This window comes from Candidatus Poribacteria bacterium (genome assembly GCA_009839745.1).
Taxonomy (GTDB): domain Bacteria; phylum Poribacteria; class WGA-4E; order WGA-4E; family WGA-3G; genus WGA-3G.
The window spans coordinates 32,844-79,070 of sequence record VXPE01000033.1 but is presented as its reverse complement, the minus strand read 5'-3'; the positions used below and the strand labels follow the sequence as shown (position 1 = coordinate 79,070).

General features: G+C 49.7%; 37 protein-coding genes. 16 read left to right on the top strand and 21 right to left on the bottom strand.

Annotated elements, in window-relative coordinates:
- The 3 genes from F4X88_04790 to F4X88_04780 form a co-directional block, all read right to left on the bottom strand.
- A partial coding sequence (locus F4X88_04790; protein ID MYA55594.1) for a hypothetical protein occupies positions 1-2,889 on the bottom strand: 2,889 nt, incomplete at its 3' end.
- 475 nt (positions 2,890-3,364) lie between these two features.
- On the bottom strand, positions 3,365-6,466 hold the full coding sequence (locus F4X88_04785; protein ID MYA55593.1) for a lamin tail domain-containing protein: 3,102 nt from the start codon (positions 6,464-6,466) through the stop codon (positions 3,365-3,367).
- Positions 6,467-6,586: 120 nt separating this feature from the next.
- Positions 6,587-6,811 (bottom strand): hypothetical protein, encoded by a 225-nt coding sequence (locus F4X88_04780; GenBank protein MYA55592.1) that lies wholly within the window; start codon positions 6,809-6,811, stop codon positions 6,587-6,589.
- A 262-nt stretch (positions 6,812-7,073) separates the two neighbouring features.
- On the opposite strand from F4X88_04780, the gene F4X88_04775 reads away from it, so the two are divergent.
- Positions 7,074-7,574: a hypothetical protein gene (locus F4X88_04775; protein ID MYA55591.1), complete on the top strand. Its 501-nt coding sequence runs from the start codon at positions 7,074-7,076 to the stop codon at positions 7,572-7,574.
- 573 nt (positions 7,575-8,147) lie between these two features.
- Positions 8,148-8,564, top strand: a complete 417-nt coding sequence (locus F4X88_04770; protein MYA55590.1) for a helix-turn-helix domain-containing protein — start codon at positions 8,148-8,150, stop codon at positions 8,562-8,564.
- A gap of 7 nt (positions 8,565-8,571) precedes the next feature.
- Here F4X88_04770 and F4X88_04765 read toward each other — a convergent pair whose 3' ends face one another.
- The 5 genes from F4X88_04765 to F4X88_04745 form a co-directional block, all read right to left on the bottom strand.
- A complete protein-coding gene (locus tag F4X88_04765; GenBank protein MYA55589.1) occupies positions 8,572-9,057 on the bottom strand; it encodes a hypothetical protein in 486 nt (161 codons plus the stop codon).
- A 523-nt stretch (positions 9,058-9,580) separates the two neighbouring features.
- Entirely contained in the window at positions 9,581-10,384 is an 804-nt protein-coding gene (locus F4X88_04760) for a phytanoyl-CoA dioxygenase family protein (GenBank protein MYA55588.1), read from the bottom strand.
- 78 nt (positions 10,385-10,462) lie between these two features.
- Positions 10,463-10,966 (bottom strand): superoxide dismutase family protein, encoded by a 504-nt coding sequence (locus F4X88_04755; GenBank protein ID MYA55587.1) that lies wholly within the window; start codon positions 10,964-10,966, stop codon positions 10,463-10,465.
- A 138-nt stretch (positions 10,967-11,104) separates the two neighbouring features.
- The gene (locus F4X88_04750; protein ID MYA55586.1) at positions 11,105-11,908 is read right to left on the bottom strand and encodes a phytanoyl-CoA dioxygenase family protein; all 804 of its coding nucleotides are present in this window, start codon (positions 11,906-11,908) and stop codon (positions 11,105-11,107) included.
- Positions 11,909-12,113: 205 nt separating this feature from the next.
- A complete protein-coding gene (locus F4X88_04745; protein MYA55585.1) occupies positions 12,114-13,511 on the bottom strand; it encodes a hypothetical protein in 1,398 nt (465 codons plus the stop codon).
- 319 nt (positions 13,512-13,830) lie between these two features.
- Here F4X88_04745 and F4X88_04740 point away from each other — a divergent pair, with 319 nt between their 5' ends.
- Positions 13,831-15,753: a hypothetical protein gene (locus tag F4X88_04740; protein ID MYA55584.1), complete on the top strand. Its 1,923-nt coding sequence runs from the start codon at positions 13,831-13,833 to the stop codon at positions 15,751-15,753.
- A gap of 557 nt (positions 15,754-16,310) precedes the next feature.
- On the opposite strand, the gene F4X88_04735 is transcribed toward F4X88_04740, so the two are convergent.
- From F4X88_04735 to F4X88_04715, 5 genes are all read right to left on the bottom strand, one after another.
- On the bottom strand, positions 16,311-18,650 hold the full coding sequence (locus F4X88_04735) for a T9SS type A sorting domain-containing protein (GenBank protein ID MYA55583.1): 2,340 nt from the start codon (positions 18,648-18,650) through the stop codon (positions 16,311-16,313).
- Between the two features lie 270 nt (positions 18,651-18,920).
- Positions 18,921-19,304: a hypothetical protein gene (locus tag F4X88_04730; GenBank protein ID MYA55582.1), complete on the bottom strand. Its 384-nt coding sequence runs from the start codon at positions 19,302-19,304 to the stop codon at positions 18,921-18,923.
- A 42-nt stretch (positions 19,305-19,346) separates the two neighbouring features.
- Positions 19,347-19,667: a low specificity L-threonine aldolase gene (locus F4X88_04725; GenBank protein ID MYA55581.1), complete on the bottom strand. Its 321-nt coding sequence runs from the start codon at positions 19,665-19,667 to the stop codon at positions 19,347-19,349.
- Positions 19,668-20,098: 431 nt separating this feature from the next.
- Positions 20,099-21,160 (bottom strand): cupin domain-containing protein, encoded by a 1,062-nt coding sequence (locus F4X88_04720; GenBank protein MYA55580.1) that lies wholly within the window; start codon positions 21,158-21,160, stop codon positions 20,099-20,101.
- Positions 21,161-21,172: 12 nt separating this feature from the next.
- Positions 21,173-21,709, bottom strand: a complete 537-nt coding sequence (locus F4X88_04715; GenBank protein ID MYA55579.1) for a hypothetical protein — start codon at positions 21,707-21,709, stop codon at positions 21,173-21,175.
- Positions 21,710-21,859: 150 nt separating this feature from the next.
- Here F4X88_04715 and F4X88_04710 point away from each other — a divergent pair, with 150 nt between their 5' ends.
- The 8 genes from F4X88_04710 to F4X88_04675 all read left to right on the top strand — a co-directional run bounded on the left by F4X88_04710 (position 21,860) and on the right by F4X88_04675 (position 31,380).
- Positions 21,860-22,897, top strand: a complete 1,038-nt coding sequence (locus F4X88_04710) for a Gfo/Idh/MocA family oxidoreductase (protein MYA55578.1) — start codon at positions 21,860-21,862, stop codon at positions 22,895-22,897.
- Between the two features lie 149 nt (positions 22,898-23,046).
- The gene (locus tag F4X88_04705; GenBank protein ID MYA55577.1) at positions 23,047-24,180 is read left to right on the top strand and encodes a cysteine desulfurase; all 1,134 of its coding nucleotides are present in this window, start codon (positions 23,047-23,049) and stop codon (positions 24,178-24,180) included.
- A gap of 52 nt (positions 24,181-24,232) precedes the next feature.
- Entirely contained in the window at positions 24,233-24,841 is a 609-nt protein-coding gene (locus F4X88_04700) for a Uma2 family endonuclease (protein MYA55576.1), read from the top strand.
- Positions 24,842-24,862: 21 nt separating this feature from the next.
- Positions 24,863-26,914, top strand: a complete 2,052-nt coding sequence (locus F4X88_04695) for an AMP-binding protein (GenBank protein MYA55575.1) — start codon at positions 24,863-24,865, stop codon at positions 26,912-26,914.
- 98 nt (positions 26,915-27,012) lie between these two features.
- Complete coding sequence (locus tag F4X88_04690) at positions 27,013-28,230, top strand: DUF362 domain-containing protein (GenBank protein ID MYA55574.1); 1,218 nt, start codon at positions 27,013-27,015, stop codon at positions 28,228-28,230.
- Between the two features lie 40 nt (positions 28,231-28,270).
- A complete protein-coding gene (locus tag F4X88_04685; protein ID MYA55573.1) occupies positions 28,271-29,023 on the top strand; it encodes a phytanoyl-CoA dioxygenase family protein in 753 nt (250 codons plus the stop codon).
- Between the two features lie 446 nt (positions 29,024-29,469).
- Positions 29,470-30,105 carry a hypothetical protein gene (locus tag F4X88_04680; GenBank protein MYA55572.1) on the top strand — a complete coding sequence of 212 codons (636 nt, stop codon included), beginning with the start codon at positions 29,470-29,472 and terminating at the stop codon, positions 30,103-30,105.
- 18 nt (positions 30,106-30,123) lie between these two features.
- Entirely contained in the window at positions 30,124-31,380 is a 1,257-nt protein-coding gene (locus F4X88_04675; GenBank protein ID MYA55571.1) for a nucleotidyltransferase, read from the top strand.
- 2 nt (positions 31,381-31,382) lie between these two features.
- On the opposite strand, the gene F4X88_04670 is transcribed toward F4X88_04675, so the two are convergent.
- Genes F4X88_04670 through F4X88_04660 form a run of 3 tightly spaced genes read right to left on the bottom strand, consistent with a single transcriptional unit; the run spans position 31,383 to position 33,932 of the window.
- Positions 31,383-32,159: a LamG domain-containing protein gene (locus tag F4X88_04670; GenBank protein MYA55570.1), complete on the bottom strand. Its 777-nt coding sequence runs from the start codon at positions 32,157-32,159 to the stop codon at positions 31,383-31,385.
- A 27-nt stretch (positions 32,160-32,186) separates the two neighbouring features.
- On the bottom strand, positions 32,187-33,050 hold the full coding sequence (locus F4X88_04665) for a phytanoyl-CoA dioxygenase family protein (GenBank protein MYA55569.1): 864 nt from the start codon (positions 33,048-33,050) through the stop codon (positions 32,187-32,189).
- A 9-nt stretch (positions 33,051-33,059) separates the two neighbouring features.
- Positions 33,060-33,932 carry a phytanoyl-CoA dioxygenase family protein gene (locus F4X88_04660; GenBank protein MYA55568.1) on the bottom strand — a complete coding sequence of 291 codons (873 nt, stop codon included), beginning with the start codon at positions 33,930-33,932 and terminating at the stop codon, positions 33,060-33,062.
- 190 nt (positions 33,933-34,122) lie between these two features.
- On the opposite strand from F4X88_04660, the gene F4X88_04655 reads away from it, so the two are divergent.
- Entirely contained in the window at positions 34,123-35,301 is a 1,179-nt protein-coding gene (locus tag F4X88_04655) for a hypothetical protein (GenBank protein ID MYA55567.1), read from the top strand.
- Positions 35,302-35,526: 225 nt separating this feature from the next.
- On the top strand, positions 35,527-35,811 hold the full coding sequence (locus F4X88_04650) for a nucleotide pyrophosphohydrolase (GenBank protein ID MYA55566.1): 285 nt from the start codon (positions 35,527-35,529) through the stop codon (positions 35,809-35,811).
- A 14-nt stretch (positions 35,812-35,825) separates the two neighbouring features.
- Here the strand turns inward: F4X88_04650 and F4X88_04645 are convergent, their stop codons facing one another.
- From F4X88_04645 to gap, 5 genes are all read right to left on the bottom strand, one after another.
- The gene (locus tag F4X88_04645; GenBank protein ID MYA55565.1) at positions 35,826-37,106 is read right to left on the bottom strand and encodes a glucuronate isomerase; all 1,281 of its coding nucleotides are present in this window, start codon (positions 37,104-37,106) and stop codon (positions 35,826-35,828) included.
- 101 nt (positions 37,107-37,207) lie between these two features.
- On the bottom strand, positions 37,208-37,618 hold the full coding sequence (locus tag F4X88_04640; protein MYA55564.1) for a hypothetical protein: 411 nt from the start codon (positions 37,616-37,618) through the stop codon (positions 37,208-37,210).
- A gap of 31 nt (positions 37,619-37,649) precedes the next feature.
- Positions 37,650-38,069: a preprotein translocase subunit SecG gene (secG, locus tag F4X88_04635; protein MYA55563.1), complete on the bottom strand. Its 420-nt coding sequence runs from the start codon at positions 38,067-38,069 to the stop codon at positions 37,650-37,652.
- A 54-nt stretch (positions 38,070-38,123) separates the two neighbouring features.
- Complete coding sequence (locus F4X88_04630) at positions 38,124-38,876, bottom strand: triose-phosphate isomerase (protein ID MYA55562.1); 753 nt, start codon at positions 38,874-38,876, stop codon at positions 38,124-38,126.
- 21 nt (positions 38,877-38,897) lie between these two features.
- Positions 38,898-39,902, bottom strand: coding sequence for a type I glyceraldehyde-3-phosphate dehydrogenase (gene gap, locus F4X88_04625; GenBank protein MYA55561.1), 1,005 nt, complete (start codon positions 39,900-39,902; stop codon positions 38,898-38,900).
- 397 nt (positions 39,903-40,299) lie between these two features.
- Here gap and F4X88_04620 point away from each other — a divergent pair, with 397 nt between their 5' ends.
- The 3 genes from F4X88_04620 to F4X88_04610 all read left to right on the top strand — a co-directional run bounded on the left by F4X88_04620 (position 40,300) and on the right by F4X88_04610 (position 46,131).
- Positions 40,300-41,121 (top strand): RNA methyltransferase, encoded by an 822-nt coding sequence (locus F4X88_04620; protein ID MYA55560.1) that lies wholly within the window; start codon positions 40,300-40,302, stop codon positions 41,119-41,121.
- 72 nt (positions 41,122-41,193) lie between these two features.
- Positions 41,194-42,783 carry a hypothetical protein gene (locus F4X88_04615; GenBank protein ID MYA55559.1) on the top strand — a complete coding sequence of 530 codons (1,590 nt, stop codon included), beginning with the start codon at positions 41,194-41,196 and terminating at the stop codon, positions 42,781-42,783.
- 222 nt (positions 42,784-43,005) lie between these two features.
- On the top strand, positions 43,006-46,131 hold the full coding sequence (locus F4X88_04610) for an MFS transporter (protein ID MYA55558.1): 3,126 nt from the start codon (positions 43,006-43,008) through the stop codon (positions 46,129-46,131).
- Positions 46,132-46,227 lie beyond the last annotated feature (96 nt).

The window sequence follows — 46,227 nt, the reverse complement described above, 5'->3', positions numbered from 1 at the left end:
GACATCAATGATAAAAGAGACAGACGCACTGACACCCGCGGCTTTCGCCTCAACGGTGATCGTGCCGGTACTCGTGGCACGCGTCGGTGTGAAGTTCGTACTTACGTCGCCACTTCCATCCGTCTCGATTCTGATCGCACGTCCAGAGCCGCGAGCCCCCGCAAACGCGCCTTGCCCTGGCGCGATAACACGGAACGTCACGCCGACACCTGAAACTCCCCTGTCGTTGGCATCGAGCACTCGGGCACGAAGCCGTAACGCCTGTGCCAATCTACCGTCAATCCTCGGAGACCCCTCAATCTCAATGCTACTCGGAGACCCGGACACTGTAGAGGTCGTTTGCGTGCCACCGGTGCCTGTGTCGGTGTCTTGTGCACTCACGCCCATGCCGCTTGCCGGCGCAGCGATGATAAACCGACCCCGCACCGACTCATAGCCACTTGGACCGTTGACAGTAACGTAGTTTTCGGTCCCGGCTGTGCTGCCACGGACGATCCGGATACTATCATCCGTGCCCTCAGTGCCTGTTTCTACACTTGAAGCCGAGAGCACCCCATTCGTAGCACTCAAACGCACTGTGATATTCGCAGGATCGCCATCTGCATCGGTTGCTGACACCCTGACGGTCGCGGTAGAGCCCGGGGCACCACTAAACGGATCCACACTCACCGTAAGCCTGCCGCTGCTCTGTCCAGCGGCGGCAGCTGTGACCACAACGCTCACCCGATACTCTGTCCCCCCGACAGTGACAGTGAGCGGGTAGGTATCCACTTGGCTCGGTAGCGTGAGTCTGCTTGTCACAGTTGTCCCAGAGCGTGTCGGTGCCGAAGCATTTGCTCTCGGGAAGGTATCCAACCCTTGCGTCTCACGGAGTGCATTGCCCACGGTAACCACTGCGTTCGCTGGTGCGGTAATCCTAAGTGTTGCCGTGCCACCCGCACTTCCAGTGACAGAGGACAGGACAACGGCTGCTATTTGGTTGTTCTGGTTGTTCTGGTTTTGGTTCTGGTTTTGCTGCTGTTGGCTTCCACTACCATTGACGTTGAAGACCACCCGATCAATCGCGAAACTATAATCGGAATCGCGGGATTCGTGCCGGACCTCGGCAACAACTTCTCTCGCGACGACAATTTGACCGATATTGTAGTCAACGCTTGCTTGACCGTTAGAACCGGTGACAACATATATCTGCTGACCGGTATCAGGATTTAATGTACCAGTAGGTACTTGACCAGAATTAGATCCCTCCGATGGTTTTTGTGTTAAACCATGCCGTGAAAGGATTCCAGTATTGGTTCTAAACTGAATGACCACATTTGGTATCCTGAAGCCTGCTGTACTTCGCGCGATCACAACCAAGGGGGCATCAAGTTGCTTGGCCTTTGCCGCACGCTGCGGATTCCCAGAGACTATCTCTAAATTAGCGACCCTCGTGCTGCCTGTTCCTCCCAGAGTAGCCGTAAAGCTTTTGGATACATAAGGAGAAGGAGGTACACCCACTAAATTAGCAGTAATCGTCTGAGTTGTCTCTGTACCTAACTCATAGTAAACTTTTGCGAGGCCACTACGATCTGTTTGGACGAATACAGGGCTAGCTTTCTTAGGGGGAACAGTAGATGTCGCCGGGAAAACCATCCCGTTCACAGGATCGCTAACAGCTGCTGCCAACGCCGCGGCGGTACCATAGACCCTTGTACCAGGGACAGGAATAAACATAGAATCGCTTGCAGTTGTTGTAAACTCAACGGCCACCCCAGAGACAGGACTGCCTCTTCCATCCGTTACTTTCACCTCAAGATAATCCTCAAGCTGTCCGCCGGAAGCACCACTCTGATTAGTTTCGTTTGTTATTTCTAACCGAGGATACCGCGCCACGTTACTCGGATCTATGTAGATATAGATAACAGTGTGAGGCGTAGTGCCACCAACAGAGGCAGTAACTCTGCTGGTAGCTGTATGACCCCTAAGATACACACTGGCACTACTGGATGTCAGTGTCCCATTGGAGAGAGGGAGTTTCGGATTTGAATTGTCTTCTCCCACGTGGAGGCTTCCACTGCCCTGAACTGAATAATAAACCGGAGCATTAGCTGTTGGAGTAAAGGCAAAGGCAGTATTGACCTGATGCTCGGCATCTTTATACCCGTAGTAGACACTATCCGACCCAGATGCAAGTGCTGTTGCCGGCGAATCAAGTTGATGTACCCGTGGCACTACGTAAATTGTGAAGGTAAGCGATGTCCCTGAAGTTGGTGCTGGATTGATCGCCGGAAAATCACTCTCAGGTGTCACATCTGTTATTGTGATACTATGACTACCCGCAGTATTAGAAGCTGTGCCGCTCAAAGTAATCGTAGCTCCAAGTCTTAGATTAGTGTCAGCAGCGGCTTCATGTAGGGAAAAATCACCGAGAGTTGCTGTATCGGTGGTCCTCTCAGTTAGCCTAGAAGTCCCGCTCTGAGCTGGCACTCGCGCACTGCCTTTTCTCAGAATAAATCCATCAGGAATGTTAATCGCAAGAGCCTCATCGTTGTAGTAGACAGCAGCAGCAGCAGATACCAGTACATCATCAGTCGTAGCAGTCGTTGAAGGATTACCAAAGGTTTCATTACCAGATTGGTATCCGCTCTGCACGTTAGTCCCTTCGGTATAGTAAGAGTAGTCTGTCTGTCCAGATACGCTACTGTGGCCTGGTTTTGGGGTGGCACTCCCAGCCAACCTTACTGAAAATGATATAGTGAAGGGATCTCCCGGAAATACTGTCCGGTAATTGCCGCCGCCTGATCTGTGATCAAGGGTCAGCGCCTCTGCGGTGCCCGGCACACCAAATGCCAGCATGAGTGCCGTCAGTATGCCGAAGCCTATCTTGGGTATGCTTATGTGTTTCATGAGAAAAATAATCCTCTATAGGGGTTAGGCGTCAAGAAGCCTTCTGCTATAAGCTACAGGGTATAGGGTTTGGAATAAGAGGGTGTTGTGAACTAACCGCTTATAGCTGCGAACTTCTCACGCAATGTAGCATAGGCTGTTAGCCTGTGCATCTCTGTAGTTGATGAGACCTGTGGGTCTCCTGTGCATCTGTGTCGTCCGATAAAAGAGGGATGTCGGGAGTCGCTACCGCACTCCCCGACCCACTAAACCTACGTGATGTGTGAACGCTTTGTAGCATTATGCTGTGGGTCTCCTGTGCCTCTCTGTAGAACGAAACGGGCGAGGCACCCTCGCCCCTACGGATGTGTGAATAGATGTGCTACCAGGGGTCCGAACGATCTATCTGACATGTTAAACAAACAAGGCGATGAAGTTCCCCCCACCGCCTTGCTCGCTTGGTTAGTTCAAATAGATTTATCCCTGAAACACCTCGTTATTGCTCACGGGACGATTTGAGTTCGCCCCACGTCGTCGTCGCTTTACCAGCGGCACCAATGTGCCCTTTCAGACGGTGACCGCGCGTCAGGGTCTGACGGTTTCCGTCTAACGATACATCTTCAATCTGGTAATAGTAGACAATATTTGGTTTCGCAGTCGTATCGGTGTAAGTATAGGACTGCTTTTCACTCACTGTGCCGGCACCCGCGATCATCGTGGGATTGACGACCACAAACTGACCGTTCCGCTGCTGGGAACGCTTGATGAAGAACCCAGCGTTGTTCAGCTCGGACTGCGTTTCCCAGGTGATGACCACTTGCCCGGTGACTCGGTCGCGTGCGGCAGAGAACTTCGACAACTCGACAGGGAGGGCACCCCCCGCATTATAGCCAGGCGTTCCCTCATCGTCTTTATCGCCGTAGTAGGTCTCGACATACGCACCAATCAGACTCGTGTCGGAGGCGAGTGTCCATCCTGCAGCATCGGTTCCCATAATCTCAGCCGCCCCGTCCATCTCACGCCGGATCAGTGAGCTACGTCCATCTTCGGACATCGGGAGTTCCCATCCGCCACCGAGGTTTCCAACAACGTCGCCACGATCAGTGACCCCACCTGCGAGGGGCAGGGGTGGCTCCAATGCGATGCGGAAGGCTACCTCGCTGAGGAGCATATACGTCATGGATGCCGGTTTCACCTGTGCTGAGGCATCAACGATCCGGTCTTCACGGATATCGCCTATATCCATACCGACACCGGAGTTGCGTCCTATTTTCGAGACAACCAGCACGGTTTGCCCCTCAGCAACCGTCACACCATCGAGTTTAATACCGAGGGAGAGTGCCGCGACATCTGCATCAGCAGGATCGTTATCAATCCCGACTGCCCAGCCATCAAGACTGACTTCCCCTGTGGCACTGCTCGTGATCTCAATCCACTGCGGGAGGCGACCTTCATTGCTGGCGACCATGATTTCGGAAATCATCAGATCAGACGCTGTCGCCACAGGTGCTTTCGAGACAGCGGCGGCCTTATCTGCGGCGGCCTTATCTGCGGCGGCCTTGGCAGCATCTATCGCAGAGGTATCGTATTCATTCGGCGCACCCGGCGTGCCAATCCGACCTGCTGAGGTGAAGTTCGCAGTGGGAAGCGTAGAGGGTGCCCAACTTGCCTTAGCAGTGCCATCGGTTGACCCCGCTACACGACTCATTGAGATGATATCCTCAAGCTGTCTCTCAATAACCTGGATACTGAGATCGTCATCAGACTTTCGTTCGATCAGAGGATCGGGATTTGATGCCCCGCTTTGCCCCAGGGCTTCCCAGTAACCGCTCGCTGGATTGTTGCTCACTTTGTCAACCACAGTACCAGCAGCAAAGGAAGTTGTGGAACCGTAGGCGAGTATCCACTCCTGTTTATCAAGAGAGATAGCGGCAGATGTTGTATTGTGGAGTTCAATCCATTGACCTTCTGCGTATGCACGATTATCAAGACCGCGATCGTAGCCCCACATGATTTCGTTGATAATCACAGCACCGGGATTGATCGTGGCACTTGAAGCACCCGCATAGCCGGTATCCGCATCTGCATCCGCTCCATTACCTGGGATATCTTGGTATACCAACTGGATGGTCCCACCATTTTGGAAGAAGTTCGCCAGATCGTCGCCAGGATACGGTGGGTTAAAGTTCTCTACACTGTTATAGATATCCTCACCCGGATCCTTCTTATCTGCAAGTTTCGCATCTGCTTTGCGAATACCAGATTGTGCGTAACTACCACTTGCCAGCACGAGATACCCGTTTGCGGGGATGACCAACTTCTCAGGAATGAATTTCTCATGCGGAAGTCTGGCATCCGCACTCGGTTTGAAGATATCCGCTGTTGCTGCCGTATTCACCCGAACCATCAGTGTTTCGTTCGCAACCCTGGCATTTCTGACCGTCGTTTCAGCAGCCGCCAGGGTCGTCGCCACGATTTGCGAATCCGACAAGGGAACATACATATTGGGAACCGGTTTCACTTTGTCCGAGAACTGGTCGATTGAAATAGTGACGTAACCGTTTACACTAGGATCAGGCTCGATATTTACAAAATACTGATGGAACATGTTATCCCGACCCGTAGCTGCAGGCAAACTACCCAGGACAGTAGCAGCCGTACCATCCATCGAGGTATAACTTGCCATCGCGACCGTTAATTCGGTGGTTTGCGTGGGAGTCGTACTGGCACCCTTAAGTGTCGTGCCTTTTCTAACAGATGTCGCTTTCCCGTTCTTGACCACAATCTTATCTGTCGTGAGACCACCCGCCGGCTCTTCGGTGAGGATGACTTTGACCTCAAAAGGAAGTTCTTCTATCTCACCTACCCGTTCGCGAATCTGATCAATCGTAACGACACCCGGAACACCTGACCCAGCTGCTGTCGCACCGACACCGAGGTTGTACGCAGCTGCCCCCTCATCATCGTCAACGAGGTCGACTCTGTAAGCAGCAACGGCTTTGTTACTATGCATGGGGTGCCCATCGGCACTTCTCTTTTTAGTAACATAGTCTATATCCGCTTGTTCCATCGCACCTGCCGGTATCGAGAAAAGCAGTGTGTGAATCTCAAACGGAGCACCACCTGCTCTGACGGCTGTATACGCATTCGTGAGTTCCTGCTCATCTACACGTATCAGGAACTCTCTACCTGGGTTGGTTGGATCCCGGTGTGAAACGATAACTACGTCATCTACCTCTGCCAACGGAAGGAGCCCAAGTGCGCGTCCCTCTGCATCGTAAGCATCAATGATGATATCTTCCGAGTCAAGATGTGTCTTACGCTCCATTAAGTCGCCACCTGGTCCCCCAAGGTTCACGATTCTATCACTCTTAATTAAAAGCGTGATGAACGTCGCCGTAGCCGGTGTAAGGGCACGATCAGCACGATCACGTCCAGAGGCGATCTGCATGCCATCGTCAGACGAGACATCGATCATATTCTCGGCTGCCGTTATTGTGACATCAAAGTTACCGTGATCTGCCATCACTGACGGTGCTAAGACAAGGCCGACAGCAAGCAAGACCACTAAAGAGGTTAAGGAAAATGTCAATTTCACTATGTTTTTCACGTTTTCCTCCATAAACATTAGAACTAACTAACTTAAAAATAAGAACGGATCCAGGGATTTGATAAACCCATTCTTTTAATTTTGAACTTAACCTTATATATGCACACACTACGGTGTGCTATCTTCAAGGGTTGCCAATCGATGCGCTTCTAACAACAACTTTTTATGCGCCGAGATGAGCTCCTGTTCAAATTCTTGCCAAATCTCATTTTTCCGCCAACGGGAGACATTTGAGACAGACGTTCCTAAAGTTGTGGCTATCTCAGCATCCGTTTTCCCAGCGAAAGACATTTCGCACGCAGTCAATATTGTTTTTGTGTTTGATCGACGCATCTTTGAATTCTCCGCGTAATTGTGTGAAAAATCTCGCGTTTCAACCCTTTACGCAATTAATTCTACACTATATAACGCCCTTTGTCAAGTTAAATTACAAAAAAATACGATATTTTACAGAAAAAACTTAATTTTTTACAAAAAAATACGATATTTTACAGAAAAAAGTGCATAACTCGTTAAAAAGGTGTAAAATGCAAGAAGCGTTGTCGGTCAAAGATACTTTTTACCAAACGTCTTTTGTCCCGGATAACGCTGGCAATTGTTCGTTTACAAACTTTCTAACATCCACATTGAAACCCGAAAGGAACCCGCTGAAAGCCGATCGCTGACAGCCATGAAAGCCATGCCAAACGAAATCTATCTCTCCGTCGCACAAGCCGCCGATCTCCTCGGCATCTCACAGGAAGCCATCTACAAAGAGATCTGCGCCAAGAACCTCACACCCATAGAAAATCCAGACAACACCCGGAAATATCCAGTGGTCACACACAGTGAACTCTCGCGCCTCTACGGTAACATATACATCCCAGATGGATACCTTGAATATGCCGGCGATAGATCGGTCGACTTCGTTCGAGTTGCACTCCGACAAGAGAACGAGCGACTCCGGAAGAAACTCGAAGACATCGAGAAACGCGAGCAAGATCTCAATGATCGACTCATCCTCGCACTCCGAAACCACCAAACGCTTATCCAGGTCCACGCAGATCTCACGAAAACGCTGAACAGTCTCACCGCCGTGCTCAGTAAGATACTATAAGCAGACTTATGCAGTTCCTCTTATAGTAAAGTTTAGTTTGCGCCGGCCTCCCCCTCGGGCGCGTCGGTCCCCACCGCGTGCGTCCTTCCCTCTCGCTTGCGGGGGGGATATAGGGGGGGTATAGATACAGGGGGTAGGAGGATTGAGGGGTTAAATCACTTTTATCAAACTGGCGTTATATTACAATATATTACAAAATTATACAATATAATTGATAAATTATTGGAAAATCATACAAAAATATACGGCAGACACATTTCCGCTTATAGTAGATTTGGGAAATCAGTTTACATCTGTGTAGGAGGGATTTGTAATCCCGACAGCATGTCTCCTTAATTATTGGATCCACTATAATTACGGATTCTACGATGAAATCCGAGACGCGCTGATAACAGAAAAGGGGAGATATGGGGGGATTGAGGGGGGAACGCCGCCAATCAGTTTTGGCTTGACTTATCTCAATAGATACTCTATAATGAAGGATAAAGGCAGTACACTGAGAGCATCCCCTCAGCACGTACGCAGTTGGCAGACAAAACGTAGACAACCACCGATGCCGAAGGACGCAAAATTATGAACCCAGAAATCTATCTCTCCGTCGCACAAGCCGCCGACCTCTTGGGTGTCTCGCAAGAAAACATCTACAAAGAGATTCAAGCTGGGAATCTTGCCGCCACAGATAACCCAGACCAGAAACGGAAGCATAAAGTCATCACCGTCAGCGAACTCTCGCGGTTCTACGGCAACGTGTACATCCCTGATGGGTATCTCGAATACACCGGCGATAAGTCCGTAGATGCTGTGAGAGTCGCCTTCCGACAGGAAAATGAGAAACTCCGCAAGACTTTGGAAGAAACCCAAAAACGCGAGCGAGCCCTCTACGAGCAACTCACGACCCTCCTGCAAAGCCACAAAGCACTCATTGAGGCACACGTAGAACTCTCGAAAACGCTTGATAACATAACCCTTGTACTCAATAAAACGACATAATTAAGTCCTATCCAAACACGTATTTCTCCACAACATCTTCGCACACGGTGACACCCAATCCCGGAACGTCGCGGATGGCGACATACCCGTTCTCCTGGACCCACGGATCGCTAACCAATTCATGCTGCATCGGGGATTCGTGGGGCTTAAAATCCGTACAATCCGCATGCGGTGAACTCGCGAGCATGTGCAGACTCGCCGCCGTGTTTAATGCGGCGATGCCTTCAGGACCATACCACCAGATGTGGTCGAGCATTTTATGCCAGTGCCGTTCCACATCCAAAGCATCTTCACCCGTAAGCATCGGTGCAAATCCCTGATCGATAATTATCTGTGTTGCGAGTGTCGCTTCTCGAAACTGTGAGATACACTCCCCCCAGCCCACGAGACCGTCATCGCTCTCCACGCGAGCGAGCGTAATGTAGCGTTCGATACCTTTGTAGTGGGGTTCGGGGTAAGCAAGCGGAAACGCCTGAATTTTCTGAATTTTCATGTTTTTAATGTTCCCTGCGGAGTAGTTAAGCGCGTCTAAACTATCAAGTGCGTTCCTTCACTCGTCATCCGAGCTGGAAGTTGGATAATCGGATACGCCAATTTCTCATCTTCCGTCCACGGTTTCCGCACGATGACAGTGATGCAAACCATAACAAACAGCATGGTAAAGAGGAAGGCAAACCAATTCATCACAGGTGTTAGCCAACCCAACAGATGCTGCTTTGTGTGCAGTTAGGACTTACGCATTTCCTCTTAAAGTCCCCCTGATAAGGGGCGGGGAAGCCCACACGGGAGACCTCATACCCGGGGAAGTCCATACGGACTTCATACCGTTGATTCTGATTCTTTAGGGGGTTAAATCACTGAAATAACGGCTTTTTAGGTGAATCTATCGCTTTTTTATTCAATTTGCGTAAGTCCTGATTGTTAAAGCACCTGCTTTAGGTTTAAAAAAGGTTCTCAACAATTAAAATACGGCAAGGACAACGGACGCAGCCGCTCATATTTAATCGTTAAAAACCTCAATCATAATTGCTCGGTCGATGGTCACCGAGAAGCCGTCTCTGCCGCGAATTCACTTGATCGAGAATCGATGCATCGAACTGAAATTTATTCAGATAGGGTGGGTATTTCTGCGTAATCATCCGTTGGGCATAGTGCACCTGCAAGAGGTAACGGGTATCACCACTCGTATTGGCAGAACCCCGATGCCAGACTTCACTACGGAAAAGCACCACATCCCCCGCATTGCACAAGATACTCTCTTCACCCCGATTATTCCATTCTGTTGCCCCGTTTGGAGAACATCCAGAGAAATGACTACCTGGGACAAACTTCGTCGGTCCCAATTCCTCATACATATCGTTGAGGTAGTAATGCGCGGTGGTGATAAAGATTGGAACTTTGACGCGTGGATCGGAACGAACATCTGCCGGTAGAGCGATTGGCAACCAATCTGTGTGTAATCCTTGATCCGGACGGCCGGGTCCTGTTATCCACGATTGCATGCCAATGCAATGACAATCCTCACCGTGCGCCGCCTCGGCAACCTCAATAATCGGAGATTTGTCAAGGAATTGGAGATACAGTGGGTCGCGATTAAATGAGTTGTTAATGATTTTGTTGAGGAATGCGTCACCATTCTCAGGCGTTTGGTGCCGATCCAAACACGCCGGGATCGTCTCTAATCGATCCATAGTCGCTCGCAATTCGGAGACTTCCTCAGCATCAAGTACATTGGGGAAATAGACATACCCATCCCTTTCCAATGCTTCCACTTGACTTTCTAAATCGTTGTATGCCACGAGGGAGAGCGCTTTCGCCATTTTCAATACTCCTTGCGGATTTTACGCCTTGAAAGGCGAGGTTAGGAAACCTCGCCAGCGAAAGTAGGATTACTACAATTATTCCGCTAATACAATGACGCCGCATCCGATACGCGCCCCCGCAGCACCCGAAGGTTGCGAGACGAAATCGTCCGCGTCGGCATGCACAATGATACCTTTGCCGACAACATCGATGTCGGAACCCGTGCCGATCTCCCAGAGATCCGTCGTCAATGTAATACTGCCTGTGCCATCTTCTCCGACGCTGATATTGCCAATATCCCCGAGATGAAACTCACCTTCTCCCCATTTTCCGTGCGCAACATCCGTGGGATTCCAGTGACCCCCGGCGGATTTACCGTCGGGTGAACTGCAATCCCCGTTTGCGTGGATATGAAAGCCGTGAAGACCTGGGGAGGCACCCTGAAGTTCAGCCGTGAGCGTGATCTGGTCGCCGTTTTGTGTGAAGACTGCTATTCCGGTTACACCACTGTCGCCCAATGCGTCGATCATGGCGTGTGCTTGTGCTGCGGGGGCAGTTGAAAGAATCCCCGCTTGTTGGTTCACTCGGTCGCAACCCATTGATATGATAGAAATACCGAGCAATAGAAAGAATACAGGTTTTATACCGATAGACATTAAACGCGTTTTCATTGATAACTCCTTAATGATTCTGAATGGACATTCTCACTACGAAGCAACGTCCACAGGCTCTCAGATTTAATCGTAATTACTCGGTCGATGGTCGCCCATAAGCCGCCTCTGCCGAGAGGTCGCTTGTGCGAGGATCGATGCATCGAACTGAAATTTATTCAGATAGGGCGGATATTTCTGCGTAATCATCCGCTGCGCATAGTGCACCTGCATGAGATAACGGACTTCGTCACTCGTGTTGGCAGAACCTCGATGCCAGACTTCGCTACGGAAAAGCACCACATCCCCCGCATTGCACAAGATACTCTCTTCACCCCGATTATTCCATTCTGTTGCCCCGTTTGGAGAACATCCAGAGAAATGGCTGCCGGGAACAAACTTCGTCGGTCCCAACTCCTCATACATATCATTGAGATAGTAATGCGCAGTAGTGATGAAGATCGGGATTTTGACGCGTGGATCGGAACGAACGTCTGCGGGTAGAGAGATCGGCAGCCAATCCGTATGTAATCCCTGATCTGGCCGTCCCGGTCCTGTCAGCCATGAATGCATACCGATGCAATGAAAATCCGCACCGTGCGCCGCTTCGGCAACTTCAAAGACGGGGGATCTGTCAAGGAATTGGAGATACAACGCGTCTCGATTAAACGAATTGCTGATAAGCTTGTGGAGGAATGCGTCGCCATTTTGAGGCGTTTCGTCCCGATCGTGAGACGCTGGGATCGCCTCTAATCGATCCATGGTTGCACGCAACTCAGCGATTTCATCCGTCCCAAGCACGTTAGGGAAATAGACATAACCGTCCCTTTCCAATGCCTCAACTTGGCTTTCCAAGTCGTTGTGTGCCACCAGTGAGAGGACTTTCGCCATTTTCTGAACTCCTTTCAAACAGTAACAACGGGTCAACACTTATCCGATATGATATGTTAACCGCAACGCAGTTGTCAATAAAAATTGTGTCCGAACTGGATTTCAACACCCAGATTTCTTCTAAGGTCCACCACAAAGCCATTGCCATCTATTTCGTCAGGACGCAATCGGTCTCTACCAATCCACCGATCTAATCTATTTGCGTTCATACCCCCTCCATATTACTTTTTTCTATGCTTCCGTTTCTCCATGTGATAACTGCACATCCGACCACAGCAAAGCCGAAGAACGTAAAGGGCATCTGCCACAGCAGAAAACTCATGTGCGTATGAATATATGAGTGTGCTTTGAAGAGGATATACCACGATAAAGGTGCCAGCATTGAAAACCACGTCGTCCAGATTAAAGCGATATAATGCCGTCGTCGCTCTGAGAGTATCTTTTTGCTACGCAAAAACAGCACCACAGACATCACCATAAAAAGTAGGATGAGATAACCGTAGCGGACTTTCAATAGGAAGTCGGAGACGAAAGGGTTCGCGTTGGATAGGTAGGTGTTGAGATCGAAGAAAATACCGTTCACGTAAGTAATCACCACCCCGATCGTCCCGGCTTCAAGGCTGGCGGCATATACAGCCGGATAGTCTTGAACCTCTCCATACGTGCGCTTACCAAAAGACCAGATCACATGCGCAACCCCGTCCATAAACCCGCCCTTTACAGCACCGATCTGGAAACATAACATCACGAGACCCAAAAAAATTGCGACGCCTGATCCGAGTCCCGCTGCAAGTGCCCACTTCAGGTATTGATGCCTACGCCACCTGTCGAGGACGGCATAATAGATACACGGCGTCACCATCATCAACAGCGTGGTCGTAATATACTCGAAACCGTTGATGAAACACTTAATGAGCACTGCCGTGAAGATCAGAATTCCAAATCTGATGAACTGACGGTTCGATGGGACTCTATGGCGTTTCAGGAGGCACATGACGACAAGCATCGGTAGGTAGAACGCCCATAGGCTCCACCAAAGATTCTTACCGAAGACCGTCAACCATTGCGAAAGCACCCCCGAACCCACGACGAAGATCGCGACCCACCCACCAAATTCTTCATAGAACCAGTCTACAATAAAGGTCAATGCGATTGCCGAGAGCAGAGCCGTCAACACATAGAATGCCCACAGCTTAATTTGAGGTGATAGCGGAATGCATCTATCGAGGAGACTGAAAACCATGCCTTGCCCGCCAGTTTGTGACATGTATGGGGAGAATTCATCAAAGGTGAGCATGTGAAGATAGGCTGCATATTGAGTGTCAATCTGGTTTTCGGATATCCAGTCCTGCTGAATACTCGTCGTAACTCCCGCCCCCGTCAGTCCGCCTACCGAAAAGATGCTATCTTGACGAGATTTGACCATCCTTCCGATAATAAGGCTTTCGGTGTCCCGCTGATGCGTATCAAACCATTCCTGTTCGGCGACGTGCCAGGCGTTAGAGAGAAACCCGAAAAACAGAAGACCGATGGAGAGTGCCCATACGGCTATCTGCCTTGCGCGTGCTGATTGACTGAGATGTTTCAGTTGGAGAGTAAGCATACTGCTATGTCCATTATTTCTGCCCGTTTCCTTCACCGACCAATACTCGGATTATGTTATCACGACTGTCCCTTTTTAGCAACTCAAAGAAAGTGGAGTGTCAATGTGCGAGTAGGGACAACCCTTGTGGTTGTCCACAAAAAACAAAAATCCACATCTCATCCAATGTATGCTATAATTCAGAGAATATGAGCGCTCCTATAATTGTGTGCTTTACTATAAACCAAATTTGTAGCCTGCAACAACGGCGCAGGCGGGTCTACGGAGAGGCACTTCATTCATCAAACCGACTTGACCGAACCGCAAGGAATAATTAAAAATGTCAAAAAGGGCGTTAATTATCGGCATCGCCTTGGCGGTCTTGGAATGTTTAATCGCGCCCTACAACGATTTTGTCATTCGGAACACCTTTCTGGCGGGGGGGCATTTTCCGCTTGCCCCATTTTTTGCCCTGACTGTCTTGGCGTTGGTTGTGAATGCCGTCCTAAGATGCCTACATCCGAAACTCGCACTCTCTGCCCAAGAACTCGTCGTTATCTGGTGTATCATGATTGCCGTCGCCGGTATCCCCTCATCGGGAATGATGCGCGACGCATTGTCCGCTTTCGCAGCTTACCACTATTTCGCCACACCAGAGAACGAGTGGCGCTCGCTTTTCTTTCAATACATCCCCAAATGGCGTGTCGTGCGCGATGAGATCGCGATTGCCTCCTTCTATGAAGGCGTGTCTGTCGGCGAGCGGATCCCTTGGGGGGCGTGGCTGAAACCCCTCTCCATGTGGGCGTTGTATGTTTTTACTGCCTATTTCGTCATGGTATGCCTCGCTGTGATCCTCCGTAAACAGTGGATTGAGTATGAGAAATGCACGTTTCCGCTCGTTCAATTGCCTGTAGAACTCTCCGTCCATCGGTCAGGCATTGTCAATTCATTCTTCAAAAGCAGAAAGATGTGGCTCGGCTTCGCTATACCGGCGTTCATCCACACCCTAAACGGGCTGCAAGCCTATTTCCCGACCCTCCCACACATTCCCGTCCGATTTTGGCTCGATCCGTTTCTCGTCGGCAGACCCCTCAATGCCCTAAGGCCCTTTCAGATTGTCGTGTTGATGTCGATGGTCGGATTCAGCTACCTGCTCACACTTGAAGTCGCCTTCAGCCTCTGGTTTTTCTTCCTGTTTTTCAAACTGCAATGTCTCGTCGGCAGTATGCTCGGTTTCCTCATAACGAAGGGACCGGGTGTAAAATGGACGGCGTATTCGTTCAGCGCGGCGCAGGAAGCCGGTGCATGTTTGACACTTGGGGGGTTCGCACTCTTCAAGGCGAGACGGCATATCAAGCAACTGTTCTTAAGCGGTTTTGGACGCGGTTCTCCACAATCGGATGTCCAAGAGGAACCGATGCCCGCTGGACTGACAGTCATAGGGCTGATCGGAGGCGTGCTCCTCTTGATATACCTGAGTGTCCTAATGGGAATGTCACTGGTATTCGCGGCGCTCTTTGTAATCTTTTCGGTAGGTGTGTTTGTCGCCTTGACGTGGCAGATTATCAACGGCGGTATCCCTTTTATCAATCCCTCATTTTCACCGCAAAGCTTCTTCCTCACAACGCTTGGCACTGCACGGATGACCCCTTCAACGACAACGTGGCTGTTCATGCAGCCCACCGGCTTAACCTCACACCTGAGAGAGTTTATGATGCCGAATGTGATGAATGGACTCAAGGCAGCGGATACCGTGAGAGCCAACCGGCGCAAACTCCTCATAGCGATGGGAGTGGCCATGGTGCTCGGATTGCTCGTCTCATATTATTCCGTGCTGAAAGTTAGCTACCAACACGGGGCGTTACACGTGCATACAGGGGGCAGCGGCGGGGTCCGCTGGTTGAGTGCCGTCCTTAACAGCCCTCGGATGGGAACAGACTGGACAAATACCGGTTTTACACTTTTCGGCAGCGCGTTTACAATTGGATTGATGTGGATGCGAAAAGTTTTCGTCTGGTGGCCGATCCATCCGATCGGATACACGATGCTGAGCTCGTGGGCATCGTTTAAGTTATGGTTCTCTATCCTCCTCGGTTATCTCCTGAAATACGGGATTGTGAAATACGGAGGACTCAAAGCCTATAGAGAAGCACGTCCCCTGTTTCTCGGATTAATCCTCGGTGAGATGACCTGTGCGGGACTCTGGTCGGTCGTTGGAATGCTAACCGGTGTCCAAACCGGCTATCGCATCTTGTTGGATTGAGATATGCAGGACTTACGCAAATTGGGCAAAAAACAGTGTATTTCCGTGATTTAACCCCCTAAAGAATCAGAATCAGAATCAACGGTATGAAGTCCGTATGGACTTCCCCGGGTATGAAGTCCGTATGGACTTCCCCGGGTATGAGGTCTCCCGTGTGGGCTTCCCCGCCCCTTATCAGGGGGACTTTAAGAGAAAATGCGTAAGTCCTAATATGACTATAGTTTGGACAATTTTGGTCGGGTTCATGCTCGGTTTTCAAGAGATCTTTGATTTTTCTGAAAGTTTCTGAAACAAACCCAACTTGCAGGAAAATAAACCCCGATGCACCCAACGGCAGCCCCAGCGGGGCGATATGTGTATAGAAACGCCAACCCCCCAAGACCTAAGCCCCAGCGGGGCGATATGTGTGTTCTTAAAAAAATTGTCCAAAGTTTAGTAATGTGAACTTGATATTTTCGTTGACAGATCCGTAATTGAACTTGCGTCAACCCACTCATCAGCGATGGCTGGGAAGCTAATAGACATCAGCATTCCAGCTATCATGAGGTCTTATGATACTATTTCAGAATCAGCATCTTCCGTGTTGCCGTGAAGTCGCCCGTAGTGATTGTGTAAAAGTAGAGACCGCTAGCGACCTGTTCATTAACCTCGTTGCGTCCATCCCAATACGCCGCACGACTTTTGCTCTGATAGACACCCGCAGATTGATATCCCAACGCCAAGGTGCGCACCAATTTTCCATCGGCAGCATGTATAGAAAGGCTAACATCCGTAGGGTTTGCCAACTGATATGGAATCCATGTCTCCGGGTTAAATGGGTTCGGGTAGTTTGCGAGCAACTGTGTTGCCTGAGGTCTGAATATTTCAGGGGCGGCCGGCACTTCAGCCATAGGGATACCGAAAATGAGGTGTCCCGGTGCGATCAATCCTGTAATTACATCTTCAATATCTGTACCATCAAAGTTCGCGCGTCGGATGCGCCCTTGTGTATCTGTCCAATACAATTTTTCGCCTGCACCATCGACAGCAATGCCGATTGGTCGACTATTCCCGAACGTGATGAGGCGTTGAATTTTTGATGTCTGAAGATTCACGCGTCTGATTTGTCCTTCCGCTGCGCCTACTTTCTCCGCCCAGTAAAGATGATCACCGGCTACAGTGATGCTTCCTAACGTTCCCTGACTTTTCAAAAAAGTTTGGATGTTTTTTCCATTGAGGTCTGCGTGTAGGATATGTTCGTGTCCATCTGTCCAATAGAGTTTGCTCCCGACTGTATCCACGGCAATATGTTTAGGGGAATTTAGGCCAGTAAGAAAGGTCTGAACATTTGAACCATCAAGATGGCACGTTTGAATGTTACCCTGAACATTTGTCCAATAGAGTTTAGCTGTCAAGGGGTTAATAGCAATCCCAAGAGGGGGGCTCCTGAGTTTCACGATTTCTATCGGCTCAAAAAGACTGCTATCGGGAGCAGAGCAGTAGATTCCCCCACAGTAACGTCCCTCCTGATATTCAACCGTCACCCAATAAAGTTGGCGATTCACCCCATTAAAAACGGCACTTTTTACACGGCTCCCCAGTAGCCATTTGCTACCATCCGGACCATAAAGCGTTCCCTGCCCTTCTAACGTGTCTATCCAATACATATCCGGATATTCTGACCGATTGATTACCATCTTTTCGCGCGAAGTCAGATTATTAAAGTGAACTGATTCCGAAACGCCAACGACGCTCGCGTGGACTACGGGGTTGTGGTAGTTTTGATATCCAAGGCGCAGAAAACTCCAGGCCCATCCGTTGGCATCTGTCCGGGGATTTGTATCAGAGAGTATACCGTAATCGGTCCGGATTTCTCCTTCCGGAAAAGAGTCTTCGGGGTAAGAGAGGGCACGAAATAGGACTTCCGCGTCTACTACGGGATCACCATTGGCATCCAGCACTTCAACGACCAAGGGTTGCGGTAACCAACTGTTTGGAACCCCGCGCTGATTATCTCCAGCGACTTTTCGGAGGGTCACAGGGATTCGGGCATCGGTATTCGGAACACTATCACCCTCGATATTTACTTCCTTTTGAAGACCTTCATTGACAAACTCTCGGATAGAGAAATACTCTGTTGTGAAATTTCCGTGCTTATCAATAACAGATAAAATTTCATAATCATCAGGCGGTAGTTTCAAGTCGGAAGTGATAAATTCAACCGTGGCGCTTTTTCCGCTTAACGATTTACAAGCGATTAAACTGGGGCCGAAGTCACTAATACCGGGTTTTGGGATCCCATTGAACTGTGCCTGATGCAACCCATCAGCATCAGTTATCTCAAAGCGGAGCCGGATCGCATTGGGTGGATGGGCAAGTGGCGGAAGTACTTTTATCCTGCTGGGTGTCGTATCAATCTGAGTTGGGGTACTGTTGAAGGAACGATGTACATCTAACCATTCAGCAGCACACTTAGAGAACGATAGAAAGGTAGGGGACCAACCGTAGGACATGATCCCTGCGGTGCGATAATCGTGAGGGAGTCCAAAGGCATGCAATAACTCATGGGTGAGGATGCTGGAAATATCACTCACCAGATTACAACTGCTAAGTACTGCAAGCCCCCAGCCATTATGCGAACTCCCGCCATCACTTACACCACAAGTTTCCCGATGAAGATTTGCTATGACGCAATAGATGTTCTGAGACATATCAAAATGTTCATCGATTTCTGGTATTATTCTATGTGCACAGTCTGAAGGGGAAGGCAGAGCATAATGTGAGCTGAGGAACTTCCCAGTGACGCGATGCACAACAACTCTATCTAACTCATCAGTTTCAAGTCTGAAGGTCTTTCTTCCAAATCCATGGCGTTCCATTTCGTTGGCGACAAACTGCTGGATGTCTGTCATGACCATACCAACTTGCTTTTCTGCATTCAGGTGCGGTTGGCTGTCTTTTGCGAGAAAATAAACGACGCGTACCGCATACGTGGGTGGAGCCTCTCGTGCAAAACTACTCGGTAAAAATACAGGCACCACAAAAGTGAGAAATATAAGTAGATAAGAGATTAATGTTTTCATGGTAATGCATATAGAAGGTTTTCGGTAAAATAATAGTGAAACGGAGTTACACATACAATCTTCTCCTAATGGAATGCTAACTTCAAGTATTTTGACTGCCGTCTATCACGGCGCGAAACTCGATCGCAGTTTGATACCCCAGCGTCCCGCTTCGTAGGTTAAGACATAAAGCGATTCGTAGGAGGCAATGACCGTGCCATCGGCGCGATAACGTGTGAATTGCGTGTCAACGTGGACCTTGGATGCTGAGGCATGGACAATGTTGCGTCTATCCCAACCGCTATGGTGCCAACCCCGTGCGGTCAGGTTTTTTCTTATTCGCTCCACATCCTGCTCACCCGGTTCGTTGAGGATGCGCATGTTGCTAGACGCAAGACGGTAGTGCGGAAAGTGAAACGTTTTCTCCCACGCAACTATATCAAGACGATTAAATGCCGCCATCCACGTGTCAAGCACTTCTATGATTTCATCTTCGATTTTTTCTTTCATTGTTTTACCTCAAATACATATTACCAAACGCATGTCATTCTATCACAAATCTCCTATGCATACAAGCGGACAATTCTTGACGGAAGTTAAGGGTATGAGATTTATGTTACTGAGCCGCGTTACACAATCCCCGCTGTCATTGTAGAGATGACTTTGCTCCTGAACGATCGCACGCGGTTTGACACCGCAGAGTTTTCGGATAGCAAGATGATTGGCGAGTGTCCCCGTCGGCATAAAGACTGCCGCCTCCTTGCCCAACATTTCAGCGCATTTTTTCTCAAGTTGTTCGACAGTGCCACCGACGGAATAAGAATCCTCTTTAAGCGTAAACTTTTGGTCGAACGCAGCAAGCTGCTGTAGCATCGTTGAAGGCGGTTTCGGTTCTCCGTCTCCTCGAAAGATAACCGTGTTGCTCGGGGGAACCTCCGAGATAAGCCTCGTATCGGATCGGAGTAATTCGGTAACAGGGCGGTCCGTTGTTTGCATCAAACTAACCTCCTTAAGGAGTTTCCTACCCATATCATATCATATCATTTTTTTGTAAGATTGTAAAAAGGTGTCGCTTCCTTTCTCCAAATCGGATATACTGCTACAGAATCTCAATTCGGTATTAATAACCCAAATTGTTAGCCTGCAACAACGGCGCAGGCGATTCAAGAGCAAAGCACGTTAAACACAAAACCCACGCAACTACTCCGCAAGGAAAGTTTAAAAAATGAAGTGGGGTTGTCAATCCAGAGCAAGAGGATGCCCGTGCAAAAGAGAATCAGAGATTGCGTAGAACGTAAGTCATGTTAAACTTCGCCGTCCCAATAACTCAGGCTTGGGTCTCTACGATAAATCTTCCCAACAATGTATGGGAGGACCTTATTAGAATCCGGGTATTCACTCACATCGTGCGGTGTCGTTGTGCCGAGAATGAATAAGGTGACGGGAGCATCGCTGCTGTTTACAAACTTATGTGCCCCGATGGTCCCCGGTGGAAACGCAAGGAAATCGCCTTCACTAACCTCTACATCGCCTCGCGGAGTTTTGAGCGTGCAGGCACCCTCCATGACGTAGCACATCTCCTCCCCGAAATTGTGGAAATGCATCGGGAAACTCATCTTACCCGGTTGCAGCCGGATCACGCGATACCCTAAATTCTTGCCGCCGATGAGCGGATCGATGTCCTTGTCCTCGAAGTCGTAAGGGTGTGGTGCATTTTTATGCTGCCACGCGATTTCATCGATATGAATCCGGTTGATGTAAATGTCGCGCCGCGCTTGCAGACAATCAACGAGGTATTGGCGGGCATCTTTAAAAATGGAGTGCCCGTCCCCGACGAGAATTGTATTGAATCGGAGTTCCAAAATTTTGCGCAGTTCCAGTGCCGCTTTCGGTGGATCGCTCAGCTTACTATCGGTGAGCAGTGTCAGCGCACCCATCGGTTCACCGACCACGAGATCCCCGAACAGGACGGTCTGTTTTTCTGGGAAATAGAGCGCGATTTCACCCGGACTTTTGCCGTGTCGGAGATGGATGGCGTGTAAACCCGGAACAATCGCCTCACGGTCCTGAACCGTTCGGGTCGGTGTGACGTTCAGCGCATCTGCATCGGCTTCATGCACAATTACATCGGCACCCGTCCATTCCTGAAAAGCAGCGGCTTCTCGTTCATGATCGGCGTTGGTCAGAACGATCAACTTCGCGCCACCGAGTGATTTCAGGTGTTCTCGGTCGTCGTCAGACATTGGAACCGGATCTATCAGGATATTTCCGTCGGGACGCACCCACAAATGTCCGTTAAAGTCTATCTGTCGGTCTCTACTAAAGACCCCCCAACTGTATATATCTTCAAAAATCAAGCGTTTCATTGTTGTATGCCCTTATTCTGGGGATTTCCCCTTTGAGACGAGTCCATAAACCTCAAGTTCATGTATAAACGCTCTGCCTAACCTTATTTGCGGGACGATCGCGCCGCGCCTGGGATCATACCGACTGGCTTGTTTTTCATCATCAGTGGTGCCGCTGATGTAGATGCGGATCGCTTCCGTCACGACACCGCTAACGCGCATTTTAATGATTCGACTCTCATTGTTCTGGATCTGCATAAACGCACGCCAACGTCCTTCACCTTCCAATTTCTCGTATATCATGGCGTTTATAATATTAGTTCCATTGATGGTGATCCGGTGAATCGCCTTTTGCGTTGGCAAGTTTAGGTGAATCCACCGCCCATCGGCGTATCCCCTCGTCTCCACATCGCCATCTATCATTTCGGATGAGGTGCAGGTGACCCCTTCGGCGACGGCGTAGTTGTAAAGCTCCTGTGGTTCGATCAGCATCCGCAGTGCCTTGGATTGGCATCCTGAAAAGAGGACGACTGCACAGCATACTATGGAAATAGAAAGATAACGTTGCATCTTTTCCCCCGACGCGGTATTCCATTTTTGGGGATATTATACCGTATTTCCACTTTTCTTTAAAGGGGAATTTTATGAAAAGCGTTGCTTTAAAAGCGCACTTGACCTATAATGAACTATCTGGATTCATGAATAAAAGGAGACAGCACAATGTATAAAAGTGCGATTTTAGGATGCCGAGGACGTGCCCGTGGGCACGCACGCGCATATCAACACGTCAAGGGTGGCAAACTCGCTGCTATTTGCGACATGCAGGAAGATCTGCTCAACGATTTCGGCGATGAGTTCGGTATTGATGCTCGGTATACCGATCTCGACGAAATGCTTTCAAAAGAGAAACCCGACCTCCTGCACATCGTTACCGCGCCCGTGCTGCGCGGCAGCAACGAACGCATCCGCTACCCGCTGATGAACCAAGCCTCTGAACACGGGGTACCTGCTGCGATTGTTGAAAAACCGATCGCTGTGGAGAGCGAAGACTGGCGGCAGATTTCCGGGCTTGCCGAACGTACGCAAACGAAGTTCGTCGTTAACACACAACTCAATTTCCATCCACAAAATCTTGCCCTCAAGCGTGATGTCGCAGAAGGCAAAATCGGTGCGATCAAATTTATTGAGGCAAGCGCACGTAACCCACCCGTCGACCAAGCCCCACACGTCTTGCAACTCGTGTCCTCCTATATCGACAACTCGCGACCCGTGAAGGTCCAGGGACAAATCTCTGGGGCGGAACAACTCGATACCGCGCAACCTTCCCCTGCCAACGCTACGGCACTCGTGACCTACGCCAACGGCGTGCAAGTTTCAGTCGCATTCGGACCAGACATGGCACCCCGTGTGCTACCCGATACCTCAAATAACAGGCATAAACGGGTCTGCGTCTTTGGTGAAAAAGGGTTCGTCCATTGGCGATTTGAGAGTTGGGAACGGAATCTACCGGGCAGTGGATACGAAGGCGGCGACCTCAACTACGGCGCACAGGATGTCATTGCTCAAGGTGGACTCACAGACGCAGTATTTGCGTGGCTCGACGATGAGAGTCAGGAGCATCCGACCCACCTAAAGCAATCCCTTGCGGAATTCAATCTGTTGTTGGGAATTTACTATAGCGGGTTGACAAACACTGTCGTCGAATTGCCGTTTGATCCACCCGATGGCATGATTGACATGTTCCGCGAACGGCTTTAAAAGTAGTAGGGTCTTTAGAAAAGCTACACGCGCTTTTCTCCCGCCGTCCACAAATTGGCATGTTCCGCGAACGTCTTTAAGAGTAGTAGACACGCGCCGCCGTGCCGTCCACAGAAGGAACAATCCTCGTGAATAACGATATCATCTACATGGACAACCACGCCACAACACCAATAGCACCAGAAGTGTTAGCGGCGATGATGCCTTACCTCACGACAAACTTCGGCAATGCTTCCAGCACACACCCCTTCGGTGTTACGGCAATGGATGCTGTGGAAAAAGCGCGCCTGCAGGTCGCTGAACTGCTCGGTTGTTCAGCGGAAGAGGTTATCTTCACCAGCGGTGCCACCGAATCAGACAATCTCGCTGTGAGAGGGATCGCCTACGCCTGTAGAGAGAAGGGAAACCACATCATCACGAGCACCGCGGAGCATCATGCGATTCTCGATACATGCTATGCCTTGGCGACAGAAGGATTTGAAACCACGTATCTCCCCGCAGACAAATACGGGAGGGTGAGTCATGACGATGTGGAAGCCACCATTACGCCGAGAACGATTCTGATGAGTTTCATGTATGCGAACAACGAGGTAGGCACGATAAATCCGATCGCCGATATTGCTGCTGTCGCTGCCAAACACGGCGTGCCATTCCATTCGGATGCCGTGCAAGGTATCGGGCAGTTGCCATCGGAGATGGAGAGACTCGGTGTAGATCTCGCATCCCTAACGGCGCACAAGATTTATGGACCAAAGGGGATCGGCGCGCTTTACATCCGTCGAGATGTGCCTCGACCGCAGTCGCTTTTCCACGGAGGTGGACAGGAAGCTGGCGTTCGACCCGGCACTTTAAACGTCGCCGGAATTGTCGGCTTAGGGGCAGCGTGTGAACTTGCTAAAAACTACATGGAGACGGGAAAAAGTTGCGTAGCGACCTTGCGAGACGCACTCCATCAGAAGTTAACTGCACGATTGGGAGGCATTCATCTCAATGGGCATCCTGAACAGCGGCTACCGGGCAATCTGAACCTCTGTTTCGCGGGTGTGCAGAGCCATGCCCTACTGATGGGGCTTAAGAGTGTCGCCCTGTCAACTGGGTCGGCGTGTGATTCGGAATCGGTGACGGCATCACATGTTTTAGTTGCAATGGGGATTCCAAATGAACTGGCGTTAACTGCTGTCCGTTTCGGTTTAGGACGCTACAACACCGCGGAAGAGGTTGAGATCGTTGCTGATGAGGTCGTAAAGGTTGTTAACCGGTTACGTGCATTAGCCCCTGAATAATATGCTATACTTCTATCGTCAAGTTTAACATCTATAACAGCAGGAGACACGCATGTCATCTATTGCAGCCCGAACCTACTTAACCCCCGAGGAATACATTGCTGTCGAGCGGAAGGCAACACTCAAAAGTGAATACCTGAGCGGCGAGATCGTTGCCATGTCTGGTGCCAGTAACGAACATAATCTTATCACGATGAATACAGCAAACGGACTTTATAACCAAGTGACGGAGCGAGGATGCAGAGTCTATGGCAGTGATATGCGCGTCGGAATTAGCACCGGTGTTTCCTATTTCTATCCAGATGTTACGATTGTCTGTGATGAACCCCGCTTTGAGGATGATGTTTTTGATACACTCATCAATCCGCGAGTCGTTATTGAAGTGCTTTCCGATTCAACCGCAAACTATGACCGAGGTGAGAAATTCATACGCTATCGGCAATTAGAATCCCTCCAAGAATACATCCTTATTTCACAAGATCAGGTTCATATCGAACACTACCTCCGTCAGGGCAAACAATGGATACTCAGCGAATTTAGCGCACTTGAAAACGTGTTACCACTCGTTTCGATTGAGGCAGAACTCTCCTTAGGTCAGGTTTACAGATTCGTCGAATTTGAAACAGATGCCACCGCTCAAACGACGGTAGAGGCTGGGTAACCCAGCCCCTACAAAGAGGAAATCCGTCTCATGCTGATTGTTGAACAACTCACTGCTTGCGGATTGGGCAAAACAGAAGCATCAGAGATCGTAAAAGCCGTCAATCGGATATTGAAGACCCAATCTCCCGCTGCCTGTTGGCACGAAATTTCACGCCACATTCTCACGCCGCATCACCCATTCGCACTCCACCAACTGCTTTATGAGACAGTGTATGCCGACTTTGATCGCGCAACAGACCAGCCAGCCCCCGCATGGTTTCCTACAGATACAGATATCACCGAAGCAAATATCACCCGTCTAATGGCGACTTTAAATCTGAAAACCTATCGTGAACTCCACGCGTGGACGGTGCAGAATCGGGACACGTTTTGGCAGATGATGATTGAGGCATTGGACATTAAGACAATGGCTACAAACCCCAAGGCACAACAAGACGGAACGGGCATCGCAACACATCTACGTGAACTCAACATCGTCGAAAGCTGCTTCAGCGCATCTCCTGAGGCTATCGCCATTGCTACGCAACAAGAGAACCATGAAGGTCTGGCAACATTCACCTATCGCGAACTGGAGTCCCTCACCAATCGCGTCGCGAATGGGCTTGTTGAAATTGGTATGGAGCCGGGCGATGCCGTGGCAGTTGACATGCCGATGAATGCTGAATCTGTTGCTATCTATCTGGGGATCGTCAAAGCGGGCTGTGTTGTTGTCGGTATCGCCGATAGTTTCGCACCGGACGAAATCGCCACCCGTCTCCGCATCGGCAAAGCAAAAGCGATCTTCACACAGGATTATATAAACAGAGCAGGGAAACACCTCCCGTTGTATGAGAAAGTAATCGCCGCAAATGCCCCGAAAGCGATTATTTTTTCCTATGAAGGCGGGGACGCTGCCGCGCCAACCCAACGTGAAGGCGATATGACATGGGATGCCTTCCTAAGTGACACCGAGACCTTTACCGCTATCCCGTGCCATCCTGATGCCCATACCAATATCCTTTTCTCCTCCGGGACCACTGGCGAACCGAAAGCGATCCCGTGGACACATACCACCCCGATCAAATGCGCAGCGGATGCCTATCTACACCACGACATTCACGCCAACGACGTGTTGGCATGGTACACGAACCTCGGTTGGATGATGGGACCGTGGCTCATCTATGCCAGCCTCATCAACAAAGCCACTATTGCCCTATATGATGGCGTTCCCACAGGACGTGACTTCGGGGTCTTTGTCCAGAACGCGAAGGTCAGCATGCTCGGGGTTGTGCCTACCCTCGTGCGCGCCTGGAAAAATATAGATTGTATGCACGGGCTCGACTGGCAGTCTATCCGAGCCTTCAGTTCAACGGGTGAATGTTCGAACCCAGAAGAAATGCTTTATCTCATGTCCTTAGCGGGTTATAAACCGGTGATAGAATATTGCGGGGGCACCGAAATTGGAGGCGCTTATGTCACAGGGACGCGAGTGCAACCCGCTGCACCTTCGACCTTTACCACGCCAGCACTCGGTTTAGATTTCCTGCTTTATGATGACGATGGAAACCCCTCTGACAACGGTGAAGTTTTCATTGTCTCACCCTCCCTCGGTCTCTCCACGAGTCTGCTCAACGCCGAGCACAATGAGGTCTACTTTGCAGGGACACCACGGCCTGAGCTACGCCGGCACGGCGATGCACTTGAAAGGTTAGCGGACGGCTATTACCGCATTCACGGACGCGTTGATGATACGATGAACCTGAGCGGGATCAAGGTGAGTTCCGCAGAGATTGAGGAAGTCCTTAACGGGGTTGATGGGATACAAGAAACAGCAGCGGTCGCCGTTTCACCGAAAGACGGAGGTCCCAGCCAACTCGTCATTTATACTGTGCCGGTAGCATCAGAATCTCAGAAACCAACAAATGTAGACGGGAATTCCGATTCCCAACAGGATATCCATGATGCGTTGCAAGCCGCGCTCTCCCAACATCTCAATCCGCTATTCAGGATCCATGATGTCGTCATCGTGGATGCATTGCCACGAACCGCCTCCAATAAGGTGATGCGCCGGTTGCTGCGTCAACAGTTATAGTTTGGAATACGATTTATTATAATCACTGGTCGGATTTGACAATTTTCTAATGGCATGCTACTATTTTCCCAATTCACGTCAATAAATGGAGTTGCACCATGCAAGAGAAACAATTCAAAGTTAGAGCAGCACATTGCGATTATCGCGCAACGGAGGAGGAGATTTATCAAACGCTCCGCCGTATCACCGATCCGCTCACCCGTGCTTGGAAACCGATTGAGACCGCCAAGAAGGTGGTCATGAAGTTTAATATGATGAAGCCCGCTGAGCGCATTATCTACTTTGAAGGGCGCCGCCGAGAATTGGTAGACGATGCCGTCTGTCGTGCCGTGTTGCGACTAATCAAGGAACACACCACGGCGCAGTTGGTCGCTACCGACACAAACCCGTATACCCACGGGCATCGGATGCCCCCCAATTTCAACTATGAATACCTTCTCAAAGAATTCGACGTGCAGTTCGTCGATTCCAACCTACCCCCCTTCACGGTCTACGATGTCCCCGGCGGTGGTTCAATGTTCGATCGCTATACATTGAGTTCTTGTTTTGACGATGCCGATGCCGTCGTTTCTGTGGCGAAGATGAAGAACCACGCCTTCATGGGTATCACTTTGTGCACCAAAAACCTGTTCGGGTTGCCACCGATGCTGCTCCCAGAGGGCAGGACACGCAGTTATTACCATCATCTCATCCGACTCTCCTATGTACTCCCGGATCTCGCACTCATCACGAAGCCGTGCCTCAATATCATTGATGCGTTGACGGGGCAGTGGGGACGCGAATGGGGTGGTGTCGGCAGAATCTGTAACGCACTCATCGCGGGGGATCATCCGATCTCTACTGACACCGTTGGGATGCATCTGATGGGACACGATCCACAGTCCGACTGGCCCACACCCCCCTTCAAGCGTGATCGGAACCATATCCTCATCGCAGCACAGCGCGGATACGGCACTGTCAACTTAGATGAAATCGACTGGGAGAGTGAAGTCAAGGCACCCTTGGCGGAGTTCGATTCTGTCGAAACGGATACGCCAGGGACGGTCGCCAACTGGCGGCGAACGACGTGTGAACAGGGATTGGTTTATCTCGAAAATCAGAAAGACTTGATTGACCGCTATCGTAACAATTTCATCTATATGCAAGGCGGGGAAGTCGTTTGGAGCGGACCGGATCCCTCGAATCTCGGCAGCCGTCGACAGTTGAGTGGTGACAAGAAGGACAGTGCACTCTGGTTGAAACTTGTCGATGCCGAAGAGCATGAAGGCGAACGTTTCAACGTCTATGAGGAGTGTCTGAAACCCTTTGCGGCGTAAGTTCCGTATTCAATTTCGCTTACTAAAGGAGAACACAAAAATGGGCATCACCGAAGCGGAAAAGAAGCAATTGGACGAACAGGGATGCATTGTTATCCCAGGTGTACTTTCCGATGCGGAGATTGAGGTCTACAGAGCCGACATACTCCGGTTGGCGGAAGAAGAAAAACGGAACGGCTTGGCGCGTCAACATACCGATGGGTATGGGCAGCACGTCCGTTGGTTAGTCAACAAGGGACAGATGTATGAGCAGCTCGTCGCTCGTCCGAAGGTGATGCCCTATTTTGAACACCTGCTCGCTCCAGATTATACGCTCAGCACCCTCACTTCCAATATTATCGATCCGGGCGCGCCGGATGGTGGCTACCATGTCGATAGCGTGCTTGGAACGATGCCGGAACCACTGCCCAGTTTCCCGCTGGTCGCTAACAGTCTTTGGTTGCTCGACGATTTCACGCCGGAGAACGGCGGCACGCGTCATGTGCCAGGTATCCATCTGCAGCGGATCAAACCGCCTCCGGGCACTACCCACCATCCCGATGAGGTTCGACTCTCCGCACCGAAGGGTTCTGTGTTCCTCTTTAATGGTGCAATCTGGCACTCCGCCGGTGCCAATAAAACCGATCAGCAGCGCATTGCTCTGATATGTTTCTGTTGTCGTTCGTTTGTCAAACCGATGTTCGACTTCGTGCATCACCTCAAGCCGGAGGTCATCGAACGCGCCACCCCGACCCTGCGCCGTATCTACGGGTTCGATTCCCAACCCCAACCCCCAGATCAGCCCACACGGTAATCATTTTTCAACCGAAATATTTATTTAAACTTCATCTAAAAAATGACCCTGATAAATATTTACTAATACCATTTCTGATTGAAAATGCTTCAATAAACGAGCTCTTTGTAGCATAGGCTGTTAGCCTGTGCAGTCTTTGAGGCGATCTGTCAATGCGATATAATCTCTTAGAAATGGTATAACGTGAGAAGAATAGGATTTGAAAACGAATGATTTTTTGAATCCTCTCTAAAGCAGGGTTTACGCAGACCCCTTTACAGACGAGGTTTCAAACCTCGCCTACGGCATGCAGATATCGCCCCAATAGACTAAAAATCGGACGAAATGTCCCTAAAAAGTCGTAAAAACGTCTTGATATCCGGGCAGGTTTATGGCATAATTCCTAAAGGTTAATCAATTTCACGTCGCGAAAATCTGTCCGGAATTCAACGCAACCGTAGGAGATCATGAGATCAACTCACTATACTGATAATGTTTTTATCAATTGCCCCTTCGATCCAGCGTATAAGCCATTGTTTGATGCAATAGTGTTTACTGTCCACGATTGCGGTTTCATTGCCCGGTGTGCTCTTGAGGAAGAAGATGCGAGTCAGGTCCGCATCGATAAGATTTACAACATCGTTGCGGATTGCTGTTATGGAATTCATGATATATCCAGAATAGAATTAGACGAGAGTTCGGGGTTTCCGCGATTTAATATGCCTCTGGAATTGGGTATTTTCCTCGGGGCAAAGAAGTTCGGAGTAGCGGATCAGAAAGAGAAAAAATGTCTCGTCTTGGATAAAGAGCCGTACCGGTATCAGCAGTTTATCTCGGATATCGCTGGACAGGACATTCAGGCACACAGCAACGATCTTGAAACGATTGTGGGAGTTGTTCGGAACTGGCTTCGCACTGCATCGGGACGGCAGATAATCCCGGGTGGAAGCATCATTTGGGAACGTTACCAAAAATTTATGAAAGATTTGCCTCAGACAGCTGAAGAGCTTCGATTAGATGCCGAAGATATGATTTTTAATGATTACGCTTCGGTGATTGTCAGATGGTTAGAGAAAAATAGCGAACAACCGGTTGAAATGTGATCTAAGGAGGTGGTTCACATGGCACGGAAAAGAACGGTTAAATATCCCCCCAAGCGAGGCAAGTTTACAAGACGACAAATTCAACGCGCTGTAGACAAAGTCGTCCGTGAGAGGCTTGAACGCGGGACAGGAGAAGTTCCTACACTTACTTACCCGGCGCAAGCCAGTCCGCTGCTTGAAGCCATAGCCGACGCATTAGACATTTCTGAAAACCACTATACACACATTGTAAAGCTTTATGAATCGCTCGGCGCGTGGTTGGAACGGGACGAATCTAAAGTTGCTTGCTACAGCCCTGAAATTTACCCGCAAGGTTCTTTTGTACTTGGTACTGTCACGAAACCTTTGTCTGATGCCGAAGAATATGATATAGACCTTGTCAGTGAAGTGCGTCTTCAGAAAACCGAAATCAGTCAAGAAAAATTAAAGCATTTAGTCGGGAAGGAAATCAAGGCTTATGCCCATGCTATGAATATGTGCTTTCTACCCAAAGAGACTCAGCATTCTTGGAAATTGAATTACGCTAACGGTGCTCAGTTCCACGTGGATATCTTACCTGCGGTTTCAAACGCTGCCCCCTTCAAATTTCCCCCTGAATCGAAAGAGGGTTCATCTTCTAACCGGTTAGATTTCGAGATTGCAATTACGGATAATACTTTACCCAATTACTGTCAAATTGATACTAACTGGCCGTGCAGTAATCCGAAGGGATACGCCGAATGGTTCCGAAGTCGCATGAAAAAAAGGGGTGCCGCAATCCGAAGGTCTCTAACGCGAAGGCAGATTGACAACGTGCCTGACTATAGAATCAAAACACCAATTCAGCAATCTATTCAGATTTTGAAGAGACACCGCGACATTTGGTTCGATAAGAATCAATTTGCCTATGACGAAAAGGCTAAACCATCCTCTATTATTATCACGACGCTTGCGGCGCATGCCTACTACAACGAGAAAGATCTTCAACAAACGCTACTGAAGATTTTAACACAAATGCCGCACTATATTGAATATGATAATAACGGCGTGACTCTCATACGCAATCCGGTGAACCCGCTTGAAAACTTCGCAGCTGAATGGCAGGAACATCCGATCCGACAAGCGTGTTTCATGGATTGGCTTAAGCAGGTGGAAATAGAACTGACCGAAGCGTTGGAACTGAGCAATATTCAGCGTGTTGAAAAATCACTGAAATTCTGCTTAGGTGAACGAGTCGTCAAGGAAGGCACGAGAAGAATACGAGAAAAATCTGCCTCCTGTTGTTCGTCTGTGTGAACTTATCGCGAAAAGGACCGCTTGAGTGTCCCCCAGGTCACCGTAAGCTTCCCCGATGCCTCGACGGCTAACGCATCGCGCATGTTCATCGTGATGTCGTTGATCTCGTCTTCCGTCAACGCCTGACTAAACATTGCGACCTCATCAAGCACGCCCGCCCAATAATCGCCTCTCGGATTCCCCCAGCGTCCGATTCGGACAGGTTCCGTATTGTGATCCGGCGGGATTTCGGTCTTAGTTTCGCCCTCCATCACACCGTCAAAATACGCACGAAGGAACGTGCCATCAAAGGTTGCAGCAACGTGATGCCACTTGCCATCCGCAGCGACCGTCTTGCTAAAGGCGGTCTTCCATGCACCAGCAGTGGTGTAGTTCACGCCAAGCAGTTTCGTATTGCCCGCAACGAAGATCCCATAATTCCTCGGGTTCCCAGCGACAGGCTCTTTCCCGATCACGGTTTGCCAGAGACCCGTTGGCTCCGTTTTGATCCACGCCGATATTGTGTATTCGGTGAGGTCGAACACTTTATCATGTGGAATTTCTACGATATTACCATCACCGTTGAATTCGAGAGCCGTTCCTATTTTGCCTTGAACCCATTTCGCACCCTGAATATCGCCATCATGCCCGTTTCCAGAGGCATCTGCCGCTGTCCCGCCTTGGTTCTCGTCGAAAAGCCACGCGCCAACGAGCGCGTCTTCTAAGACGTCTGCTACACTGAGGCCAGTGCCACATAGCAGGATCATCAATATCATCACAGGTGATTTCCAAGCAATCATTGTTACGTATTCCTTTGGTGTTGTATGTCAAGTGGATTCGGAGGTTGGGCGCACATCGCGCTCGACCTCGTGAACTTTATTGGGGAAGGTCTTACCGCGAATCCACATGACGGGTTGTCTTTGTCTACTTTTGAGTGCCGCAGGATGTGCCCATTCTGCTTGTGCACTGAGGTAGTGGATGACATAACTCCGACGGAACCGCAGGCTATGGTTGTCCGTGCTCTTATGCAAGAGATGACTATGGAACCAAATAACCGCACCGGGTGGCACCTCTACTGGAACACCTTCTTCATCGCGGGCACCACGCGCGAGTTTGAATTCTTGTTGTTGTGAGCCTTCAAGGTCGTCATGCTCAAAAATATCCCGTTTGTGACTACCGGGGATCACATAGAGACAACCGTTGTCTCGATCTGCTGTGTCGATAGCCGTCCATGTCCCGACGGTCGTTTCCGTATTAAACCGGTTGCGAAAGTAGAATTTGTCCTGATGCCACGGGAAACCGAGACCGATCTTCGGTGCCTTCCAGATAAATAGATTATTGATGCCAAGGATGTCCGGGCCGAGGATATCAACGAGTGGATCCGTGAGCCGCAGATCGCGCACACGCGCCAGGAATTCCGGACAGTAACAACTCGGATGATGGATTTTGTGCATCGCATAGATGCCTTGCTCTTCTACTTTCCCGTCTCTGACGAGCGCGTTCTGATCAATGTTCGTATCTGGATATGGACGTTTTCCATCCACGACATCTTCAGCAACTTGACGAAGGGCATCGTTCTCTTCAGCAGTGAATACGTTTAGACGCACAAGATAGCCATTCTCCTTCCAATAGGAAAGTTCATCTGAACGCAAGCCAAAACGTAAGTCTTGTCGTGTTGAATCTGTATTCATCGTGGTTTCCTAAAATTCGGGGATGGGGACGACATCATGTTCGACTTCTTGGACTTTACCCGGATAGGTCTTACCGCGAATCCACATAACAGCAGACCCACCCGCCGGTTTAGGTTTTACCCATTCCGCTTGCGCGCTCAGGTAATGGGCGACGAAACTCCGGCGGAACCGTAGGCTGTGATTGTCCATACTCTTGTGCAGGAGATGGCTATGGAACCAGATAACCGCACCAGGCGGCACTTCCACCGCTACACCGTCTTCGTCGCGGACACCGCGTGCCATCTTAAATTCCTGCTGTTGTGAGCCTTCAAGGTCGCCGTGTTCAAAAATATCCCATTTATGGCTACCCGGGATAACGTAGAGACAACCGTTCTCTCGATCTGCCGGATCGATCGCTGTCCATGTTCCAACAGTTGTCTCTGTCCTAAACCGAGTGCGGAAATAGAACTTATCTTGATGCCACGGGAAACCGAGACCGATCTTCGGGGCTTTCCAGATAAATAACGTGTTGATACCGAGGATATCTGGACCGAGTAGATCGACAAGTGGATCGGTGAGGCGTGGATCTCGAACACGTGTGAGAAATTCTGGGTCATAGCAGCTCGGAAAATGGATTTTGTGCATCGCATAGATACCTTGCTGCGCCGCTTTTCCATCCCTGACGAGGGCGTTCTGATCGATATGTACGGTTGGAAATGGACGTTTCCTGTCTACAATGTCTTCAGCGACTTGACGGAATACATCGTTCTCTTCGCGGGTAAATACATTCAAGCGGACGAGGTAACCGTTCTCGTTCCAGAATGCGCGTTCATCCGGACTTAGTTTAAAACGTTGATCCTGTAGCGTTGGTTCTTCGTTCATGGTCATCTCCTGTTTTTTCATTTGCAAAGGTGGACGACAATCTTTTGAACTGCTGTTGAAATGATAGCATATTTGGTGGAAAAGTCAAGCCCGTTAATTTCTTAAAACTGAATGACCCGGAGTACTATCCACTAAAATTTGGGAAAATACGCGAATTATGCTAAAATAGCGTACTGGTTCAAGGTCACCGTCTAACATAGGGAGGAAGACAATGAGTACGAACGCAGTAACAGCGAAAGAGACCTACCGTGCAACAGCGTTTGCAGATTTTCAGCCTGAACTTTCGGGGCCGGGTGCCACGCCTGAAAGATTGGCATACCTGAAGGAGCACGGTTTTGTCATCGTCAATGACTTTGTTGATAACCCGTGGATCCCCATTCTCCGAGAGGCAGGTCGCCGCGTCACTGAGGCGTGTGCCCCCGAAAACGTCTACGACAAAATCGACACCTCGAAAGGGTACGTCCACCGCGCAGCGCACGATGAACCGTGGGCAATCCGAGGACTCATCCATCCCGCTTTTGATGAGTCGAGTTTCGCCGAGTTCCACGGTTCTTCAGATTTCTTAGATTTTGTTGCATCTTGGTGTCACGGACTTCAACCTGAGGACCTGACGTTTAGTGGGATGTTGCTGTGGGCAAATCCACGAAAACAGCAGAACGGGCCCAGTTGGCACAGAGATGTGACATGGTGGGGGGACGGAGCAAGTTACTTCTCACAGCGGGAAATCCGTGGAGACACCCCCGAAGACTATTCCGAAGAGGTAGAACGGATCCGCTGGAAAGAAATTCAAGAAAGCAACGAGAAACGAATTACCGAACGGAACGGCGTGAGCATGTTTTTGGCACTCACAGACGACGAATGCCATGAACTTATCCCCGGTAGCCATCATCGATGGCGCACCCCCTTTGAGCACGACGTGCTACTCCCACAGGATATGAAAGAGCAAGGCGTCCCACATACACCGAGTTGGAACGGGGTCGATCCGTTACCCGGTCAGGTCGCTATCCGGCTCAAACCGGGAGAGGCACTCATCCGCAATGGCAACAATATCCACACAGGGCACACCGTGCCTGAACGCGAGCGCAACACTTTGTCGATCGGCTGGTCGAAATGGTCAGGCGAATTCACCGGCGAGCCTTCGACTGCAGACGCTCGAAACGCTTGGCAACTTGATCCTGCGGTCCGAGACGCTTTACCGCACGCGTTTATGAAGACCGCATGGGACAGGTGGGCAGAAACCCAGACACTCGGCGATACGCTTGAGGATCGATATGCCGGATATGACATCAGGCAGATTAAGTCCGGGATGGTCGTCGGCTGGCGGACTGAATTGGAACGTCAAGCTGCCGCTGCAGGCGACACGTGGGAGGCTTTCCAAACCGCTGTCTAATACCGCGCAGCCCTGCTGCGGAATCACTGAATTCTTGACAGGATTGGGGGAGAGGAGGCTTATTGCGATGGCAAGATTTGATGGATATAATACCGATGGATTTTATTTTTTTTCTTCCAATCGAATGCTAAAAATCCGTAGCCCGTAATGAAATGGAGGGCGAATTTAAGCACGGGACAACAGTGCTCAAACCCACATCGTCTAACCGCAAGGAAAATTAAAAAGATGACAATTGAAGCGTTTCAGAAACAGATTGAAGATATCTACTACACCCGCGATGCTGAGCGTGGCGTGCCGCTAACCTTCACATGGTTCGTTGAAGAGGTAGGTGAGTTGGCGAAAGAGATCCGCAAGCAGCCACAGGACATGACGCGGCTCCGGGAGGAGTTCGCCGATGTCTTTGCATGGCTCGCTACGTTAGCGAGTCTACTCGGTATTTCTCTTGAGGACGCCGCGAAAATCTACGCAGAGGGGTGCCCGAAGTGCAGCGAAACCCCTTGCCACTGTTGACCCCGTAAGCGAACTCAGTTTTCGTTCAGAAACCGATCGAAATTCCCACCGAATAGGTTATTGACATCCCGTTCAATCTCTGCTGAAGTCAATGTCCATCCGACATCAAGGACTGTCTGGTATTTCTCTACTAAGACATCTGCGATAATTCGCCGTGAATGTTTCCACTTGTAAAGAAGTTGATCCAAAATTCTCGCATCCGAGTGTTGCGGGATGACACTCAAACCCAGCAATTCAATCCGCTCTCGTGTGATCTCCTCAATGACGCTCGGGTTGTTCATAAACCACCAACATCCAAATATCATCAGATTTTTGAATTTTCGTCCGATCACACACAACTCGTGCTGATTTTCACGCGACAGGAGTGTAACAAGAAACTTATTATCAGGATTTTCACGGAGCAGCGTTTCCAGACTGGTCAAGTCCGCCTTGCCACTGCCATCACCTGCCATCTGAAGTTGTGGATTCACTGCACGCTTCACCCCGATCATGAGTGCGAAGGGAACGTTAAATTCACGGGAGATCGGTAGTATACAGTTATCAAACAACCGTCCGAGAACACCGTCATCAGGGTATTGGAAATCAGGTGGGAGAGAGACCGCCATGTATTTTGGATTCATTCGTTGAATCCACGTCTCTAAAAATCGGCGGATTTCTTTATAGGTTTTTTCCGTTGATAGACTCGGATCGACATCATAGCCGAGCCCCCGGAGATGTTCATAACCGACTTCTTCATAGGTATTGATAAGGACATCCATTCGGAGAGCCGCCTCAAAGCGTGTGTCGCCAGTATCCCCGGATTGCCATACGGGTGCCTCTGCCGAATCGAACGGGTCGTTTGTCATCACCACTTTAGAGACTTTCGCGTGTTCAAAGACGGTGTCTATAAAGGCTTCGACGGTAGTATCCGCAAAATAGGCGCGATAGTCCTGTAGGTTTCGCGAACCCACATCCAAGCCTAACGCGTTTAAAGTCGTCACAACCCCGCGGCACGCCTCGCTCAGGGGGGAATTCTCAATGAACAGCGTCTGCCAAATCAGTTCCGCTTGTTCGGTTTTCGACAGTGCCCAAAATTGCGGGTATGAGACATCAGATTCGCGGAATACTTCAGCGATGAGATAGTGATAGGTCAGGAGTTCATCAATACCCCACAGTAGCAACTCACCGAACGGGGGACTAAAGAGATGTGTGTGAATATCTGTAACACTTTGGGTATTCACGGCATCTAAAACGGCGGTTTTCAATTCTTCTGTACTCGCAATTTTCTGCGTGTGGTTCGATTCAGAAACGTTCATGGTAATCCTCTCCTGTAACAAAATCAACTAAAAAAACGAACATTGACACCTTCTAACGCTTTCTGTATTTTTCTTTTCCATCTGCACTGCCTTTGCGATATTCAGGAAGAGGATTCTGGCGAAATCTTACGGGTGATGAAATCAATAACTTCCTCAGGGGAGTGTTTTCCGAAACGGACGTAAACACCGCGGAAGTTCTCAAGGCGTGTCCGATGCGCAAATGGGCTGAGCAGCACCCCGTTCCTGTCAACGTAGAAGCTGCGAAATGTATCCCAAGGTCGCTCCAGTCTATAGCAGCAACTGGTGATGATAAGTTTATCTGCTTCACAGTTATGGTGAAACGGAAGAAAGTACTTATAGAGCGATCCGAGTAGAAAAATGGCGGACAACAGGGCGATGTAAATGGATTGGAAACCCCAATAGATGCCGATGAAAAGAAGGGTTAGAAAAACGCCTAATAAGATGGATTTGCGCCAATTCTCAACAAGTGGATGCACTGTCCATGAAAGCATTTTTTAATTATTCGCAAGGTAAAATTAAAAATTATTCTGTGCTGTCGGTGGTCCCACTGTCGAGTTCTGTCTTCGATGCGTCGTCGGCAGCATTTCCGCTGTTTCCATCTGTAGGTGTTTCAACGCTTCCTTCGTCTGTGGTGTCAATGGGTTCGGTTGTGGCTTCCTGTGTTGTTTCTTGCTCGAGCGGTGTGAGTTCACCACCGCTATTTTCTCCGTAGAAACGCATCAGGAACAGTGAGATAACCATGAACCCGATAGCGAGCCATGTCGTCAGTTTACTCAGGAAGGTCGCGGCACCGCGGCCTCCGAGAACAGACTGCATTTCCGCGCCACCAAATGCGCTTGATGACAGTCCTTCTCCCTTGCTGTCCTGTAACAAAATGATTAGCGTCAGAACGACACAAACCGGCACGAAGAGAAACACTACGAAACCAATAATAATTTCCATCTGATTTTTCCTCCTATTGGGCGAGTTTCGGCACCGCTTGCAAGCCGAAACTTGCTATACAAACTTCACGATTTCCGCGAACGATTCCGCCTCAAGACTTGCCCCGCCAACGAGGGCACCATCCACGTCAGGTTGTGCCATGAGTTCTGCAGCATTCTCCGGCTTAACACTACCACCATATTGAATGCATATCTGCGACGCGACTTCTGCCGAATACGCCTTCGTTAGCAAACCTCGAATGAAGTGATGGACCTCCTGTGCTTGAGCAGGCGTAGCAGTTTTTCCAGTGCCGATTGCCCAAACCGGTTCATAGGCGATGACGCAGGACAGAAGATCAGCCGCGGATAAGCCCGAAATACCGCCCGTCACATGGCTCTCAATCACCGTTTCTGTGTGTCCAGCTTCCCGTTCTTCGAGTTGCTCACCGACACAAATGATCGGCTTTAAGTCGTGTGCTAACGCCGCTTTTACTTTTTGGTTGACGCTGTCGTTCGTTTCGCCGAAATATTGGCGCCGCTCCGAATGCCCGATAATCACGTAATCACATCCAGCATCTTTCAACAGTGGCGCAGAGACTTCGCCGGTAAAGGCACCACTGTCCTCCCAATAGACATCTTGGGCAGCGAGGCGAATGTTACTGCCCTTTATGGCATCGCTGACAGCGGAGAGGGCAGTAAACGGCGGTGCAACAATGGTTTCAACGTCGGTCTCGTCCGCAACAGATGCCTTTAACCCCGTTACGAGCGCGACCGCCTCTGAAATGGTTTTGTTCAGTTTCCAATTTCCCGCAATAATAGGTGTTCGCATAGTCCTTTCTTCCGTAGCGCGCTAAAGCACGCGTGCCGTAAGTTCAACGAGACGGTTGGAGTAGCCCCACTCATTATCATACCACGACAGGACTTTAATCAATCCATCTTCAATTACTTTAGTGAACGGAGCATCGAGAACCGAGGAGAGTTTGTTCCCATTGAAATCCGCTGAAACGAGGTCGAGTTCGGAATAGCCGAGGATTCCATCCAAGCTACCCCCTGCTGCTTCTTTCAGTGATGCGTTGACCGCTTCGGCACTCGGTCTCTTCTTGAGATCGACAGTGAGATCAACAACGGAGACGTTCGGGGTCGGGACACGGATTGCAAATCCATCGAGTTTACCGTTCAATTCTGGTAAGACTTTTCCAACCGCGACAGCGGCACCGGTCGTCGTCGGGATCATCGAGAGCGTTGCTGCACGTGCGCGGCGCATATCAGAATGCGGGAAATCGTGAACTCGCTGGTCACCGGTGTAGGCGTGAACGGTCGTCATTAAGCCGCTCTCAATTCCAAAATCTTCGTGCAGGACCTTGGCAACAGGTGCGAGGCAGTTCGTCGTACACGAAGCGTTAGAGATGACGTGGTGTTCCGATTTGTCATATTTATCGTCGTTGACACCCAGCACAATCGTAATGTCCTCACCCTTCGCGGGGGCAGAGATGACCACTTTTTTCGCACCACCGGAAGTAATGTGTTTCTCGGCATCTTCCCGCTCCGTGAAGAAACCGGTGGATTCGATAACAACATCCACACCGAGTTCACCCCACGGTAGGTTACCGGGGTCCCGTTCGGCGAGAACACGTATCTCTTTTCCGTTTACCACCAATCCGTCGTCTGTAACTGTAATGTCATCGGACAAGATGCCGTGAATGGAGTCATATTCGAGAAGATGCGCGAGGGTCTCCGGGTTTGTCAAATCGTTGATAGCCACGAAGTCTATATCCAACGCGGGATTCTGCAATGCCGCTCGGAAGGCGTTCCTACCAATCCGGCCAAAACCATTAATACCTACTTTAGTTGACATGAGAGAAATAAATTCCTTCGTAAATATTGTTTTGTTCTAAAAAGTTTCAAAAATGTTAGCACGTAATGGAATGGAGTGCGGATTTAAGAGACGCACGTGAGAGTTCTAAACGCACTTCATTTTTCCGCAAGGTAAAATTAAAAAGCCGTTACACGGCTTTCTTTCTAACAGTAAGTCTTAGAAACCAGCAAGCCGTCCCAAAAGCGCGAGTGTTCGAGGTTTTCACAACGTAGGCTTGCAAACGATGTCCTTGATTTCTGATTGTTCCAATTTCGTGATTTAAATCCTTTTTAATTATACCCTAAAATGCAGTAAATTGCAAGCGCGTTGTTAAGTCCATACCCGTTCTGAAGCAATTTGACTTGACAATTCGGACGGTTTCAGATACCCTATTGGTATGTCAACAAACACTCCCAAAAAAGCGATTCAACCGACTGGAAACTTCCGTGCGATTCCTGTTACAGTGCCGGAGAATCTCACGAACGTCCGAGTTATCCTCTTTGAACCGCGTGAACCCGGAAACATCGGCTCTGTCGCCAGAGTTGTAAAAGGGATGGGGCTTTCCCAACTCTATCTCGTGAACCCAGTCCCATTCCGCGACGTAGATGCAGCGTGGTATATGGCGCATGGTGCCAAGGATATCCTTGAAAATTGCCACGTCGTTCCCGAACTCAAAGATGCACTCGAAGGTATCCAGTATTTGGTAGGAACGACGCACCGTCGCCGCGATGTCCGCCTACCGCAGCCCGTCCCCGCAAGGGAAGCCGCAGAGACGATTGCTACAATTTCGCAGGACAAATCGGTCGCGTTGCTGTTTGGACGCGAAGATTTCGGCTTGTCCACCGATCAGATCAGTCTTTGCCAGTTGACTGCGAGTGTACCAATGGCGACAAAGAACCCGTCCTTAAATTTGGCACAGGCAGTCCAAATCTTTGCTTATGAGGTCTTCATTGCGAGTCTGAACGAGTACCCTCCCGCTGAGATCGATTATGCCGAAGTGAACGTCTTGGAAGAGTTCTATGAACGTGTGACCCGTCTGCTGGATAAGGTAGGTGTGACCCCGTATAATCACGAGTGGGAGACGTATCTGAAGTCGTTGCGCCGGGTCTTCTCCCGCGCCCCGTTGGAAGCGCGGGACATCGCTACATTGGATCTGATTTTTTCTACGACGTATCGGTACATTGAGCGATTGGAGAAGGAATTAGAGCCGACAGAATAAATCGGCTTATAGTATAATATGCTAACCTTTGAACAATGCGTGGGAGGGGTTTGTAACCCCGATTTATAAAAAATGAAAACATTTAGCACATACGGACCCGTGAATCCTGAAGAACATTACGTCGTCTCGCGCACTGAGGAGCTCGCTGATTTCATCAAACGCGTCAAACTCGGACGCTATATCGTTATCTTCGCGCCCCGACAAACCGGCAAAACCACGTTCTTCCAATGGGCGCTTGATACCCTCGCCGCCGATACCGGAGAAGCCTACTTCCCCATTGAACTCAATTTTGAAATCTATGAAGACTACACGGCGTCCAATTTCTATGCTTCGCTCTACAAAAGGATTTACGAAGAGATCCAGCGCGTCTTTGAGAAGCGCAGTATCGTGCCTTCTGAAGCTTTAAGTCAACTTTTGGAGAACACAACGTTAACGGATCACGTTGCCATGCTCGAATTCTTTCAACAGTTCGGAGCTTTTCTCGGAGATGAGAGACTTGTCCTCATCGTTGACGAATTTGATGGCATTCCTGACGATGCTCTGACGGGTTTCCTTCATACACTCCGCAATATCTATGTGCATCGTTCTATGCGCAAATCTCCCTATAGCGTCGGCATCGTAGGCGTTAAGAGCATCACGCAACTCAATTTAGACCGCTCTATCTCGCCCTTCAATATCCAAGACGAGTTCACCTTACCCAACTTTACCCTTGAGCAGGTCCGCGAACTCCTTGCACAGTATACAGATGAAGTCGGCCAAACTTTCACGCCTGAAGTCGTTGAGAATATCCACAGACAGACTGCCGGACAGCCGTTCCTCGTCAATCGGTTCGCGCAAATCCTGACTGAGGAGATGAACGTCCCGAAAACCGAGACGATTGCAATGACGCATTTTTCAAAGGCATACGCAGAGATCCTTGAAGAAAATAACACCAATCTCACACATCTGGTGACGAATATTCGTAGAGACCCGCGCTTTAAAAGCCTCCTGATGGAAATCGCCTCTTATCAGAGAGGCACCCGTTTCAGTCTACACCATGAACTCATCAGTGAACTCGCGACGTATGGCGTTATCGGGAAGGGACCTGATGGTATGTGCCAGATTCTCAATCCGATTTATCAGCATTGTATCCTACAAGCGTTCAAACCAATGATCAACGGATTGGAGCGGGACTACTTGCCTGAAGATACCGATTTTCTCGACTACCTCATGCCGATAGGACAGATTCATATGGAACGACTCCTCGACAACTTCCGAGATTTCATCGCACGCGTAGGGTTTCGGATCCTCCAAGTCCCGGAAACCCCCAAAGAGTACGTCGGCCAAGACCTTCTCTACGCCTATCTTGACCAGTTTGTGAGTCTGATTCGCGGTGTAATATCCCTTGAAGTGCAAACCGGGCGTGGTAGGATGGATCTCGTTATCTTCCACAATGCGCAAAAATACATTGTCGAAACAAAAATTTGGGAAGGTCCGCGTCGCTATGAAGCGGGCAAAGCGCAACTCGCTGTGTATCTCAAATCGGAAAAAGCGAGCAAAGGGTACTACGTCGTCTTCGATCATCGAGCGGAACCCGAACCTCGTGTAGAAACAGAAACAATAGACGGTTTGACACTCCGAAGTTACGTCATCCCTATTAGTTACCGCTTGGTAAATGAATAAACGGATTTTCAATAATTGAACACAAGGAATTAGAGGATTCCACTTGAATTCTGGGGCGGATTAAGGTATCATATAGTTGCTGATGAGACTGACAAATTCAGCGAGAATGTATTTAACGTCAGCCCGCCCTAAGCGGTCCGCATCAGATGAATAGGCAGAGACCTCCGGCTTTTGTAGCATAGCCTGTTAGCCTGTGCATCTTTTGTAGCATAATGAAAAAAAATGCGATACACCAAGCCCATCGTTTGGCTCATCTTTATTCTTTCCGGTGCCAGTGGACTCATCTATCAAGTCATCTGGATGCGGCAACTCACGCTCATTTTCGGGAGCACTGTCTTCGCAACGAGTACCGTCCTAACAGCGTTCATGGCAGGACTCGCCCTCGGGAGCTACTACTTCGGTAGGAAGATTGACGAAAGCACACAATCTCCCCTGCGAATCTACGCGCTGCTGGAAGCCGGTATCGGTGCGTTTTGCCTGGTGTGGCCCCTCATTCTCGCGGCACTTGGCGCGATCTATGTGCTCATCCATCGTCACGTCACGTCAGAATTCTATACCCTCTCACTGATTCGGTTCGTGCTGACGTTCGGAGTCATTCTGATTCCCTCTACATTGATGGGCGGCACACTCCCCGTGCTAACCCGATTTTTTGTGAAAAGACTGGAACAACTCGGCACGAACATCGGCATCCTGTATGCCTTGAACACTTTCGGTGCCGTTATCGGAACGGTAGCGGCGGGATTTTTCCTGATTGAAGCGTTCGGGGTCCGATGGACGCTCGGTATCGGTATCGCTATTAATTTCGCTGTCGCAGCGATTGCATTAGCGTTGACACAGAAGGTATCGGGAACAGAAGCGGACGAACCCCCTGAAGAAACACAACACGCGGAATCTGAGGATGTGTCCTATCTACCTGAAAAGCAATTGGTGTTATGGGCGATAGGGATCTCCGGGTTCTGTGCCTTGGCGTATGAAGTGTTGTGGACCCGTATCATGGTTTTCTTCCTCGGGAGCACGACGTATGCCTTTGCGACAATGCTGGCGGCGTTCCTGTTCGGCATAGCATTGGGGAGCATGGTGTTTTCGCGCTGGGTTGATCGGATTAAACAACCGATCGCAGTTTTTGGCATCGTTCAACTCGGTATCGGACTCTTCGCGCTTATCTTGATGCCAGCGTTTGAGGAATTGTACGGGATGAGCCAAGCCTTCCAATCCACCTTCGGTTCGAGCAGATTTTGGGCGTTTTTCTCCTGTTTCCTTGTGATGTGTTTGCCGACGTTTTTGATGGGCGCGAGTTTCCCACTCGTGACGAAGATTTACACCGGCAACGCACGCCAATTGGGCAGGAGTATCGGAAACATCTACGCAGTCAACACGGTTGGAAGTATTTTGGGCGCGTTTTGTGCAGGATTCATCTTAATTCCACTTCTCGGCATTCGACCGAGCATCGTGCTGACGGTCGCTTTGAACACGGGCATCGGGTGTTTCCTTATTTTTAGGAGTAGACAACTCACTGAGACAGGAAAGTCGCTCCTACAGGGCGTGGGCATTGGAATGCCGGTTCTCAATACCGGATTGGCTGTGGTGCTTCTGCTTACAGTGAACCAACCGCTCTTTCTCAAGAGTACTATTTTTAAAACGCAACGTCCCGGCGATACGCTCATTGATTACAACGAAGAGGTGGATGCCACGGTAACGACGTTAAAAGACGATGAAGGGGTCTACCGTCTCTATGTGGATACAAATCAGGCAGCAGATGCCTCGCGCTGGGATTCTCCCTCGCATCGCGTCATTGCACACCTACCGCTGTTGTTGCACCCACGTCCGAAACAGGCACTCGTCGTCGGATTCGGTATGGGGCTGACCTCGCATTCAATCACACAGCACGGTGTACGGGTTGACGCAATAGAATTGTCCAGTGGGGTGATTTCCGCGGCGCAAAAGCATTTCACGCACATCAACGGAAATGTGTTTGAAAATCCGCAGTTCAATTATAGACTCAATGACGGACGAAATCACATCCTGATGACGAAAACGAAATACGACATGATCTCAACGGGCATTATCCACCCGCTTGTGAGTGCGGGAAGTTCCAATATCTATACCGCCGACTTTTACCGACTCTGTCGTCGGATTCTCAGTGAAGACGGGATCATGTGTCAGTGGGTCCCGTTGCATCGCTTGCCGGAGTCGCATTATAAAATGATTGTGCGCACCTTCATTGAGGTGTTCCCACATACCACGCTTTGGTATAAATACACACCCGATTTTGTGATTCTCATCGGGACACCTGAACCGCTCCGAATTGACTATAGAAACTTCATGGCACGTGCCCAGATCGCGAGTATCCATGAAGGACTTGCTGCCGATGACCTCGACGGTCCCTCGCTGCTGGATTCATTCATGATGGGACCTGAAACTGTGCGTGAATACGCTGGCGTTGGACCGATTCACACAGACAACCGACCGCGATTAGAATTCTTTCGCGGGGCAGACTTGGTGGGGACGACAATGCAAAACGTTAAAGGGATGTCAGAATATCGGGAGCGGGTGTTACCTTACCTCGAAAACTACGGCGCAACACTGGCAGAGAAGCGGAGGGTTCGAGAGAAACTCGACACCTACTTCAGAGCCACGCAGCGGTTAATCCGTGGACAGATTGCTTACGCCAGTGGACAGTATCAGAGCGCAGCATCTCTCATGAATGATGCTGTAGAAATCAACCCTGTTGACGAAACAATCCGCTATAACTTCGGTGTGGTTGCGGGCTTAATCCGTGAGGGGGAACAGGAAGAACTCCGACAGATTGAAAAGCAGGTCCAGCAAACGATGGCGCAGAATCCTGATGACATTCAGGGATACCTCCATCTGGCGACGTTGTATGAGATGCAAGGTGAACTTGGAAAGGCAGCAAGGGAGTTGGAAGAACTACTCAGACGCGACCCTAAAAGATTTGAGGTCTACCTGCTCTTAGGTCCCCTCTATGAACGGCAGGAACGATACAAGGATGCGCTTCGGACCTACGAACGACTTGAACGGCAGGAAACAACTTCGCAGCTCCCTGCCCCTATTTTTGCAGCAATGGCGGGACTCCATCTGCAATTGGAAAATCTAAAGGACGCTGAAAGATATGGAAAGAAAGGCATTGCGGTAGATGCTAATTCGTGGCGTTCCCATTACGTCCTTGGAAACGTCTACGCAGCTATGAATCAGTCCCACAAACAGATAGCGTCCTACAACAATGCCTTGAAAGCACTCGATGAAATCCTCCCTGCCACCACAGATCCGAGTGATCTCTTGAGTGCCAGAGAACAGATCCGGAACGAACTTGAACAACTTAGAAAATAATATTCGCTGCTGATATGAATTTTAGAAACGATCCGGTGTTTAAGGTATTAATCCACTTGACCGAACCGCAAGGCGTAAAAAGGTTGTGTTAGACCC

Coding starts and splice junctions, on each gene's coding strand:
- F4X88_04780 (MYA55592.1), bottom strand. CDS start 6,811: ATGCGTCGATCAAACACAAAAACAATATTGACTGCGTGCGAAATGTCT.
- F4X88_04770 (MYA55590.1), top strand. CDS start 8,148: ATGAACCCAGAAATCTATCTCTCCGTCGCACAAGCCGCCGACCTCTTG.
- F4X88_04765 (MYA55589.1), bottom strand. CDS start 9,057: ATGAAAATTCAGAAAATTCAGGCGTTTCCGCTTGCTTACCCCGAACCC.
- F4X88_04760 (MYA55588.1), bottom strand. CDS start 10,384: ATGGCGAAAGCGCTCTCCCTCGTGGCATACAACGATTTAGAAAGTCAA.
- F4X88_04755 (MYA55587.1), bottom strand. CDS start 10,966: ATGGGTTGCGACCGAGTGAACCAACAAGCGGGGATTCTTTCAACTGCC.
- F4X88_04750 (MYA55586.1), bottom strand. CDS start 11,908: ATGGCGAAAGTCCTCTCACTGGTGGCACACAACGACTTGGAAAGCCAA.
- F4X88_04745 (MYA55585.1), bottom strand. CDS start 13,511: ATGCTTACTCTCCAACTGAAACATCTCAGTCAATCAGCACGCGCAAGG.
- F4X88_04740 (MYA55584.1), top strand. CDS start 13,831: ATGTCAAAAAGGGCGTTAATTATCGGCATCGCCTTGGCGGTCTTGGAA.
- F4X88_04735 (MYA55583.1), bottom strand. CDS start 18,650: ATGGTCATGACAGACATCCAGCAGTTTGTCGCCAACGAAATGGAACGC.
- F4X88_04730 (MYA55582.1), bottom strand. CDS start 19,304: ATGAAAGAAAAAATCGAAGATGAAATCATAGAAGTGCTTGACACGTGG.
- F4X88_04725 (MYA55581.1), bottom strand. CDS start 19,667: ATGCTACAGCAGCTTGCTGCGTTCGACCAAAAGTTTACGCTTAAAGAG.
- F4X88_04720 (MYA55580.1), bottom strand. CDS start 21,160: ATGAAACGCTTGATTTTTGAAGATATATACAGTTGGGGGGTCTTTAGT.
- F4X88_04715 (MYA55579.1), bottom strand. CDS start 21,709: ATGCAACGTTATCTTTCTATTTCCATAGTATGCTGTGCAGTCGTCCTC.
- F4X88_04710 (MYA55578.1), top strand. CDS start 21,860: ATGTATAAAAGTGCGATTTTAGGATGCCGAGGACGTGCCCGTGGGCAC.
- F4X88_04705 (MYA55577.1), top strand. CDS start 23,047: ATGGACAACCACGCCACAACACCAATAGCACCAGAAGTGTTAGCGGCG.
- F4X88_04700 (MYA55576.1), top strand. CDS start 24,233: ATGTCATCTATTGCAGCCCGAACCTACTTAACCCCCGAGGAATACATT.
- F4X88_04690 (MYA55574.1), top strand. CDS start 27,013: ATGCAAGAGAAACAATTCAAAGTTAGAGCAGCACATTGCGATTATCGC.
- F4X88_04685 (MYA55573.1), top strand. CDS start 28,271: ATGGGCATCACCGAAGCGGAAAAGAAGCAATTGGACGAACAGGGATGC.
- F4X88_04680 (MYA55572.1), top strand. CDS start 29,470: ATGAGATCAACTCACTATACTGATAATGTTTTTATCAATTGCCCCTTC.
- F4X88_04675 (MYA55571.1), top strand. CDS start 30,124: ATGGCACGGAAAAGAACGGTTAAATATCCCCCCAAGCGAGGCAAGTTT.
- F4X88_04670 (MYA55570.1), bottom strand. CDS start 32,159: ATGATTGCTTGGAAATCACCTGTGATGATATTGATGATCCTGCTATGT.
- F4X88_04665 (MYA55569.1), bottom strand. CDS start 33,050: ATGAATACAGATTCAACACGACAAGACTTACGTTTTGGCTTGCGTTCA.
- F4X88_04660 (MYA55568.1), bottom strand. CDS start 33,932: ATGAAAAAACAGGAGATGACCATGAACGAAGAACCAACGCTACAGGAT.
- F4X88_04655 (MYA55567.1), top strand. CDS start 34,123: ATGAGTACGAACGCAGTAACAGCGAAAGAGACCTACCGTGCAACAGCG.
- F4X88_04650 (MYA55566.1), top strand. CDS start 35,527: ATGACAATTGAAGCGTTTCAGAAACAGATTGAAGATATCTACTACACC.
- F4X88_04645 (MYA55565.1), bottom strand. CDS start 37,106: ATGAACGTTTCTGAATCGAACCACACGCAGAAAATTGCGAGTACAGAA.
- F4X88_04640 (MYA55564.1), bottom strand. CDS start 37,618: ATGCTTTCATGGACAGTGCATCCACTTGTTGAGAATTGGCGCAAATCC.
- secG (MYA55563.1), bottom strand. CDS start 38,069: ATGGAAATTATTATTGGTTTCGTAGTGTTTCTCTTCGTGCCGGTTTGT.
- F4X88_04630 (MYA55562.1), bottom strand. CDS start 38,876: ATGCGAACACCTATTATTGCGGGAAATTGGAAACTGAACAAAACCATT.
- gap (MYA55561.1), bottom strand. CDS start 39,902: ATGTCAACTAAAGTAGGTATTAATGGTTTTGGCCGGATTGGTAGGAAC.
- F4X88_04620 (MYA55560.1), top strand. CDS start 40,300: ATGTCAACAAACACTCCCAAAAAAGCGATTCAACCGACTGGAAACTTC.
- F4X88_04615 (MYA55559.1), top strand. CDS start 41,194: ATGAAAACATTTAGCACATACGGACCCGTGAATCCTGAAGAACATTAC.
- F4X88_04610 (MYA55558.1), top strand. CDS start 43,006: ATGCGATACACCAAGCCCATCGTTTGGCTCATCTTTATTCTTTCCGGT.